The sequence below is a fragment of the Kitasatospora sp. NPDC002965 genome (genome assembly GCF_040611255.1).
In the GTDB taxonomy this organism is placed as follows: domain Bacteria; phylum Actinomycetota; class Actinomycetes; order Streptomycetales; family Streptomycetaceae; genus Kitasatospora.
This window is the reverse complement of sequence record NZ_JBEXNT010000014.1, coordinates 1-57145: the sequence shown is the minus strand read 5'-3', so window position 1 is coordinate 57145 and position 57145 is coordinate 1. Positions and strand designations below refer to the sequence as shown.

Below are 57145 nucleotides of genomic sequence, written 5' to 3'. Positions count from 1 at the left end.
GGCGACGGCGGACGGGCCGCGCTGGCCGGCCACCACCCAGTTGTCCAGCAGCGGCTCCGGCCCTGGCCAGCGTTCGTGGGGCCGGGCCAGACGGACCGCCCAGTCCAGGTCGACCAGGGCGGTGTCGAGCAGCACCCCGGCGACGACGAGCAGGTAGCCGAGGCCGGTGAGGCCCAGCAGGACGGTCTGCCGACGGCCGAGCGGCGGCTGCGGGGACGGGCGGGAGGCGGGCCCGCGGGTGGTGCGCAGGCCCCGGCGGCGGGTGGTGGTCGGGTTCTCCGGGAGTTCACTCGGCGCGTGCACGCCGGTGACCATACCCACCGCGTCCGGGTGATTCCCGGCGGAATTCGGAATTCTCCGACAAAGCCGTGAAGCGATGAAAACCGCCGTGTTCGGGGCCGGTTTTCCGACGATTTCAGTTCGAATGCCCGTCCGGTCGTCGCGCGGGATTTCCCTGGTGCCGGGAAAACGGACGGAGCGGGAGACCGGGTCGAGCCGGTTCCCACTCCGTGGTAACCCTGGGTAGGTCCGCTGCTCAGTCGAGCGGGCCGCCCGCGACGTAGACGACCTGGCCGGAGACGAATCCGGCCGCCTCGCCGGCGAAGAACGAGACGGCGTGCGCCACGTCCTCGGGCACGCCGACCCGCTGGACCGGGATCTCTGAGGCGGCGGCGCGCTTGAAGTCCTCGAAGTCCATGCCGACCCGGGCGGCGGTGGCCGCGGTCATGTCGGTGGCGATGAATCCGGGGGCCACCGCGTTGGCGGTGATGCCGAACTTGCCCAGTTCGATCGCGAGGGTCTTGGTGAAGCCCTGCAGACCGGCCTTGGCGGCCGAGTAGTTGGCCTGGCCGCGGTTGCCCTGGGCCGAGGAGGAGGACAGGTTGACGATCCGGCCGAAGCCGGCATCGACCATGTGCTTCTGGACCGCGCGGGTCATCAGGAAGGCGCCGCGCAGGTGCACGTTCATGACCGTGTCCCAGTCGGACTCGGTCATCTTGAAGAGCAGGTTGTCGCGGAGTACGCCCGCGTTGTTGACCAGGACGACCGGGGGACCGAGTTCGGCGACGATCCGGTCGACCGCGGCCTGGACCTGTCCGGCGTCCGAGACGTCGGCGCCGACGGCGACGGCGCGACCGCCCGCGGCGGTGATCCGGTCCACGGTCTCCCGGCCGGCGGCCTCCTGGAGGTCGAGGACGGCCACGGCGTAGCCGTCGGCGGCCAGCCGGAGGGCGGTGGCGGCCCCCAGGCCGCGCGCGGCGCCGGTGACGACGGCGACCCGGGGTGCGGTGGTCTGCTCGGTCATGCTCACTCTCGTCTCTCTCGGATCTCGCTCGCGAACTCCCAGGGATCTCCCAGGGATCTCCCAGGCGGCACTCGGGGACCTCCGGGGGTCGTGCGGAGCGCCCGGGGAGGACGGGGGCCGTCGAGGTGGCCACACCCTACCGGTGAGTAGGGGGTGCGGCCAGGGCCGAAGGCGCAGGTGACCGAGGGTAAGGACCGACCGGTCGGCTTTCTCCTGCGAACGGGTTACTGCCGGGTCGGCGCGGCGCGTAAATATGCCAATGTTGCCGAACCTGCGTCTACTATCCGCCCCTGCCTGCCAGCGAGGGCCCGCCGTTTGTATAGTGTCCGCCAGCAGCCACCGGCTGCACGGCTGGAGCGCCCTCCCTCATAGCGGGACGCCCACTCGCCGTTACTGCCCCACCCGGGTGTCCCACACACACCGGGTGTGACATCGGGACGGATACATGGTGCTGGGGGAGATCCCGACGACCCGTGTGTCCGCGCGACTGCAGCAGTCGCCCGGACACCTGATCCGCGTTGCACAGCAGGTCCACACCCGTCTGTGGTCCGAACACGTCGGAGCCGATCTCACGGCTCCGCAGTTCGCGGTCCTGCTGGTTCTCGCCCTCGAACCGGGCGCTGACCAGCGAACGGTCGGAGAGCGTGCTTCGCTCGACAAGGCCACGATGGCCGAGATGGTCGCCCGGTTGGTCCGGCGCGGCCTCGTACTGCGGCGCCGAGACCCGGCCGACGGCCGGCGCAAGCTGCTCGCTCTCTCGCAGAGCGGAGCCCAGGCTGTCCGGGAGGCCACCGGCGGGGTGGTCCGCGTGCAGCGCACGCTCTTCGAGCCGCTGACTCCGGAGGAGCAGCTGGAGATCGTCCGTGTGATGGCCAAGATAGCCAGGCTGGAACCGGCTCAGGTCGCCGTCCTCACGGACGCGCGACCGATGCTGGACGCCCAGCGGGCGATCGGCTACCTCATCCGGGTGAGCCAGCAGGTGCACACCAAGCTCTGGACGGAGCACGTCGGTTCGGAGCTCACGGCGCCGCAGTACGCGGTGCTGGACGCTCTGGAGCTGGAGCCGGGCGCCGACCAGCGGACGGTCGGCGAGCTGGCCTCGCTGGACAAGGCCACGATGGCCGAGATGGTCAGCCGGCTGGTCCGGCGCGGCCTGGTCCAGCGTCGCCGCGACCCCTCGGACGGACGGCGCAACCTGCTCTCGCTCTCACCGGCGGGGCAGGACCTGCTGCACCGCTCGGCCGCGGGCGTGGCGCAGGTCCAGCTCCTGCTGCTGTCTCCGCTGGAGGAGCACGAGCACGAGGCGGCGCTGGCGCTGATCGCCAAGGCGGCCAGGCTGTAGCTTTCGCTTCGAGCTTCAGCCAAAACGATTCGCCAACGGATCGGAGGCCGTCGACGGTTCGTGGTTCGTGCAGGTCGACGCGGCGCAGGCCGCCTTCCCGGAAGAGGGGGAGGCGGCCTGCGCCGTCGGCGGCACCCTGCGGGGCGCCGGACCGGGAACGGTCAGTTCCAGTCGAACTCCTGCGGGTCCGGACCGATCCGCTTGCCGGTGGCGATGCCCGCGACGGCCGCGAGGTCGTCGGCGTCCAGCTCGAAACCGCCGACGTCGAGGTTCTCCTTGATCCGCGACGGGGTGACCGACTTCGGGATCGCGATGATGCCGCTCTGCAGGTGCCAGCGGAGCACCACCTGGGCGACGGTGCGCCCGTGCTTGCCGGCGATCCGCGCCAGGGCCGGCTCGGCGAGCAGATCCTTGCCCTGGCCCAGCGGGCTCCAGGCCTCGGTGGCGATGCCGTGCTCCGCGTGGAAGGCGCGCAGCTCCTCCTGCGGGAAGTACGGGTGCAGCTCGACCTGGTTCAGTGCCGGCACCACCGTGGCCTCGTCGAGCAGGCGGGTGAGCTGCTCGGCCCCGAAGTTGGAGACGCCGATCGACTTCGCCCGGCCGTCGGCGCGCAGCTGCTCCAGCGCCTTCCAGACGTTGAGGTAGCTGCCGTGCATCGGGCGGGGCCAGTGGATCAGGTAGAGGTCGACGTAGTCGAGGCCCAGCCGGTCCAGCGACGCGTCGAACTCGCGCAGCACCGCGTCCCGGCCCTGCTCGCCGGACCAGTCGCGGGTGCCGGAGTTCCACAGCTTGGTGGTGATGTAGAGGTCCTCGCGGGCCAGACCGCCGGCGAGCGCCTCGGTGACCGCCTGGCCGGTGCCGGTCTCGTTCTCGTAGACCGCGGCGGTGTCGATCGAGCGGTAGCCGGACTCGAGCGCGGCGCGGACGGCGGGGGTGGCCTCCGCGTCCGGCACCTGCCAGACCCCGAAGCCGAGCTGGGGGATCTGCGAGCCGTCGTTGAGGGTGACAGTGGGGATGTTGCTCACGGGAAGGAGTGCCCTCTCCTGGTCGTCCATGGGGTTCCGATGGGGGCAACCTGCGGGGTGCCGGGAATGTTCCCGGCCCGCCAAAGAATTTTCCGACGCCTGGTACCGGCGTGCGCATCGGCTGCCCGGCGGCTGCGCGACGGCCACGTGACCGGCCGCGCGGCGGGGCCGGCGCCCGTCGGGGTGCGGCAGACCGCCGGAAAACCTGTTGCGTAGGTCACATCCGGGTTGGCAGTCTCGCTGCCATGACCTCCTGACCGACCCCGGGCCGTGACCGCACCGGCCCCTCCGAGCCCTCCGCCCGCACCGCCTCCGCAACGGAGCGTCATGCCGCTCGAAACCCTCCCCCTGGCCGACCCCGGCCGCCCCGACCTCACCTCCCCGCTCGCCTTCCTGCGCTGGCTCCAACGCGGCCAGCGACGCGGGCAGGTGCTCGCCACCTGCTGGTCGCTGCTGGAGATGGGCGGCCAGGCGGCCCTGCCGGTCCCGGTCGGCCTGGGCATCCAGGCCGCCGTCGACGGCGACGCCGCCGGCCTCTGGCGGGCCGGCGGCGTCGCCCTGGCGCTCGCCGCGGTGTCCTCGGTGGGCACCGTCCTGCTGCACCGCCAGGCGGTCTGGAACTGGATCCACGCCGCGACCCAGGTCAGACAGCTCGTCGCCCGCCAGGCCTCCCACCTCGGGGCCGGACTCTCCCGGCGGATCGCCACCGGCGAGATCGTCGCGGTCGGCAGCGGGGACGTCGAGAAGATCGGCTGGTACGTCGAGCTGGTCGCCAGGCTGCGCGGTGCCGTCCTCGTCTGGCTGGCCGTCAGCACGGCGGTGCTGGTCACCCAGCCGGTCCTCGGACTCGCCGTGCTGCTCGGGGTGCCCGTGCTGGCGGCCTCGGTGTGGCCGCTGCTCGGCCCCTTCGAGCGCCGGTACACGGAACAGCGGGCGCTCGGGGGCAAGGCCACCGAGCTGGCCGCCGACACGGTGGCCGGGCTCCGGGTGCTGCGCGGCATCGGCGGTGAGGAGCTCTTCCTCGCCCGGTACCGTGCGGCGTCCCAGCAGGTCCGCGCCGCGGCCGTCCGCTCGGCCCGGATCTGGTCCCTGATGCAGGCCCAGCAGGTCCTGCTGCCGGGCCTGTTCGTGGTCGGCATCACCTGGTACGGCGCCCATCTGGCCGCGTCCGGCCGGATCTCCGTCGGCACCCTGGTCGCCGTCTACGGCTCGACGGCCTACCTCGCCGCCCCGCTGCGGATCCTCGGCGAGGCGGCCCACGCCTGGAGCGTGGCCCGCGTCTCGGCCGGGCGGGCCGCGCGGGTGCTCGCGCTCGACCGGACCGACGGGACCGCCGACGCGGGACTGTCCGGTGCCGCGCAGTCGGACCTGTTCGACCCGGCCACCGGGCTGACCGCCCGGGCCGGCCGGCTGACCGCCGTGGTCTGCGGCGACCCGGACTTCGCCGGTGCGCTGGCCGAGCGGCTGGGCGGGCACGTCCCGACGGCCGAGGGCGCGCGACCGGAGCCGTCGGTCCGGCTCGGCGGCACCGAGCTGGACTCCGTCCCGCTGGCCGAGGCGCGGGCCGCCGTCCTGGTCCACGACAAGGAGCCGGTGCTGCTCTCCGGCACCCTGGCGGGGCTGTTCGACATCCCCGCCTCCGGGCGGGTCGAGCCCGTCGACGCACTGGCCGCCGCCTGTGCCGAGGACGTCCTGGACGCCCTGGTCGACGGCTCGCCCACCTGCGGGGGCGACGCCATGCGGGCGGAGATCACCGAGCGCGGACGCTCGCTCTCCGGAGGGCAGCGGCAGCGACTGGCGCTGGCCCGCTCGCTGCTGGCCGACCCGCCGGTCCTCGTCCTGGACGAGCCGACCAGCGCGGTGGACGCGCACACCGAGTCCCGGATCGCGGCCGGGCTGCGCAGGAGTCGGGAAGGGCGCACCACCGTGGTCTTCGCTACCAGTCCGCTGCTGCTGGACCGGGCGGACCGGGTGGTCCTGGTCCGCGACGGGCGGGTGGCGGCGGCCGGGCGTCACCGCGACCTGATGCGGACCGAGCCGGGCTACCGGGCGGTGGTCACCCGCGCGGAGGAGCCGTCGCCGGCGGGGGAGCCCGCGACCGTGGGGGAGGCGGTGTGAGGCCGACGGACCCCCGCGGCCCGTCCTCCCGGCCGCACCGCCACCCCCGTGGCGCCCGTGGTGCCCGTGGTCCTCGTGGCCTCCGTGGCGCCGGGGGCCCTCGTGGCCTCCGCGCCGACGTCCGAGAACAGCTGAGGAGCACCCCATGAAGCCCCCCGTCCATCAGGAGCAGGGGCCGGCCACCACCCTTCCGGTCGGCTCCCCGGTCGCCGTGCGGTCCTACCTGCGGCTGCTGGCCCGACGCCACCGGGGCGGGTTCGCCGCCGTGGTGGGACTGCACGCGGTGGCCACCACGGCGGGGCTCGTCGGGCCCTGGGTGCTGGGCACCCTGGTCGAGTCGCTGGCCACCGGCACCGTCGGAGCCACCGTCACGGTCGCCGTCGCCTGGTACCTGGTGGCGCTGGCGGTGCAGTCGGCGTTCACCTGGTGGTCGCGGCTGCGCGGCAGCGTCCTCGGCGAGCGGGTCCTGGCCGACCTGCGCGAGGACTTCCTGGTCCGCTCGGTGGCGCTGCCGACCGGGGTCCTGGAGCGGGCCGGCACCGGGGACCTCGTCTCCCGCGGCACCACCGACATCGACCGGCTGGACAAGTCGGTCCGCGAGGCGGTGCCGGAGCTGGCCGTGGCGATCGTGTCGCTGCTGCTGGTGCTGGGCGCCCTGGTCGCCACCTCGCCGCTGCTCGCGCTCACCTCGCTGATCGGCCTGCCGCTGCTGCTGGCCTCCTCCCGCTGGTACTTCCGGCGGGCCCCGCAGTCGTACCGGAACGAGTCGGCCGGGTACGCGGCGGTCAACACCGTGCTGGCCGAGACGGTGGACGCCGGTCGGACGGTCGAGGCACTGCGTCTCGGAGACCAGCGGGTCCGGCTGACCGACCGCAAGCTGGCGGAGTGGATCGCCTGGGAGCGGTACACCCTCTGGCTGCGCACGGCCTGGTTCCCGACCATCGACGCGGTCTACACCCTGGCGGTGCTCGGAACCCTGGTGCTGGGCGGGCTGTTCACCCTCCGGGGCTGGATCGGCGTCGGCGAGCTGACCACCGGGGTGCTCTACGCCCAGGCGCTGACCGCCCCGGTCGACCTGATCCTGCGCTGGTACGACGAGCTGCAGATCGGGCAGGCCTCGCTGGCCCGGCTGGTCGGGGTGCACGAGGTGCCCGAGCAGGAGAGTGACGAGGCGGCCCGGCCGAGCGGACGGCGGGTCGAGGCCCGGGACGTCCGCTTCGGCTACCGCGAGGGCGTCGACGTGCTGCACGGCATCAGCCTGGACGTCGCGCCGGGCAGCCGGGTCGCCCTGGTCGGGCCGTCCGGGGCGGGGAAGTCCACCCTGGGGCGGCTGCTGGCCGGCATCTACGCGCCCGGCCGGGGCAGTGTGACGCTCGGCGGGGCGGCGCTGTCGCGGATGCCGGCCGAGCGGGTCCGGGCCGAGGTCGCGCTGGTCAACCAGGAGCACCACGTCTTCGTCGGCACACTCCGGGACAACCTGCGGCTGGCCGCGCCGGACGCGGACGACGCCGAGTTGCGCGGGGCCCTGGACGCGGTGGACGCCGGTGACTGGGTGGACGCGCTGTCGGCGGGGCTGGACACCGAGGTCGGTTCGGGCGGCGCCGCGCTGACCCCGCCGCAGGCGCAGCAGCTGGCGCTGGCCCGGCTGGTGCTGGCCGATCCGCACACCCTGGTGCTGGACGAGGCCACCTCACTGCTGGACCCGCGGGCCGCCCGGCACCTGGAGCGCTCGCTCGCCAAGGTGCTGGAGGGCCGGACGGTGATCGCCATCGCCCACCGGCTGCACACGGCGCACGACGCGGACGTGATCGCGGTGGTCGAGGGCGGCCGGATCAGCGAGTACGGCAGCCACCCGGACCTGGTGGCGGCCGGTGGTCCATACGCGGCGCTCTGGCGGTCCTGGCGGGACGAGCCGTCGGAGACCCGGCCCGGGGGCGTCTGACGGAGAGTGACGGGCGGTAAACCCGCGCGGGGCGTGGTTGCCCCGTGCGGGTTACTCCCGGGCGCGTAGCCGGGCAAACCGGCCCATTCGACCGCAGACTTCGCGTGTGACCAAGATTTCAGACGGTTCGTCCGGCACCAAGCGCAGCGAGATCGGCGGGATCCCCACCCGGTACATCGGGATCGGTGTCATCGTCGTGCTCGCGGTGTGGTTCCTGTTCGCCAACCTCGACAAGGTGAAGATCCAGTTCTGGGTGTTCACCGTGACCGCGCCGCTCTGGATCGCCCTGCTGGCCACGCTGGTCGCCGGTGGCGCGCTCGGCTGGCTGCTGAAGGGCCGGAGCGGGCGGTGACCGGCGCACCGGAGCCCCCGCCCGGGTCCGGGCCGGGGCCCTCGGCCTTCACGCCCTTGATCGAGATGCGCGGCGTCAACAAGCACTTCGGCGAGTTGCACGTCCTCCAGGACATCGAGCTGACCATCGGCCGGGGCGAGGTCGTGGTGGTGATCGGTCCGTCCGGCTCCGGCAAGTCCACCCTGTGCCGGGCGATCAACCGCCTGGAGCCGATCGAGTCCGGGTCCATCGTGATCGACGGCCGGCCGCTGCCCGAGGAGGGCAAGGGCCTGGCCCGGCTGCGGGCCGAGGTCGGGATGGTGTTCCAGTCCTTCAACCTGTTCGCGCACAAGACCGTGCTGCAGAACGTGTCGCTGGCGCAGGTCAAGGTCCGCGGGCGGTCGAAGGGGGAGGCGGACGAGAGGTCCAGGGCGCTGCTGGAGCGGGTCGGGCTGGCTCCGCAGGCGGCCAAGTACCCGGCCCAGCTCTCCGGCGGCCAGCAGCAGCGCGTCGCGATCGCGCGTGCCCTGGCGATGGACCCCAAGGCACTGCTCTTCGACGAGCCCACCTCGGCGCTCGACCCGGAGATGATCAACGAGGTGCTGGACGTGATGCGCCAGCTGGCGCACGAGGGCATGACCATGATCGTCGTGACCCACGAGATGGGGTTCGCCCGGGCCTCCGCCAACCGGGTGGTCTTCATGGCCGACGGGCGGGTCGTCGAGGACCGCTCTCCGGAGGCGTTCTTCGGCGCTCCGGAGAGCGAGCGCGCCCGGGACTTCCTCTCCAAGATCCTGAAGCACTGAGGCCGCGCGTGAAGAAGATCGTGACCGCCGTCGTCGTGGCCGCGGCCGTGCTGCTGGCGGCCTGCGGCAAGGAGGGCACCCCGCCCCCCAAGGGGCCGCAGCCCAGCGCCCTTCCCAGCTACCAGGTGGAGAGCGGCGCCGGCATCACCGGTTCGTCCACCCTGGACGCGGCCCGCAGCCGGGGTCACCTGGTGGTCGGGGCCAAGGAGGACCAGCCCTACCTGGGGCAGAAGAACCCGGCCACCGGGCAGTACTCCGGCTTCGACATCGAGATCGCCAAGATGGTCGCCGCCGACCTCGGATTCGCCCCGGACCGGATCGAGTTCAGGACCATCGCCTCGGCCAACCGCGAGACCGCGCTGCAGAACGGCCAGGTCGACTACTACGTGGGCACCTACACCATCAACGACAACCGCAAGAAGCTGGTCGGCTTCGCCGGGCCGTACTACCTGGCAGGACAGTCGCTGCTGGTGCGCCGGAACGACACGACCATCAACGGGCCGGAGGACCTGGACGGCAAGAAGGTCTGCTCGGCGGCCGGCTCCACCCCATACCAGCGGATCCAGAAGGACTACCCGAAGGCCCGGCTGATCGGGTACGACAGCTACTCGGCCTGTGTCGACAACCTGATCACCTCCCAGGTGGACGCGGTGACCACGGACAACACCATCCTGATGGGCTACGCGGCCAAGGTGCCCGACGAGCTCAAGGTGGTCGGGCCGCTGTTCTCCCAGGAGCCGTACGGGATCGGCACGCCCAGGAACGACACCGTGCTGCGCGGGGCGCTGAACGACGCGCTGGCGCACCACGAGGAGAACGGTGACTGGCGCAAGGCCTACGACGCGACCCTCGGCCTCTCCGGGGTGCCCGCGCCCACCCCGCCGCCGATCGACCGGTACTGAGGAGGGGCCGGCCTGTGAAGACGCTGACCGACAACTGGTCGACCTACTGGGAGGGCTTCCTCGGCACCCTCTCGCTGTTCCTGGTGAGTGCGGTGCTGTCGCTGGTGCTCGGCGTGCTGGTGGCGAGCTTCCGGGTCTCGCCGGTGAAGCCGCTGCGGGTGTTCGGCACCACCTGGGTGACGCTGCTGCGGAACACCCCCCTGACCCTGCTCTTCTTCATCGTGGTGCTGGGCCTGCCGCGGTTCGACATCACGCTTCCGTTCTTCACCTTCGCGGTGCTCGCGCTGGGCTGCTACACCTCGGCGTTCGTCTGCGAGGCGATGCGGTCGGGCGTCAACACGGTGCCCACCGGTCAGGGCGAGGCGGCCCGCAGCCTGGGCATGACCTTCGGCCAGACGATGAGCCTGGTCGTGCTGCCGCAGGCGTACCGGTCGGTGATCGCCCCGATCGGCAGTGTGATGATCGCGCTGGCGAAGAACACGGCGATCGCCGGCTCGTTCAGCGTCACCGAGCTCCTCGGTACCTACCGGACCATCAACGAGTTGGGCTACAGCATCGTCTGGACCTTCGTCTGGATCGCGGTCGGCTACCTGGTCATCACGCTCGCCGTCAGTGCCGTGTTCAACCTGCTGGAACGACGACTGGCGGTGTCGCGATGACGGTGGAATCCTCGGCGCTCTACGACATCCCGGGGCCCAGGGCGCTCGCCCGGCACCGGCTGTACGGTGCGCTCGCGCTGCTGGCGATCGCCGCACTGCTCGGCTGGATCGTCTACATGCTGTTCCACACGAACCAGTTCACCGCCGAGAAGTGGACGGCCTTCGAGTACAAGGGGGTCCAGGAACTCCTGCTGCGCGGGCTCGGCAACACCCTCAAGGCGTTCGGGTGGACAGTGCTGTTCGCCCTGCCGTTCGGTGCGCTCTTCGCGGCCGGACGCCTCTCGGACCACCGGGTGGTGCGCTGGTTCTCCACCCTGGTGGTCGAGTTCTTCCGGGCCATGCCGGTGCTGGTGATGATCTTCTTCATCTTCGTCGCGCTCAAGGTCGAACCGCTCTGGGCCCTGGTGGCCGGTCTGGTGCTCTACAACGGTTCGGTGCTCGCGGAGGTGTTCCGGGCCGGCGTGCTGGCGGTGCCCAAGGGGCAGAAGGAGGCCGCTTTCGCGCTCGGCCTGCGCAAGACCCAGGTGATGGCCTACGTGCTGGTGCCGCAGGCCAACCGGGCGATGCTGCCGGCGATCATCAGCCAGCTGGTGGTGGCACTGAAGGACACCTCGCTGGGCTTCCTGATCACGTACGAGGAGTTCCTGCACGCGGGCAAGCTGATCGCCACCAACCTGGACTACGACCTGCCGTTCATCCCGGTGGTGATGGTGATCGCGCCGGTCTACATCGGGATGTGTCTGCTGCTCTCCTGGTTCGCGCGATGGATCGAGCAGCGCAGCCGGCGCAGCCCGCGGGTGCGCGGCGGGGCGCCGGTGGCCGACGCGGACGTGTCGATGGGGCTGCCGCCGGCCGCCCAGCCGTAGCCGGCGGGGTGCGCGAGGGGTGCGCGAGGGATGGGCGGTTCGCCGGTAAACCATAGGTGCCGCCGGGGTTAGGCTCCACTCCTCCAAACTCTGCTTATGATTGCCGGGATGTGGCACGGCGGCCGGGCGGAGGGGCGATGGAGCCGGTATTCGACTCACGGCATATCAGGACCTTCCACGAGGTCGTCCGGGCCGGCTCCTACTCGGCGGCGGCCCGCGAACTCGGCTACACCCAGCCCGCCATCACCCAGCAGATGAAGGCCCTCGAACGGACCGTCGGCCTGCCGCTCTTCACCCGGGCCGGACGCGGACTGCGCCTCACCGAGGCCGGCGAGGCGCTCGCCCGGCACGCCGAACAGATCCTCGGCAGCCTCGCCGCCGCGCAGCAGCAGCTCGCCGCGCTGGCCCGGCTGCGTGCCGGACGGGTGCGGGTCTGCGCCTTCCCCAGCGCCAACGCCACCCTGATCCCCGAGACGATGGCCCGGCTGCTCGCCGAACACCCCGGCGTCCGGGTCGAACTGCTGGAGGCCGAGCCGCCGGACTCCGTCCAGCGGCTGCTCCGCGGCGAGTGCGACATCGCCCTGGCCTTCCGTTATCCGGGCGCCCCGGCCGAACTGCCGGAAGGTCTGGACGAGATACCCCTGATGGAGGACCTGCTGACCGTGCTGCTGCCGGTCGGCCACCCGCTGGGGCGCCGGCACGCCGTCCGGCTGGCCGATCTGGACGGCGAACGGTGGATCGCCGGCTGTCCGCGCTGCCGGGCCAACCTGCTGCACGTCTGCGCGGAGGAGGGGTTCGCGCCCGACATCGTCTTCTCCACCGACGACAACCTCGCCGTGCAGAGCCTGGTCGCCGCAGGGGTGGGGATAGCCCTGATGCCGGCCCTGGTCCTCTCCTTCATGTGCCACCGCAAGGTCACCGGCCGGGCCGTCGAGCCGCACCTGCGCCGCCGGGTCAGCGCGTACGTGCTGCGCGAGCACCGGCGGATCCCGGCGACCGCGCTGGTGCTGGACCACCTGCGGTCCGCGGCCGCCGCCCGGGTGGGGTGCTGACCGCTCCCGACAATCCATAAGCGTTCTTATGGGTAGAGCTAAAGATCCCTCGTTGGACGTGATAGGTCGGGCGGGTCGAACCTGCTCGTATGACACCCTCAGCCACGGTCGGGAGCGGCCGGCTCACCGAGCGCATGACCGCCCTCGTCGGCGAGATCCGCGCTGTCGTCGACCGCGGCCTGCCTCCGGAACTCACCGCCTACCTCGTCGGCGAACGACTCGCCCCGCACCTCGGCGACGCCGACCTGCTCACCGCCGACCAGCGCGAGGGCGACCCGGACCGCTACCGCCAGCACGTCCTGCACGCCGAGGCCGACGGGTCCTTCTCCGTCGTCGCCCTGGTCTGGCTGCCCGGCCAGCAGACCTCGATCCACGACCACGTCTCCTGGTGCGTGGCCGGCGTCCACCAGGGCCAGGAGAGCGAGACCCGCTACCGCCTGGTCTCCGACGGACGGACCGCCCACCTGGTCGAGACCGAGCACGTGGTCGGCCCCGCCGGCACCGTCGCGGCCTTCGCCCCGCCGGGCGACATCCACCTCGTCCGCAACGCCTGCACCTCCACCGCCATCTCCATCCACGTCTACGGCGCCGACGTCGCCCGGCTCGGCACCAGCATCCGGCGGGTCTACCGGCTGCCCGCCGGCGACCCCCGGTGAGCCCCGCATGGCACTGATCGTCCGGGAACGGCGGGTCCGCACCCGCGCCCTCCCCCCGCTCGGCGGGGACACCCCCGGCCTGCTGCTCGCCGCGCTCGGCGTGGCCGCGGCCCTCGCCGTCCACCAGGCCGTCCCCGCCGTACCCAAGCTCACCGCCGCCGTCGTGCTCGGCGTCGCCGCCGCCCACCTGCCCGGGCTGCGCCCGGTGGTCCGGGGTGTCGCCCGGCCCGGGCTCTCCACCGCCGGACGCCGGCTGATGCGGATCGGCATCGTGCTGCTCGGCCTCAAGCTCGGCCTGGGCGACGTGCTCGGTCTGGGCTGGGCCACCGTCGCCATGGTGCTCGCCGTCGTCGCCGCCACCTTCGCCGGCACCTGCTGGCTCGGCCGCCGGCTCGGCCTGCCCGGCGACCAGCCGCTGCTCGTCGCCACCGGGTACTCGATCTGCGGCGCCTCGGCGATCGGCGCGGTCAGCCAGGCGGCCGGCAGCGACGAGGAGGACGTCGCCGCCTCCGTCGCCCTGGTCACCCTCTGCGGCACCCTGGCCATCGCCGTCCTGCCGCTGCTCCAGCACCCGCTCGGGCTGGACGAGGCGGAGTTCGGCCGCTGGGTGGGGGCCGGCGTGCACGACGTCGGGCAGGTGGTCGCCACCGCGCAGACCGGCGGGGCGGAAGCCCTGCGCGAGGCGGTGCTCGTCAAACTGATGCGGGTGATGCTGCTGGCCCCGCTGGTCGCCGGGGTCGCGCTCACCGCCCGGCGCGCCCGCGCGCGGACCCGGTCGGCCGCCGACGGCGTCGCGGCGGGCGGTGCGTCCGGCGGTCCGGCGGGCGGTCCGGTCGGGAAGCGGCCGCCGCTGGTGCCGCTCTTCGTCGCAGGATTCCTCGCGATGATCGCGCTGCGCACCACCGGGCTGGTGCCGGAGCCGGTGCTCCGGCTCGCCGGCGACGCCCAGGAGCTGCTGCTGGCAGCCGCGTTGTTCGGGCTCGGCAGCGCCGTCCACCTGCCGACCATGGCCCGCACCGGCGGGCGGATCGCCCTGCTCGGGCTCGGATCCTGGGTGATGGTGGCCGGTGTCTCGTACGCGGGGGTGCTGGTCACGAGGTGACCGGGGCCCGGCCCGCGCTGGGCTATTGTCGGGCGGGTAGGCCGATCGTCCGAAGCTCCCGAAAACCGGAGGGGATTCGCGCATGTCCACCGCACTGCCGGAACGGGACGGCTCGGACGCCGTCGTCACGCTCGACCGGCGCGAGGGGCCCTTCGGAGAGGTGGTGCTGCGGCAGCGCGGGCGGCACTACGAGATCATCGCCAACGGCTGCTTCCTGATGGACACCGCCGACGGGCGCTCCGAGCGACTGCTGATCCAGGCGGCGCTCGACGAGTTGGACCGGACCGGCGACCAGGCCGGGCTCGGCGACCGGGCCCGGCCCGGCGGTCCGGAGGGGCCGGCCGTGCTCATCGGCGGGCTCGGGGTGGGTTTCTCGCTGGCCTACGCGGCCGCCGAACGGCGGTGGGGGCGGATCGCCGTCGTCGAGCGGGAGAGCGCGATCATCGACTGGCACCGGAACGGTCCGCTGGCCGCCTTCTCGGCCGGCGCGCTGGGCGACGAGCGGGTCGAGGTGCTCCACACCGACCTGCTGGAGTACCTCGCGGTGGCGGACGGCGCCCGCTACGACGCGCTCTGCCTGGACATCGACAACGGCCCGGACTGGACCGTCACCGACTCCAACGCCGGGCTGTACGGCGCGGACGGACTGGCCGTGCTCCGGCACCGGCTGGAGCCGGGCGGGGTGCTGGCCGTCTGGAGCGCGCAGCCGTCCCCCGCCTTCGAGGAGGCGCTGCGCGCGGCGGGCTTCCTGGACGTGGTCACGCACGAGATCCCGGTGGCCCGGGGCGTGCCGGACGTCGTGCACCTGGCCCGCCGCGCGCGGTGAGCGCACGACGGGCCAGGCGGGTCTCGATCGGCCCGGTCGACCCGGGCCGTCGTCCGGCTACTTCAGACCGTTGTCCACCGCGGCCATCAGCTCGCCGCTCGCGGTGTCACCGTCGAAGGCCCAGATCATCGCTCCGGCCAACCCCTGGGACTTGATCCAGGCGGTCTTCCGGGCGATCTCGGTCGGGTCGTCGTAGGTGTAGAAGACCGAGCCGTTGTAGATGTACGAGTGGCCGGCCACCGGGTCCCGGTAGATGGTGTAACCACCGCTGGTGGCCATCTCCTTGAGCTTCCGGTAGTCCTCGAACCCGGCCTCGTAGGTACCCGGGCCGGGGCCCGTCGCGGTCTGGAAGAGACCGTTGGTGGTGCCGCGCGGCACGCCCGTCCAGCCTCGACCGTAGAACGGGATGCCCAGCGTGAGCTTGCTCTTCGGGGCGCCGCCGTTGACGTACGCGCCGATCGCGACCTCGGAGCTGAACTGGCGGGCCGGCGGGTTCGGGTCGCCGGCCGCGACCTTGATGCCGGACTGCTGGTTGGTGACCATCTCCCAGCCGCCGTGGTAGTCGTAGCCCTGGATGGTGGCGAAGTCGAAGGCACCGAACAGGCCGGGGATGTCGATGCCGGCCGTGATCTTCGCCGGGTCGGCCGGGAGGAAGGCGCTCAGCGTGTAGTGCTTGTTGGTGGTGGCGCCGAGCGCGTCCAGCTGGCGACGGAACTCCTGGGCCACCAGGGTGTAGTTGGCCTTGTCGGCGGGCCGGAAGATGTTCCCGGTGTGCCCGTCGGAGTTCGGCCACTCCCAGTCGAGGTCGATGCCGTCGAAGATGCCGGCCGCACTGCCCGCGCCGCCGCGGCCGTCGATCACCGGCAGGTTGCCCTTGATGTACATGTCGATGCAGGAGCTGACCAGCGCCTTGCGGGAGGCGTCGGTGGCGGCCGCGTCGGAGAACCACTTGCTGTAGGACCAACCACCCAGCGAGATCTGGATCTTGAGGTTGGGGTACTTGGCCTTGAGCTGCTTCAGCTGGTTGAAGTTGCCGGCCAGCTTCTGGTCCCAGGTGTCGGTGGTCCCGGCCACCGAGCTGCCCGCGTCCCAGCCCTTGCCGTAGTCGGCCCAGGCGTCACCGGCACCGTCGCCCGCGTTCGGGTCGTTGTCCGGCCCGGCCGCCTTGTTGGTGATGAAGCACTGCTTGGTGGTCGGGTGGATGTTGGCGAAGGCGTAGTTGAGCGTGGTGAGCCGGCCCGCCGAGCCGGAGGTGTCGAGCTTCTTCACGCTGTACCCGCGGGCGTAGATGCTCCACTGGGTGAAGTAGCCGATCTTCAGGTTGCCGGGGTTGCTGCCCCCGGGCTTGGTCTTGCCGGTCACCGGGCCGGAGGCGGGCGAGACGTTGCCGGCCGCGTCGCGGGCCTTGACCGTGAAGGTGTACTCGGTGTCCGGCGCCAGGTTGCCGACGGTGGCGGACGCCGAGGGGACGGTCGCGGCCAGGGTGGTGCCGGTGTAGACGTCGTAGGCGGTGACGCCGACGTTGTCGGTGCTGGCGGTCCAGGTCAGCGAGACCGAGTTGGCGTCCGAGCCGGTCACCGTGGGGGTGCCCGGGGTGGTCGGAGCCTGCCTGTCCTCGACCGGCGGCTGGGTGGTGGCGCTGACCGGTCCGGCCGCCGCCGAGCGGTTGCCCGCCGCGTCGAAGGCCTGGACGGTGAACTGGTAGGCGGTGCCCGCGGTCAGGCCCTGCACGGTGACGGACGTGGTGGCGCCGTCGGTGGTGGCCACCTTGGTGCCGTCGCGGTAGACGTCGTAGCCGGTGACGGCGAGGTTGTCGGTGCTCGCGGCCCAGGACAGGTCGACCGTGGTCTGGGTGACGGTGCCCGTCCGGAGGTTGCCCGGGACGGTCGGCGCGGTCTGGTCCCCGCCGGCGCCGTCACACGGCTGCCCGTTCAACTTGCAGTTCAGCAGGGCCTTGTAAGCGCCGGAGTAGGCGATGTTGAAGCCGACGTTGTACGTGCCGCCGACCGGCAGGGTCGAGGCCCAGCCGGGGTTCTTCACCGTGACGTGGGAGGCCGAGGTGGTGTACGTCGCGTTCCAGAGGCCGGCCACGGTGTTGCCGGTGGGCAGGTCGAACTCCAGCGTCCAGCCGTTGATCGGGGCGCTGGAGCCGTTGGTGATGGTGTAACTGGCGTCGTAGCCGCTTCCCCAGTCGCTGCCCTTGGTGAAGGTCGCGGTGGCCGACCCGACAACGGCGGAGTCGGCGTTGGCGATGGCGGCGGGGAGAGCGGCGGCGAGCAGCGGGACGAGTAGCGTCCCGGCTGCCAGCAGCGGCAGGCTGATCCGACGTCTGCGCATGGATATGGCTCCTGTCCTGGGGTCCCGGGGCAGGCCCGGACGCCCCGTAACCCGTGGGGAGGTGTCAGGTGCGTGGAGCAGCGAGCTCCGGCCATGGGGGCGGCGCGGAACCGGAGACCTCGGGCCGTCGGGGTGCCACGGAGGATCCTGTGCCGAGAGTAGGGAGCAGATCGGCAACTGGCAATAGGTCTGTACCAGTTGCCGGTCGTGGGCATGACGGGCCGCCCGGACGGCCTCAGTTGACCTGGGCTTTCGTCAACTGGGCCTCGTCGGAGTGATGTTGTGGCCGAATGCAGTGCGGCGAAAGCGGCGCGGGTGCGGCTCCCGGCAGGGGCTCGGGGGCGGCCGGCGCCCCGGGCCGGCGGGAGCGACGGCCGGGCGGTCGGGCCTCCGTGCGGTCGGAGCGGTCGGGCGGTCGGAGGGGGCGGTGGGCCGTCCGGCGGTCGGGTGCGGGGCTCAGCCGAACGGGCCGGGCTCCGGAGCGGCGGCCGGCGGCGGGGCCGGGCGGTCCTCCGGCTGCGGGGCGAACGGGTTGAAGTCCGGGGGCGGGACCATGACCGGGGTGCCCTTGGGCCGGGGCCCGGGCTCGTCGGCGTTCCCGGCGGCGCCCCCGGGTGCGGGAGGGGCGGCGGGCGGCGGCGGGACCGGGGCGGACCGCAGCAGGACGGTGGTGCCGAACGGGTCCTGCGGACGGTCGGCCGCCGTCACCGTGCCGAACGGGTCGACCGGGACGGCCGGGGGCGGCCCGGCCGGGGCGGGCGGGGCGGGCTGCGCGTCCGGCTGCGGGGCGAAGGGGTCGAAGTCCGGGGGCGGCACCATCACGGGGGTGCCCTTGGGCCGGGGCGGCAGATCGGCGTCACCGGCGTCACCGGCGCCGGTGGTGCCGTCGGGGACGAGGATCGGCCGGGCCGGGGTCGGGTCGGCGACCTGCGCGAAGGGGTTGAAATCGGCGGGCGGGACGCGGACGGGCGTGCCCCGCAGGTCGACCGGGAGCGGGGCGGCGTCGGCCGGAACCGCGTCGGCAGGTGCCGCGTCCGCCGGGGCCGCCGCGTGCAGCGCGGGCGCGGGGTCGGCCGGCGGCGAGGGGACGGGAACCGGGACGGCCTGCGCCGGGGCGGGCGCGGCCGGCGCGCCGGGCACGCCGTCCCAGCCGAACTGCACGCTCTTCAGCAGCTCCGCGAACACGTCCGTGTACAGCTCCCAGTCCTGCGGCTGGGCGGTGCTGAGCTGGACGCAGAGCACCGAGACGCCGTCCGGCAGCGGGACGAACGCCTCCACCACCGACGTGACCGCCCAGCGGCGCACGCCGTCCGCGGCCAGCGGGCCCGGCACCGGGACGCTGCGGCCCTCCACCAGCACGGCGGCCGGTCCGGCCGGCAGCAGCACCGTCCACACCTCGGCGTGCCGGCGGACGGTGGCCAGCTCGGTGGCCAGCCCGGTGATCGGCAGCGGGTGCCGGGCGAGCGAGACCACCAGGGTGGCGTCGGCGGGCCGGCCGTCCGCCCGGAGCGCGGCGACGCCCGCGTAGACGGCGCCCGAGGCGCAGACCGCGTCGGCCAGCGTGGCGGCGATCACCGCGAAGTCGCGGCGGCCGGCCGGCTCGGCGCCGCTGAACAGCTCCTCGGCGGTCTCCGCCAGGTGCGTGGCCAACTCGGCGGCGGCGGCGCCGGCGGCAGGGTCGACGCCCCGGACGGACGGGGAGCCGCCGGCCGGGCCGAGGGGCACCGTACGGGCGGAGACCCCGGGAGGTCCGCCCGGGGAGGTCAGCGCGTGGAAGCCCGGCGGGACGACCAGGCGGACCTCCGAGCCGGCGCCGGTGGCGAGTTCGACCGGCTGCCGGGTCTGCTGCCCGGCAGCGAGTGCCGCCAGGGGGGCGGTGAACGGCGGGCGGAGCTTCGGGTCGGCCGGCTCGCCGGTCACGGGGAGCTCGAACCGGGCGGCGGTCAGGACACCAGGAGCGTCGGGCGAGGCGCCGCGGACCGGGCCGGCGGTGCCGTACCGGCTCAGCAGCGCGCCGGTCGCCAGCGCGGAGACCTCGGCTCCGGTGCCCGGGCGGGCCGTTCCGGCGGTGATCACGGTGCCGAGCCGGTCGACGGCGGTGTGCACCGGTCCGTTGGGCGCGAGGGGCAGGTCGAACAGGGCCTCGGCCGCCGGGCCGCTCACCCGTAGGGCGGTCAACGAGGACGCCGGGTGGCGTGAGGTCCGGGCGTCGAAGAGGGCGTCGGTGAGCGTTCCGAGCGTCGCGGAGATCCGCTCCGCCGCCGCGAAGGGGTTGGCCTCCGCGCTGAACTGGCCGTCCTGGGTCAACTGTTGAGCCCCCCGCTCTGCTCGGTGTGCGTTCGGTGGTCCGGGGACCCGGGCCCGGGGTGACCGGCGGGCCGTCAGATCCGTGCCCATTCCTATCAGAGGCCGCCGACGTGGCAGAACCTGCCGTCGGCGGCCCGGCCCGGCCCGTCAGGCGTCGGCGGGCGCGGGGCGTGCGGGTGGTGCCGGTGCGGCGGCCTGCCCGGGGGCCGGCCCGGCGGCCGGCTCGGCCGGTCCGGGGGGCGGCTCGACGGCCAGGGCGGTGACCGCCTCGGCGAGGCCCGGGACGGCGAACAGCCCTGCCAGGTCGCGGACCAGCCGCCCGGTCGGGCCGTCCGGCCGCTCGTCGGCGAAGAAGCCGGTCAGCTCGGCGGCGAGCGCGGGCTCCCGGGCGGCGGTCAGCGTGAGCGCCGCGACGAACTCCTGCACCAGGTGCAGCTGCAGCTCCTCCAGCGGCACCGAGCGGTCGGCCAGCCACTCCAGCGAGGTGATCTCCGCGTTGGCGATCCACGCGCGGACGGTGAGCCGCAGGCCCGGACCGGGCTCGGGCAGTGCCAGGTGGCCCAGGATCTGGTCGTGCGCGGCCCGTCGGACCTCGTCGATCACCGCCGAGGTGTTGGTGCTGGCCGCCACCGAGCCGCCGCGCAGCAGCGCCGCGAAGCCGGGGCCGTGGCTCTGCACGAAGTCCAGGTAGCGGCCCATGACGCGGTGGAGGCGCTCCGAGAGCGGGCCCTCGGCGGGTTCCTCGAACCGGGCCGCCAGCTCGCGGCCCGCCCGCCGCAGCGACTCCTCGTACAGGGCCTGCTTGCCCGGGAAGTAGTGGTAGACCAGCGGCCGGGAGGCGCCGGCGGCGGCCGCGATGTCGTCGATCGACACCTCCTCCGGCGGGCGGAGGCTGAACAGCTCCAGAGCGACGGAGATCAGCTGCTCGCGCCGCTCGTCCACGCTGAGGCGCCGGCGCGTGCGCTCGCCGCTCCCGCGCCCGGGGCGCTCAGGGCGCTCGCCGCTCCCGGGGCGCTCGGCGGGCGACGGGTGCGCTGCGGGTTCCGGGAGCGGGCCGCCCTCGGGCCGGGCCGTTCCTTCCGGCACTGCCGGGCCCTCGGGCCGGGCCGGGCCGTCCGGTCGTTCCGAGCGCGCGGGCGCGGGGGAGGGGGCCGACGGCGTGCGGGATGCCATGCGCGCCACCTTATCCGGCGCTACCCCGCGTACCGCTCCAGGTAGCGCCGGTACGCCTCCCGGCCGTCCGGCACGAACTCGTCCCGGGCCAGCCGCTCCGTCAGCTCGGCGGGGGTCAGCCACGTGTGCCAGGCGACCTCCGACTCCTGCGGCGCCACCGGGCCGTCCCACTCGGCCTCGTACACGTCGGACCACCAGCCCAGCCCGTCACCCCGGAACAGGAACCGGAACAGCGGGCGCGGGACGATCCCCTCGACGCCCAGTTCCTCCTCGGCCTCCCGGACGGCTGCGTCCTCGTACGTCTCGCCGGAGCCCACCACCCCGCCGACGAACATGTCGTGCGCGCCGGGGGCGAACAGCTTGGTGGCCGTGCGCCGGTGGACGAAGATCCGCCCGGCGGGGTCCCGGACCAGGACGAAGACGCACCGGTGGAGCAGTCCCCGCCGGTACACCTCCCCGCGCGGGGCGATCCCGATCACCCGGTCGTGCTCGTCGACGACGTCCAGCAGCTCTTCGGCAGGGTTGGTCATGACCGACAGGTTAGGGTTTCCGGGCGATCGACGGACACATGTGCGGAAGAGGGCGACACGCGGTGGTGGAGATCTGGGGCGAGACGGCCGAGGGCTTCGAGCCCGTACGGGAGGCCTTCGCGCGCAACTTCCGCGAGTACGGCGAACTCGGCGCGGCCTTCGCGCTCTACGTGCGCGGTCGCAAGGTGGTCGACCTGTGGGGCGGCGACGCCCGGCCCGAGGTCGGCGGGCGCCCCGCGCCGGCCGTGCCGTGGACCGCCGACACCGCGCAGGTGCTGCGCTCGGTGACCAAGGGCCTCACCGCCACCACCGCGCTGCTGCTGGCCGAGCGCGGGCAGCTCGACCTGGACGCGCCGGTGGCCGCGTACTGGCCGGAGTTCGCGGCGGCCGGCAAGGAGCGGGTGCCGGTGCGCTGGCTGCTCTCGCACCAGGCGGGCGTGCCGGCGCTGGACGTGCCGCTGCGCCTGGAGGACGTGCTCACCTGGGAGCGGGCGGTGGCCGCGGTGGCCGCCCAGGCCCCCGCCTGGGAACCCGGCACCGCGCACGGCTACCACCCGTACACCTTCGGCTGGCTGGTCGGCGAGGTGGTGCGGCGGGTGAGCGGGCGGACGGTCGGCCAGTACTTCGCCGAGGAGATCGCCCGGCCGCTCGGCCTCGACCTGTGGATCGGGCTGCCGTCCGGCGCCGCGCCGCGGGTCGGCCGGCTGGTCGACCTGCCGGCGCCGGCGGCCGCCCGGACGGGGCCGAGCGGGCTGCGGCTGCGCCCCAAGCAGGCGGTCCGCGACGCGTACCAGGACCCGACGTCGCTGACCGCCCGCGCGTTCGCCTCGGTCCGGCCCGGGGTGGACCTCAACGATCCGGCGGTGCAGGCCGCCGAGATCCCCGGCGCGGGCGGGATCGGCACGGCCCGTTCGCTGGCCCGGTTCTACGCGGCGCTGGCCGGCGTGGCCGACCGGCACGGCGGCAGCGGCGGGACGCTGCCGCCGCTGCTCGGCCCGGAGGTGCTGGCCCGCGCGGTCGGGCCGGTGGTCAGCGGACCGGACCGGGTGCTGATCGTCAACTCCACCTTCGGGCTCGGCTTCTTCCGCCACGGCCCGACCGCGCTGATGTCCTCGCCGGCGGCGTTCGGCCACCCGGGCCGGGGCGGCTCGCTGGGCTTCGCCGACCCGGACCTCGGGATCGGGTTCGGCTACGTGACCAACGGGATGCAGCCCGGCGTCACGGGGGACATCCGCTCCCGCACGCTGATCCGGGCGGTGCGGGGCTGTCTCGGCCTGTCCTGAGCGGGCATCAGGCCTGACCGGTCTCGAAGCGGCTGATCCGGCCGCCGTCGACGGTGAACCGCCAGGCGGTGCGCATCTCGCCCCAGGTCTCGTTGCTGTAGTTGGCGACCAGCGCGCGGCCGCCGTCGGACTCGGACTGGACGTCGATGTGGCCGCGGCTGGTGAAGATCTCGCGGTCGATCCAGTCCTGCAGGTCGCGGTCGGAGCCGTCGTCGGCCATGGTCGCGTCGGGGGCGAGCAGCGCGACGAAGGCCGCGCGGTCGCCGGCGTTGATCGCCGTGACGGCGGCGCGCACGGTCGGGTCGGACAGTTTGGCGGTGGCGATGGTCATCCGGTCTCCCAGGGGTGAAGGGTCGGGTACCTCCTGTTTAGGGCGTCGGCCGGGACTCGCCGGGCATGTCGGCGGCGCGTCGAGGATGTGGAGGGATTCATGTGCTTAGATCCCGATACGGGTGATTTGCCCTCGGGTCCCCGGCTGAGCCACGGGGAGTGGCGTACGGAGTGGGAAGTCGGCCGGCCCGACTTCCCACTCCGCGTATCTGCCGGGCCCGGCGCCCTAGAAGAGGCCCTGGGCGTCCGGTGCGTAGCTGACCAGCAGGTTCTTGGTCTGCTGGTAGTGCTCCAGGACGGCCTTGTGGTTCTCCCGGCCGATGCCCGAGTTCTTGTACCCGCCGAAAGCCGCGTGCGCGGGGTACGCGTGGTAGCAGTTCGTCCACACCCGGCCGGCCTGGATGGCGCGTCCGGCCCGGTAGGCGGTCGCGCCGTCGCGGGTCCAGACTCCGGCGCCGAGCCCGTACGGCGTGTCGTTGGCGAGCGAGATCGCGTCGTCGAAGTCCTCGAACCGGGTGACGGCGAGCACCGGTCCGAAGATCTCCTCCTGGAAGATCCGCATCCCGTTGACGCCCTCGAAGACCGTGGGCGTCACGTAGTAGCCGCCGGCGAGGGGGCCGCCGAGGTCGGCCGGCTCCCCGCCCGCCAGCACCTTGGCCCCCTCGGCCTGGCCGATCTCGATGTAGGAGAGGATCTTGCGGAGCTGCTCGTCGCTCGCCTGGGCGCCGACCTGCGTCTCCGTGTCCAGCGGGTTGCCCTGACGCAGCGCGCGCACCCGCTCCAGGCCGTCGGCGAGCAGCCGGTCGTACACCGCGGACTCGATCAGCGCCCGGCTCGGGCAGGTGCAGACCTCGCCCTGGTTGAGGGCGAACATCGCGAAGCCCTCGACGGTCTTGTCGTAGAAGGCGTCCCGCTCGGCGGCGACGTCGGCGAAGAACAGGTTCGGGCTCTTGCCGCCGAGTTCCAGCGACACCGGGATCAGGTTGCCGCTGGCGTACTGGGAGATCAGCCGGCCGGTCGTGGTCTCGCCGGTGAAGGCGATCTTGCGGATCCGGTCGCTGGAGGCCAGGGGCCGGCCGGCCTCCAGGCCGTAGCCGTTGACCACGTTGAGTACGCCGGGCGGCAGCAGGTCGGCGGTCAGCTCGGCCAGCAGCAGGACGGACGCGGGGGTCTGCTCGGCGGGCTTGAGCACCACCGCGTTGCCCGCGGCCAGGGCCGGGGCGAGCTTCCACACCGCCATCAGGATCGGGAAGTTCCACGGGATGATCTGGCCCACCACGCCCAGCGGTTCGTGGAAGTGGTACGCCACGGTGTCCTCGTCCAGCTGGGAGAGGCCGCCCTCCTGGGCGCGCAGTGCGCCGGCGAAGTAGCGCAGGTGGTCGACGGCGAGCGGCAGGTCGGCGGCCAGGGTCTCGCGGACCGGTTTGCCGTTCTCCCAGCTCTCCGCGACGGCGAGCCGCTCCAGGTTCTGCTCGATGCGGTCGGCGACCCGCAGCAGGACCTGGGCCCGTTCGGCGGGCGGGGTGCGGCCCCAGGCCGGGGCGGCGGCGTGGGCCGCGTCGAGCGCGGCCTCGATGTCCTCGGCGGTGCCGCGGGCCACTTCGGTGAAGACCTCGCCGGTGACCGGACTCGGGTTCTCGAAGTACTGGCCCAGGACGGGCGGTGCCCACCGGCCGCCGATCCAGTGCTCGTAGCGGGGGCGGTAGCCGACGACGGATCCGGGCTGGCCCGGGGGCAGGTAGACCGGCATGTTCTGGGTGCCTCCTCGCGCTGTCAGGCGCCGTCACGGCACGCGGGCCGGGCGGCGCGCCGGGCTGCGGCAGGGGGCGGCCCGGCGGAGGGTACGGACACACACGCGGGTCGGGCGCCCCTCACCGGGACACCCGCCGGGCAGCACCCTAGCCGGGGACGGCCGGTTCGGCTACGGTCCGTACGGCCGGGGTCGACGGAGGGTGGCGGTTTCCGGTCGCCCCCGGAGCCGGGTGCCCGCGCGCCGGGCTGACGGGTGCCGGGGCGTGCCCCGCCCCCTGAGGCCCCCGTACGCCCGCGTCCGGTCGAACGGCACGCGCCCCCGGAGCCCGCCTCGCGCCCGGCGCAGCCCCCGCGCGCCGGGCGCGAGGACTGCGCCGGTAGCGAGAGGTGGGGGAGCGAGGGGCTGCGGAGAGCGGGCGCCGTCGGGCGCCGGGGGCGCGCACCGTGGGTGCGCCGACCGTCGACACCGGATCGGGACGGCCCGGTGGCGGGCGGCGAGGGGCGGCTAGGCGGCCTGGTAGCGCCCCGTGCGGCGCTCCCAGCTCAGGTATCCGGCCAGCCAGGTGAGGAGGCCGTCGGCGTACCGCTGGGCGAGGCTCCGTTCGACCCGGGCGAGGCCGAGTTCCCGGTGGACGTCGGGCAGCCGGTCGTGGAGTCCCCGGCAGCGTTCCACCATCAGCTGTGCCTCCCCCATCACCACGGAGCAGGCCTCCTCGGCCGAGCAGTTCCGTTCCCGCTGCACGATCATCACCAGGTTGTTGACGTCGCCGCGCGGGGCCTCCAGCGGGTACGACCGCACGTCGTTGGTGAGCGACGGGATGTCGGCGGCGAGCTGGCGGAGCTGGCGCAGCACCGGGTGGTGCAGGACGGCCGGGGGGACCTCGAAGTGGCCGAGCCGTTCGACCATGTCGAAGATGGTCTCCATGGCGGCGGTCCCGCGCCGCAGGACCAGGTACCCGTCGCGGTCCGGTGGCCGCGGGGAGATCCGGCCGGCCGCCTCGGCGGGGTGACTGGCGAGGTACCACTCCCAGTTGTACGCGGCGCGCGCCTGCCAGCGCGCGGGCATGCCCTGGGCGCTGCGCTCCCAGAGGTCGGCGAAGGCGGTCTCGACGGCGGAGTCCGGGTGGGGGCGGGCGCCGTGCAGGACGGAGATCAGCCGGTCACAGATCGGCGCGACCTCGGTGGGGCGGCGGCCGAGCGGTCCGTCGAACTGATCGTCGAACAGGAAGTAGAAGCCCATCAGGTCTGCGGCCAGGGCGAGTTCGTCGGGACCGGCGTCGGGGTAGCCGAGGGCGGCGAGGTCGACCACCTCCCAGTGCGCGTACGACGGGTGGGTCGGGTCCGGCAGCAGCGGGTGACGGGTCAGCCAGGCGCGGTGCAGTTCGGTGGCGTACGGCCCGTGGGGGCTGCGACGGTGCGGGAACGGAATCTGAAGTGAGGTGTCGTCAGACATCGGACTCCCGGGGCGGCGAGGGGTGGGGGTGCTGGCGGTACTGGGCGTGACGGTGGGGGAGTTGGGGAATTTCGGCTGTGCGGGAAATGCGGCTGTGCCATGATCAACCCACTACGCGGGGCGTAGAGTATCTGATGCAATGATCGGACGTTAGGGATATAGGGCAATTGCCCTTGGCAAGGCCTTCGAACCCTCGATCTCGGCCCCGGCCTGCGTGAATGGATTCCACCCCGCCTCCGGCGGCGCTAACCTCGGCTCCACGGGCAGGGATCGGCGAGGCGGAGGGCGCGACGGTGACCGAGCGGGACAACGAATTCCGGGCGGAGGCGGTGCCCGGCGGACCGGAGGCGACGGCTGCCCCGAACCGGGTCAGGTTGCGTGACCGCGACGCCGAACTCCGCTCGGCCGAGGCCGCCGTGGACAAGCTCTGCCGCGAGTTCGCCGCCGGCGGCACCGAGATCGGCGAACTGCTCACCTTCTCCGGCCGGCCCGGCATCGGCAAGACCACCCTGCTGCACGAGGTCCGACGCCTCGCCAAGCTGCGCCCGGGCGCCACCGTGCTCTTCGCACGCGGCGGCGAGCGCCAGTTCAACGAGCCCTACCACGTCCTGCGGCAGCTGCTCCAGCCCGTGCTCGGCAGTCTGAAACCCGGAGAGTTCCGCCAGGTGATGGGCACCTGGGAGGAGGTCGTCGGCCCGGCGATGGGCCTCAAGCAGCCCAAGCAGGGCGCCCGCCGCCTCGACCCGCAGGGCGTCCGTGACGGCCTCGACTACGTCCTCACCCAGCTCGCCCCGCGCCGCGCCCCGCTCGTGATGATCGTCGACGACCTGCACTGGGCCGACCTCGAATCGCTCGCCTGGCTCTCCCAGTTCGCCGTCCGGGCCCGCGAGCTCCCGGTCCTGCTCGTCTTCGCCTACCGGGACGACATCGCCGACTGGCCGGCGGAGTCCCAGGACCACCACAGCGCCGTCACCGGACTCGCGACCCGCAAGCACGAGTTGAGCCGTCTCTCGCTCGTCGCCGTGACCGACATGATCCGTGCCGAACTCGGCGACCGGGCCGAGGACGCCTTCTGCTACGAGTTCTGGAACGTCGTCAACGGCAACCCGTTCGAGGTCGTCGCCCTGCTCGACCAGGTCCGCGACCAGGAGCTGGATCCGGTCGAGGAGAACTCCCACCAGCTGCGCGAACTCGCCGTCGACGCCACCGGGATGACCCTCAAGAGCTGGCTGGACCGGCTCGGCGCCACCACCCTGCGGTTCGCCTGGGCCGCCGCCATGCTCGGCACCGACATCCGGCAGGACCTCGCCGCCCGGATCTCCACCCAGAGCGGTGAGGGCGCCCGCGAGTCCATCAAGGCGCTGCGCAAGCAACGGGTGCTCACCCAGACCCCGAACGGCAACCTCGAGTTCGTCCACCCGCTGATCGCCAGCTCGATCTACAACACCATGCCGGAGGCCACCCGGACCGGCATGCACGGCGTGGCCGCCGCCGAGATCGAGAACGCCGGGCTCGGTCTGCTCGCCGCCTCCCGCCACCTGGTGGAGACCTTCGCGGGCGAGGGCGACGACCGCACCGTCCGCAAGCTCCGCAGGGCCGCCGCCGAACACCTGCTGATCGGCGCACCCGAGGCCGCCCAGCGCTGCCTCCACCGCGCACTGGCCGAGCCGCCGGACGACCTGGACCGCGCCGAGGTGCTGTACGAGCTCGGCTGCTCCGCGCTGCTCACCGACCCGATCGCCACCGTCAACCAGCTGAAGCTCGCCCTCGACCCGGAGGAGGGTCCGCTGCGCGCCTCGCTGCGGGTGGACGCCACCTTCCGGCTCTCGGAGGTGCTCGCCCACAGCGGCGAACTGCGCCAGGCCGCCGTGGTCTGCCAGGAGGAGGCCGAGCGCACCGTCTCCGATCCGGCGGGACGGCTCAGGCTGGAGGCCGCCTCGTTCATGTGGCACGCCTACCGCAAGTCCGAGGAGGACGGCCCGGCCCGCTCCGCCCGGCTGGGTGCGCTCTGCGACAGCCTCTCCGGGCGGGACGCGGCCGACCGGGCCGTCCTCGCGATGCGCGCCTGGGACCTCACCCTGCGCGGCGAGCCGTCCGCCGAGGCGCTGCGGTACGCCGACGACGTCCTCGACAACGGCCGGCTGCCCAAGGGCCTGGGCTGGACCGACAACACCTGGGGCTTCGAGCTGCCCGCCACCCTCGGCCTCTCCTACACCTACAACGACCGGATCGCGCAGGCCGAGCGGCTCTTCTCGGACGCCATCATCCAGTTCGAGGTGGCCGGCTGGAGCGGTGCCCACCGGGGTTTCGCCTACTTCCTGATGGGCCTGGCCCGGTTCCGGCGCGGCCTGCTCGCCGAGGCCGAGGACTTCCTGCGCCGGGCGCTGCGGCTCTCCGAGCGGATCGGCCCCAAGCTGCCGCTGGCCTGGGACGCGGTGGGTGTACTGGTCGACACCCTGATCGCCCGCGGCCGGTCCCGGGAGGCCTGGGACCTCGCCATCGGCTTCGGTTTCCACCCGCCGTACCACGCCACCGCGATGGTGCTGCCGGACGCGGCCTCGCTGTACGGCAAGCTGCTGCTCGCCGTGGACCGGCCCGCCGGTGCGGCCGCCGCGCTCACCGAGGCCGGTGCCCAGCTGGACCTGCGGGGCTGGCACAACACGGTCTGGGCGCCGTGGGCCGGGCACCTGGCGATCGCCCTGGCCGGGGACGAGCCGGAGCGCGCCCGGGCGTACGCCCGGAGGTCCGTCGCGGACGCCGAGCGGTTCGGCACCGCCTCGGCGATCGGCACAGCGCTGCGGCTGTACGCCCAGATCGAGGACGGCCAGCAGGCGGTCGAGCTGCTGGAACGGGCCGTGGCGCACCTCGGGCAGTCGCCGGCCGGCTACGAGCACGCGGTGGCGCTGGTCGACCTCGGGGCCGCGCTGCGCCGGGTCGGACGGCTGGAGGACGCCCAGGAGTACCTGTACCAGGGGATCGAGCTGGCACAGCACTGTGCGGCCGACGGGCTGGTCGACCGGGCCCGGCGCGAGCTGGCCAACTACGGGCTGCGGCCCAACCGCCTGGGCGACGTCCGGGAGATGCTCAGCCAGCCCGAGTGGGACGTCGCCCGGCAGGCCGTCCGCGGCGTGCCGCCGCAGCGGATCGCGGAGACGCTGGACCTCCCGCTCAGCCTGGTCAACCGCCGGCTGGCCGCGGTCTACCGGAAGGCCGGCAGCGGCCCGGACGGCCTGGCCGCCGCGCTCGGCCTGCCGCCCGGCCAGCGGGACGCCGCCGGGGCGGACGGTCTCGGGCTCGACGGAGACCTCTCCGGCGGGACGTGACCGGACCGGGCACCGGTGGCACGGGCATCGGCGGTGCGGGCATCGCCGGCACGGGCATCGGCGGTGCGGCGGTGCGGCGGTCGGCGGGGAGAGCGCGTAGCGGACGGCGGGCGCGCGGCGTCGGCGCGTCCGTCGGCGGGTGAGGTGTCGGGCGGCGCGCGGAGGCTTCATGAGCGCCCCCGCCACGGTGCTCCTCGTTAGGCTTCCGCCCACGGGGGCCCGCCGAGGCGCAGTCCCCCGGACGGGACCCGGAACCAGCGCGGGGGCGGTGCACCGCCCCCGCAAGTGAGGAGCAGGCCATGGCGACGCCCCCGGCGAACGGGCCGCAGGCGACCACCGTGCGGCACGAGCCTTTCGAGCCCGCGGGTGCGGGCGCCGCCATCGAGCGCTGGACCCTGCAGGCCGGCCCGTACGAGGCGAGCGTGCTCTCCCTCGGTGCCACCCTGCACACCCTGGTCGCGCCCGACCGGCAGGGCCGTCCGGCGCAGCTGCTGCTCTCCACGGACCGGCTCACCGAGATCCTCGGCCCGGCGCGGCACTACGGCACCGTGGTCGGCCGGTACGCCAACCGGATCGACCGCAGCGCGGTCACCGTCGGGGGCGAGGAGTTCCCGCTGGCCCCGACCGGCAACGGAGTGACCCTGCACGGCGGCCCGGACGGGTTCGCGCACCGGATGTGGGCGGCCGAGGAGCTGCCCGCCGGCGTGCGGCTGCGGCTGCACAGCCCGGACGGCGACCAGGGCTTCCCGGGCGCGCTCGACGTCAGCGTCGACTACACGCTCGCCCCGTCCGGGGAGCTGACCGTCGCGTACCGCGCCGTCACGACCGCGCCGACCGTGCTCAACCTCACCAACCACGCCTACTTCAACCTGGCGGGGGAGGGCACCGGGGATGTCCTCGGCCATCTGCTCACCCTGGACGCGGACGGCTACACGCCCGCCGACGAGCGGCAGATCCCGTACGGCAGGGTCGAGCCGGTGGCCGGTACGCCGTTCGACTTCACCACCGCCCGGCCGATCGGCAAGTCCGTGCACGACGAGCACCCGCAGCTGACCGGTCCCGGCGGGTACGACCACAACTGGGTGCTCCGCCCGCGTCCGGCCGACGGCGACCCGGTCCGGGCCGCCCTGCTGGAGGACCCGGTCAGCGGCCGCACCCTGGAGGTGCTGACCACCGAGCCGGGTCTCCAGGTCTACACGGCCAACACGTTCCAGGGGGCGGTGACCGGCGCGAGCGGGGTGCCGTACGGGCCGTTCGCCGGGGTCGCGCTGGAGACCCAGCACTTCCCGGACTCCCCGCACCACCCGGAGTTCCCGAGCACCGTGCTCCGCCCGGGGGAGGAGTTCCGCTCGGTCACGGTGCTGCGACTGGGCGTCTCCTGACCCTGCCGCTGCAAGCGGATTTCACCGGTTTTCAGTACGGAGGGTGGCCCCGGCGGCTTCGGTCGGCCGGGGCGAACCGGACATAGCGCCATAACTTCCACACCTGTCAACTACCGTGCGGCAACGTGAAGGACACGTGGGCGTAACGATCGCCGTTTCTTGCAGAAACTTGCTGCAAGGGCTTTCCGCGGTGATTGCCCCGCTGTTAACTTCCTTCCGAGCCCGACGGCAGCAACGGTGCGGTCGGCGCGAGGCAGCCATTATGCGCCTGCCTCCCTACATCTCGGGCACCCCCACCCTCCAAGGAGTTCTCATGCGGCGTGGCATCGCGGCCTCTGCCCTCGTTGTGGCCCTCGCGGTCTCGATGGCTGCCTGTGGCAGCAGCGGCTCCAGCTCGGACGGCAAGGCCGACGGGCCGGTCACCCTCACCTACTGGGACACGTCGAACGCCACCAACGAGGCGCCGAACTACCAGGCGCTCGTCAAGAAGTTCGAGGCCGCCAACCCGGGCGTCAAGGTCGACTTCGTCAACGTGCCCTTCGACCAGGCGCAGAACAAGCTCCAGACCGCGATGGGGGCCAAGGGCGCTCCGGACGTCTTCCGCTCCGAGGTCGGCTGGACCGCCGCCTTCGCCAAGGCCGGCTTCCTGGAGCCGCTGGACGGCACCCCGGCCGCCGCGGACGTCGCCGGCTTCCAGCCCAGCCTGATCCAGCAGGCCAAGTACGAGGGCAAGCTCTACGGTGTCCCGCTGGTCACCGACACCCTCGGCCTGCTGTACAACAAGGAGCTCTTCGCCAAGGCCGGCATCACCGCCGCCCCCGCCACCTGGGACGAGCTGAAGACCGCCGCCGCCGCGGTCAAGGAGAAGGCCGGCGTCGACGGCTTCTGGCTGAAGGCCGCCGACGGCTACTACGCGATGCCGTTCCTGTTCGGCGAGGGCACCGACACCGTCGACGCCAAGGGCAAGAAGATCACCGTCACCTCGCCCGAGGCGGCCAAGGGCATCGAGACCTACAAGACGCTGTTCACCTCGCCCGGCACCGCCAAGGCCGACGTCACCACCGACGCCTACGCGCACATGATGGACGCCTTCAACAGCGGCAAGGTCGCGGCGATCATCCAGGGCCCCTGGGAGATCACCAACATCTACAAGGGCACCGCCTTCGCCGACAGGACCAACCTCGGCATCGCCCCCGTCCCCGGCGGCTCCGCGGGCACGGCCGGCGCCCCCACCGGCGGCCACAACATCTCCGTCTACGCCGGCGCCGACAAGGCCCACAAGGACGCCGCCGAGAAGTTCGCGGCCTTCATGACCTCGGCCGAGAGCCAGGCGTTCGTCGCGCAGAAGAACTCCACCCTGCCGACCCGCACCGACGCCTTCACCCCCGAGGTCAAGGCCGACCCCGGCATCGCCGGCTTCCAGGCGGTCCTCTCCAGCGCCAAGCCGCGTCCCGAACTGCCCGAGTACAGCTCGCTGTTCGCCTCGCTGGGCACCAACCTCGGCAAGATCGTCCAGGGCACCTCGACCCAGGACGGCCTGAACACCGTCGCCACCGACTACGCCAAGCTCCTCCCGGGCTTCGCCAAGTAGTCCTCCCCGTAGCCGTCCGGCCCGCCGCCACCCCTCCCGCGCGGGCCGGACGGCCGGACCCGTAGCAGCAGTCGCCGAAGCGAGGCGGCGGACCTCCCCGAGAAGGTGTCGAACAATGTCAGTCGCCGTGCAGGGCGCCACCGGCAAGGGCAGCCGGGAGCGCGATCCGCGTCCGGGCCTGATGGAGCGCCTGAAGCGCTCGTACGCCAAGCACTGGTACGCCTACGCGATGATCGCGCCGGTCGTGCTGGTGCTCGGCGTGCTGGTGCTCTACCCGCTCGCCGAGGGACTCTGGCTCACCCTCACCGACGCCAACAGTCTCAACGTCGCCCGCAAGATCGGCGCCAACGAGATCCCGGCCTCCTACACGTTCGTCGGCTTCGACAACTACGCCGACATCCTCTGGGGCCCCGGCTCGTACGACCGCTTCTGGTCGCACTTCGTCTGGACCATCGCCTGGACGGCGCTCTGCGTCGGCCTGCACTACACCATCGGCCTCGGCCTCGCCCTGCTGCTCAACCAGAAGCTGCGCGGCCGGGCCGTCTACCGGATGCTGCTCATCCTTCCCTGGGCCGTGCCGACCTTCGTCACCGTGTTCTCCTGGCGCCTGATGCTCGCCGACGGCGGAGCCGTCAACGGCGTGCTGTCCGCCCTGCACCTGCCCGAACCCGGCTGGCTGGACGACCCGACCGCCCAGAAGGCCGCGGCCGTCCTGGTCAACACCTGGGTCGGCGTGCCGTTCATGATGATCTCGCTGCTCGGCGGCCTCCAGTCGATCCCGGCCGAGCTGTACGAGGCGGCCGAGATGGACGGCGCCACCGCCTGGCAGCGGTTCCGGCACGTCACCCTGCCGGGACTGCGCACCGTCTCCTCCACCGTGGTGCTGCTCGGCGTGATCTGGACGTTCAACCAGTTCGCCGTCATCTTCCTGCTGTTCGGCAACGGCGCGCCCGACGCCCAGCTGCTGGTCACCTGGGCGTACCGGCTCGGCTTCGGCCAGCAGCCCCGGGACTACGCGCAGTCCGCCGCCTACGGCGTCATCCTGCTCTCGATCCTGATCGTCTTCACCGCCTTCTACCGCCGCTGGCTCGCCCGCAACGAGCAGGCGAACGGCTGACCCGGCCCACCCAGCGACCACGAAGGCAGGCATCCCGATGAGCAGCACCACCACCGACCGCCCCACCCCCCTCACCGCGCGCCCCGCGGCCCCGGCCGCCCGGCCGGCCAGGGTCCGCCGGCGCGGCGAACCCTCCCCGCTCGGCAAGGCCCTCGCGCACGGCACGCTGATCCTGGCCAGCCTGGTCGCACTCTTCCCGGTGGCGTGGATCCTCTACGTCTCGCTCGGCCCGGACAAGACCGACTACCTCCACCCCGGCGAGATCATGGACAAGCTGACGCTGTCCAACTACCGCACGGTGCTGTTCGACACCGACTTCGTCCACTGGTTCGGCAACGCCTTCCTGGTCTCCGGCGCCACCACCGTGGTGGGCGTGCTGATCGCCGCCTCCACCGGCTACGCCGTCTCCCGGATGCGCTTCCCCGGCCACCGGCCGCTGATGTGGTCGCTGCTGGTCACGCAGATGTTCCCGATCGCGGTGCTGATCGTGCCGATGTACACGATCCTCTCCCAGCTCGGTCTGCTGGACAGCTACCTGGGCCTGATCCTGGTCTACTCCACCACCACCGTGCCGTACTGCGCCTGGCTGCTGAAGGGCTACTTCGACACGATCCCGGTGGAGATCGACGAGGCCGGCCGGGTCGACGGGCTCAGCCCGTTCGGCACCTTCTGGCGGCTGGTGCTGCCGCTCGCCCGCCCGGGCCTGGCGGTGGCCGCGTTCTACTCCTTCCTGACCGCCTGGGCCGAGGTCGCCTTCGCCTCCACCTTCATGCTCAGCTCCGACAAGTACACGCTGGCCGTCGGCCTGCAGACCTTCGTCAGCGAGCACGACGCCCAGTGGAACCTGATGGCCGCCACCGCGGTGCTGATCGCGATCCCGTCGTCGGTCCTCTTCTACCTGGTGCAGCGCCACCTGGTGACCGGTCTGACCGCCGGCGCCTCCAAGTCCTGAGCGCGCCCGGACCGCCGCTCCCCGCGCCCGACCGATCCTCCGATCCCCGCTCCTCTGATCCCCGAGGGATACCGTCCATGACCCAGAACCTGGCCGACACCTCCCGGCCCGCCGCCGACGCCACCGCTCACGAGGCCGGTGCCGGCGCGGACAGAGGCTGGTGGCGGGACGCGGTCATCTACCAGGTGTACCCGCGCAGCTTCGCCGACTCCAACGGAGACGGCATGGGCGACCTGCCCGGCATCCGCAGCCGCCTGCCCTACCTGCGCGACCTCGGCGTGGACGCCGTCTGGCTCTCGCCGTTCTACGCCTCCCCGCAGGCCGACGCCGGCTACGACGTCGCCGACTACCGCGCGGTGGACCCGATGTTCGGCACCCTGATGGACGCCGACGCGCTGATCCGCGACGCGCACCGGCTGGGCCTGCGGATCATCGTCGACCTCGTCCCCAACCACTCCTCCGACCAGCACGAGTGGTTCAAGCGCGCGCTGCGCGAGGGCCCCGCCTCCCCGCTGCGCGACCGCTACCACTTCCGCCCCGGCAAGGGCGCGAACGGCGAACTGCCGCCCAACGACTGGGAGTCCATCTTCGGCGGCCCGGCCTGGACCCGGACCGAGAACCCGGACGGCACCCCCGGCGACTGGTACCTGCACCTGTTCGCCCCGGAGCAGCCCGACTTCAACTGGGAGAACCGGGCCGTCGCCGACGAGTTCCGCTCCATCCTCCGGTTCTGGCTGGACATGGGTGTCGACGGCTTCCGCATCGACGTCGCCCACGGCCTGGTGAAGGCCCCCGGCCTGCCCGACCTCGGCGGCTCCGACCAGCTCAGGCTGCTCGGCAACGACGTCATGCCGTTCTTCGACCAGGACGGCGTGCACGAGATCTACCGCAGCTGGCGGAAGATCCTCGACGAGTACCCGGGGCAGCGGATCGGCGTCGCCGAGGCGTGGACCCCGACCGTCGAGCGCACCGCCAACTACGTCCGCCCCGACGAACTGCACCAGGCCTTCAACTTCCAGTACCTGGGCACCTCCTGGGACGCCGCCGAGCTGCGCGCGGTGATCGACCTCTCGCTCGACTCGATGTGCCCGGTCGACGCCCCCACCACCTGGGTGCTCTCCAACCACGACGTCACCCGGCACGCCACCCGGTTCGCCAACCCGCCCGGCCTCGGCACCCAGATCCGCACCGCCGGCGACCGCGCGCTCGGCCTGCGCCGGGCCCGCGCCGCCACCCTGCTGATGCTCGCGCTCCCCGGCTCCGCCTACGTCTACCAGGGCGAGGAGCTCGGCCTGCCGGACGTCACCGACCTGCCCGACGAGGTCCGTCAGGACCCGTCGTTCTTCCGCAAGGCCGGCCAGGACGGCTACCGCGACGGCTGCCGCGTCCCGATCCCGTGGTCCGGCACCGAGGCCCCGTACGGCTTCGGCCCGACCGCCGGCGGCCCCAGCTGGCTGCCGCAGCCCGCCGAGTGGGCCGGGCTCAGCGTCGAGGCGCAGACCGGCGACCCGACCTCCACCCTGGAGCTGTACCGCTCCGCACTGGCCGTCCGCCGGGCCCGGGCCGAGCTCGGCGCCGGCACGGGGGTCGAGTGGCTGGAGAGCCCGGAGGGCACCCTGGCGTTCCGCCGCGGCGCGTTCGTCTGCACGGTGAACACGACCGCCGGCCCGGTCCGGATACCGGTGCCCGGCCGGCTCCTGCTGAGCTCCGCCGGCGCCGACCCGCTGATCGACGGCGGCGAGACGGTGCTCGCACCGGACAGCACCGACTGGTGGGCGGTCTGACGTGGTTGCAATAGGCTCTGGGACCGTGACTACGGCGCGACTCTCAGACATCGCGGCGCAGGCGGGGGTCAGCGAGGCCACCGTCTCCCGCGTGCTCAACGGCAAGGCGAACGTCTCGGCCGCCACCAGGCAGACCGTGCTGGCGGCACTCGACGTGCTCGGGTACGAGCGGCCCACCCGGCTGCGCCAGCGCAGCGCGGGCCTGATCGGGCTGATCACCCCGGAGCTGAGCAACCCGATCTTCCCCGCGCTGGCCCAGGTGATCGAGCAGGTGCTGAGCCGGCACGGCTACACGCCGGTGCTCTGCACCCAGACGCCGGGCGGCTCCACCGAGGACGAACTGGTGGAGATGCTGGTCGACCGGGGCGTGGCGGGCATCGTCTTCGTCTCCGGCCTGCACGCGGACACCACCGCCGACCATGACCGGTACGCCCGGCTGGCCGGCCGCGGGGTGCCGTTCGTGCTGATCAACGGGTACAGCGAGAAGATCGACGCGCCGTTCATCTCGCCGGACGACCGGGCCGCGATGTGGATGGCCGTCCAGCACTTGGCCGAACTCGGCCACGAGCGGATCGGGCTGGCCGTCGGGCAGCGCCGGTACGTGCCCGTGCTGCGGAAGATCGAGGGGTTCACCGCCGCCCTGTGCGAGGTGCTCGGGCGCACCCGGGAGGAGGCCGAGGGCCTCGTCCACCACACCCTGTTCAGCGTGGAGGGCGGCCACGCGGCGGCCGGCGCGCTGCTCGACAAGGGCTGCACGGCGATCGTCTGCGGCAGCGACATGATGGCGCTCGGCGCGATACGGGCCGTCCGGCAGCGGGGCCTGACGGTGCCGCAGGACGTCTCGGTGGTCGGGTTCGACGATTCGCCGCTGATAGCGTTCACCGAGCCGCCGCTGACCACCATCCGCCAGCCGGTGGAGGCGATGGCCACCGCCGCGGTGGACGCCCTGCTGGAGGAGGTCGGCGGAAACGCCGCCCAGCGCGGGGAGTTCATGTTCCAGCCCGAGCTGGTGATGCGCGGCTCGACCGGCGCCGGCGCGCGCTGACGGATCGGACGAACGGCCGGGGTCCGGGAGCAGGCCGCTCCCGGACCCCGGCCGTTCGTCGTGCGGGTCAGCCCTCCTGGACGGCCGGGCGGTCCGGGGTGACCCGGTGGCCGTCGGCGGCGTCGCCGGTCCGGGTCTCGGTGCGCCGCCCCCGGTCCAGGTAGTCGCGGAGGATCAGTTCGACGGCGTCCTGCGGGCTCTTCGTGCCGGACAGCATCATCGCGTCGATCGCGAGGTTGGCGTCGAGCGTGACGGTGACCTGGGCCATGGTGACTCCTCCTCGGGGACAGAGCAGCAGCATGCCTGGTGCGGCCGGATTTGACCATGACCTTCCGGGGCGGGGCGTGCGGGGTCCCGGGGGCGGTCCGGCGCGGGACGCACCGGGGCCCCCGGGGAGGGAGCGACCTGGCTCCTCCCCGGGGGCCCCGGGCTTTCGCGGGTCAGACCCGGCCGTGGGTCAGACCCGGCCGGCGAAGTCCGGGGCCCAGTTGGCCACGGTCTGGGTCCGCACGCCCGAGCTCGGGTTGGCGGCCTCGACGTACTTGCCGTCACCGATGTAGAGCGCGACGTGGTAGACGCCGGAGTCCTTGCCGTTGTTGGACCAGAACAGCAGGTCGCCCGGCTTGAGGGCGTCGAGCGAGACGTGCGTGGACGCGGCGGCCTGGTCGGCGGCGACGCGCGGGACGGTGATGCCCGCGGCGCGCAGCGCGGCCTGGGTGAGGCCGGAGCAGTCCCAGCCGCCGTTGCCGGTGCCGCCGTAGACGTAGGCCTGGCCGACCTTCGACTGGGCGAAGGAGACGGCGGCGGCCATGCTGCCGGTGGCGGCCTGGGCCGGGGCCGGGGTCTCGGCCTGGGCGGCGGGCTTGGCGGCCGGCTTGGTGGCCGGGGCGGGGGTCTGGGCGGCCGGCTCGGTGGTGGCGGTGCCGGTCCCCGCGTCCTTGGCCCGGTTGAACCAGTCGAAGCCCTTGCCGGACTCCTCCGAGGCCTGGTTGCCCTTGGCCCGGTCGCCGAAGGTCAGGTGCTGGCCCGGGTAGATGCTGTGCGGGCCCTCGGTCAGGGTGGCGCGGTTGAGCTCGTAGAGCCGCTCCCAGCCGCCCTGGACGTCGTTCTTGTCGGCGATGGAGGAGAGCCAGTCGCCGACGGCCACGGTGTAGTCGTCGGACTGCTTCCGGTCGCCCTGCTGACCGCCCTGCTGGCCGGTCTGCTGGCGCCACTGGCGCCCGTCCTGGCCGCCGTCGCCCTGGCGGGCGGCGTCGGTGGCGGCGGGAGCCTGTGCCTGCGGCTGGGCGGCCTTGGGCGCGGCGGGCTGCGTGGCCTTCGGCTGGGCGGCGGGCTTGGCGGCCGGGGCCGGGGTCTGGACGGCCGGCTTGGCGGCGGCCGTGGAGGTGTCGACGGCGGCCGGGGTGCCGCCCTTGGTCAGGCCGGCCTTGACCGAGCAGACCGGCCAGGCACCGGGGCCCTGCACGGCGAGCACCTTCTCGGCGATCGCTATCTGCTGGTCCTTGGTGGCGAGGTCGGCGCGCGCGGCGAACGAGGTGCCGCCGAACTCGGTCCAGGTGGAGCTGGTGAACTGGAGTCCGCCGTAGAAGCCGTTGCCGGTGTTGATGCTCCAGTTGCCGGTGCTCTCGCACTGGGCGACCTTGTCCCAGGTGGCGACGGAGGCGGCCGAGGCGGTGCCGGTGGTGAGGCAGGGGATGGTGAGGCCGATGCCCGCGACGCCGAGGGTGGCGATGGCGCGACGGGTGCGGCTGGACAGGCGGGTGCCGTTGGTGGGCAGCATGAAGACGCGGTCCTCTCCCACGCCTGCGAGGTGAGCTGTCGGATTCGGGCTGGAGTTGCCCGGCCGCGCTGTGGACGCGGCTTCACCCCTAGCCCTGGTCGGTCCGGGGACCGGCCTGGGCGAACTACCTGTGGTTCCCCCGCTCCTGCCGTGGTGCTTCGTACTTCCAGCGCACCCGACGGCAGGACTCGGCGTTGCAGGGGAGCTGGGTCCGTGTGGCCACGAACGGGGAGCACGTTAAGCAGAGCCGCGTTCAAACCGCAAACATGTGTGAGGCACGTCACTGTTTGCGAAATCCATGGTGGGCGGCTGTCCTTCATGATCAGAAATGACCGATTTCATGCAACGCCCGTCGCGGTCAACGCAACTGCCTATGCTTCAGAGCGTCAGCAGGACGCCGGCGCCGCCGCAGCCGCCCGTGGGGAGGGCTACGCACCGATGGCCATGGACGAGGACCCGGACCCCGCCCGGCCGACCGGCCGGGCGCGCGGAGCGCATCGCAGGCCAAAGCATCGCAGAGCGGACATCCCACCCGAACCGCCCCTAACTCCCTTAAGTCGCCGCACTTTACTGCGCTGGCTCGCCGTCGGCACCGCCTTCGCGGCGGTCAGTGGCGAGGAGGTGCTGCGGCGCTCGCTGAGCGGCCCGACCGAACCGGTCGCCGCCGTCGCCGGATCGTCCACGGCCGTCGGCGCGGACCGGACGGGAGCCGGAGGCCACGGTGGGGCGTCCCCCGAGGCCGCTCCGGTCGGCGCCGCGCCCGAACAGCCGGCCCCCGCGCCCACCGTCGACCAGAGCGGTCGCCGCTGGTCCGACCCGGCCGGCTGGGGCGGTGCCGTGCCCGGCCCGAGAAGCACCGTGCGGATCACCGACCGGGTGCTGCTCGACACCGACGCCGCCGTCGGCACGCTGCTGGTGGAGCCGACCGGCGCCCTCACCTTCGCCGCCGACCGCACCCTCACCCTCGCCGCCACCGGGAACGTCGAGATCCGCGGCGCCCTCGCCCTCGCCCCCGACGGCACCCACACCCACACCCTGCGCTTCCCCGCCGTCGACGAGAGGCGCTTCCAGGGGGACGGCATGAAGGTCGTCGACACCGACGTGGGCCTCTGGGTCACCGGCGCCGGCTACCTGCGGCTCGACGGCGCCGCCAAGACCGCGTGGGTCCGCGCCGACCGCGAGTTGAAGGCCGGCGGCACCGAGCTGGCCCTGTCCGCCCCGCCCGCCGGCTGGCTCCCCGGCGACGAACTGGCCGTCACCCCGACCGGCCCGCCCGACCAGGAGGGCTTCGCCGCCCACTACGACCTCGTCACCGTGCGGTCCGTCAGCGGAGCCACCGTCACCCTGGAGTCGCCGCTGAAGCACGCCCACCCCCTGGTCGCCGCCGGAGGGGGCGTCACCGTCGGCGCCGAGGTGCTCAACCTGACCCGCACCGTCCGGGTCGAGGGCACCGCCGAGGGCCGCGCCCACGTCCACCTCACCAGCTCCCGGCGCGCCGACGTCCGGCACGCCGCGCTGCGCTGGGTCGGCCCGCGCGCCGACACCAAGGAGACCTGGAGGGGGCAGGACGGCACCGCCCCGGTCACCGCGGCCGTCCTCGGCCGGTACGGGCTCCACTTCCACCAGCTCGGCGACGCCACCCGCGGGACCGTCGTCGAGGGCGTGGTCGTCCGCGACGCCGGCAGCCACGCGTACGTGCCGCACGCCAGTCACGGCATCACCTTCCGCAGCTGCATCAGCCACGAGACCTGGGAGGACGCGTACTGGTGGGACGGGCCGCTGGACACCCGCACCCCGCAGCGCCCCTCCGACGACATCGTCTACGAGTCCTGCGTCGCCTCCCGCACCCTGCTCGAACCCAACCCCCGCGCCTACCGGCTGACCGGCTTCAACCTCGGCGCGGGCACCGGCGGCAAGGCGGTGGACTGCGTGGCCGTCGGCGTCCAGGGCGCCGACGGGGCCTCCGGTTTCGAGTGGCCGGAGAACAGCGAGGGCGTCTGGACCTTCGAGCGCTGCCTGGCCCACAACAACCTGCGGGACGGCATCTTCGTCTGGCTCAACGCCCGTCAGCACCACGTGGTCACCGAGTTCGCCGCCTACCACAACGGCGGCTGGGGCATCGAGCACGGCGCCTACCTCAACGACTTCGACTACACCGCGAGCGTGCTGTACGGCAACGCGGGCGGGGGAGTGGCGCTGCACTCGCTCGGCCGGGACCAGGGCACCGTGTTCGACGGACTGCTCGTCGACGCGGCCGGGCAGAGCGACTTCGCCGTCTCCACCGCCCGGCACGAACTCGCCGGACAGGCCGTCACCTTCAGCCGGAGCCGGTTCACCGGCTACCGGCGGGCCGGCGTGGCCTTCCGGGCCACCTCGGACGGGCAGCCGGACGACGTGCTGCTGCTGGACTGCGAGTTCGGCGGCAACGAGCTCTGGCTGGACCCGGAGGCCGTGCGGCCGAAGAACATCCTGTTGCGCCGGGCCGGGCAGACCGAGGTGCTCAAGGTCCGCAAGCCGGACGAGGAGGGCGCCGCGCAGCCGCAGTGGAACGCCGCCGCCGCGCCGGTGGCCACCTTCGCGGCGCAGTCCCGGCCGGTGCGGCTGCCCGCCCTGAAACTGAAGGACGCGGCCTCGCCCACCAGTCGGGTCGGCCGCTGAGGCCGCCCCGGCGACCGCGGCGGCGGTGCGGGGTCCCGGTCCGGCCGGAGGGCGGGGGGCCGGACCGTTCCGGCCGGTGCGAGCAGCCGAAGGGGCCCGGAACGGATGCGTTCCGGGCCCCTTCGGACGGGCTCGCGCTACTGGGCGGCGTGCCGTCCGCCGGAGGGCTCCGCGGCGACGTCCCCGGCCTCCGCGGCCTGCGCCTCGAAGTCGACGGCCGGCAGCGTGGCCAGGTAGGTGGAGGCGATCAGCTGGCCCACCGTCGGGTACGCGCCCAGCGGGGCGGCCGACGGGCAGCCGGACTCCTCGGCTGCCGTGGCGAGCAGCTCGGAGTCCGCCTCCGGGCCGATCACCAGGGGGGCCAGCGCCGGGTTCTGCGAGCCCATCTCCCGGAGGTGGGCGACGGCCGCGGCCACCGAGCCGGGCAGGTCGAGCGCGGCGGGGACGACGGGCACGGCCAGCCGGGCGGCCAGCAGCATGCCGGTGATCCCGGCGGCGTCGGCGGCGGCCTGCCCACCGACGGTGGTGAGCACCACGCCGTCGGCGGCGGTCGCGATGGCGAAGAGCCGGGCCCGGTCGGCGCGGGCCAGACCGGCCTCGGAGAGGCGCACGTGCACGGCCTCGGCCAGCAGCGGATGCGGGCCCAGCACGTCGGTGACGGGGGCGCCGTACTCGGCGGCGAGGGCGTACAGGTCGGTCAGGAAGTCGTGCGGGCCGGGCACGAGGGGCACGACGACCGGCGTGGGCAGGCCGGCCTCGGCCGCCTCGTCCAGCAGTTCGGCGACGGTGCGCTCGGCGCCGACCTCGGCGCCGTGGGCCGGAAGGTAACCGGCTGCCGTCTGCACGCCGTTCTGCTCGCTGCGGACGATGGACAGCAGCTCCTCGACCACGGACCGGGATTCCGGTCCGGCGGCCGCGGGCACGGCGAGCAGCAGGACCGGCGAACCGGTCGGGATTTCGGGGCGCTCGGGACGGCGGTGGCGCCCCCGCGCACGGGAGCCTGGGGTTCGGACGGGCAGTGGCGCGCCCGGGATGGCTGCGGTGCTCATGGCGGAGATCGTAGGACATTCCCCCGCCGTGCTCGCAGTCGGCTGCCGTACGAGGAGGGGCGGCCCGTCCGAAAACCGGACATAACCGGCCCGAACCCGGTTTCTCTCCCGGTATCCGCTCAGATGCGAGAGGAGGAGCTCCGCGTTGCAGGAGGGGTGCGTGAGATGTCTCACAGGGCGGGCATCGTCTGACGGAGGGTCACAGTGGGGTCACAGCGGTGCGACCCCGGGCTCCCGAAGATCAACATTCAGCGGGTGGTCGCCTACGGGCCGTCATCGACATCCGGCCGATTCGGTCGACTATGTCCATTTACGTACCGTCAGGTGCGCGGCTCGTGAAGAGTTCCGGTTCGGTGTCGAAAAGCCCGTGCACCTGCAACGTCCCGTGCTGATGCACGTGCACTGGAGCTATCATCACGTCAAGTGAGGCGTTGTGCCGGGCCGGTACGGGGCCGGTCGAGCCGTTCGGCTGAGAGCCGGGGCGCCGAGCTGGACGACCCACTCCGGAGCTCTTCGGGAGATTTCTATGCACGACACGTTCGACACGTACAACGGGATGGCCGCTGCGGACCTCAAGGGCGTGGTCTGGCAGAAGAGCCTGCACAGCAACTCTCAGGGCAACTGCGTCGAGTTCGCCGCCCTCCCGGGGGGCGATGTGGCGATGCGCAACTCCCGCTTCCCGGACGGTCCGGCGCTCATCTACACCCGGGCCGAGATCGAGGCCCTGCTCCTGGGGGCCAAGGACGGGGAGTTCGACCACCTGGCGGTCTGACCGGCCGCCGGCTCCACCATCGGGGGGCCGTCGTGGGTGCTGACACCACGACGGCCTTTGTCTTACCGGCTCCGCCGCCCTGCGAGCCGTCGTGCCACGAGCTGCCGTTCCGCCGGCCCGGCCGCCGTTCGCGGGCCCTCGCCCGCCGGCCGCCGTTCCGCCCGCCAGGGTCACCCGCCGTCGCCGCCGTGCCGAGCCGCCGCACGCGGATCGGAGGGGCGCACCGCCGCAAGGGTGGCCGGTACCCGCTGCCCGAGGGTCACCGATCGCCGTTGCCGTGGTGTGTCGCGCTGGTGTGTGGTCTCCCGCCGGGCGGTGTGGTGCTCCCGGGGGGTCCTGTCACGGGTCGTGCGCCGGGCTAGGCCGAGCGCCGGTGCCGTCCGCTCATCTCGGGGGCCGGGATCGACCGTTGTTCCGGTTCCGCCTCGAACAGCGCCCAGACGACCTTGCCGCCGCCGAGCGGATGCCAGCCCCAGGAGTGGCTGAACGAGTCGACCAGGTGGAGGCCGCGGCCCGACTCCGCCACGAAGTCGGCCTCCCGCGCCACCGGGCCGATGTTGCTGGGGTCGCTCACCGCGCAGACCACCTGCGGGGAACGGTGCACCAGGCTTATTCGGATCGGCAGCCTCCCCTCGGCTGCGCACTGCATGGGAAAGTCGTAGTCGTCCGCCGCACCGGGGCGCGCGCCGATCGCGTGCCGCAGGGCGTTGGTCACCAGCTCCGAGGCCACCAGCGCGACGTCGTCGAAGAGCTCGCCCAGGCCCCAGCGGTGCAGGGCGGTTCTGGCGAAGTCGCGCGCGGTTCTGACGGCTTCATATCGAGGAGCGAGCGTACAGGTGACCACATGGGGGTCGACTGCCAAAGCCGTTCCGGTGCTCATGAAGAGCTCCTCCCATAAGGGGGCGGACACGGCTGGACCCGCCGGGGTCATGCCGGTCACCTCCGACTCGCTCGGCCGCACGGCCGCCCACTCGACCAGGCGCGCGCGCACAAGGGCCCGGAGGCGCGGGGGCGCTGCCGGGCCTGTGCACGGAGTCGCGCGTGGGGTCGACGCGGAGCCCGCGGGATTGCCAGGGATGTGCAGGTGCACGTGCACCATCGTCCTCTGCGCTCACTGCAGATGCAAGAGTCGATTCACGTGCAGTCGTTCAAATGGCATATGCAAGCGCCGGATGCACGTGCATCCTGGTGTGCGGAGTACAGAACTGATAGGAACATCCGTCAGTATCGGCACCGTGAGCGCTCAACTGATGGCAGACTGTGCGCTGTTTGCCCTAGGTGGAGGTTAGGACCACATGACCACAGTTCAGCCGGGCGGCGGCTCGATGGTCCGCCGGATCCTCCTCGGCTCCCAGCTGCGCCGCCTCCGGGAGGGGCGCGGCATCACCCGCGAGGACGCGGGCTACGCGATCCGTGCGTCCGAGTCCAAGATCAGCCGCATGGAACTCGGCCGGGTCAGCTTCAAGGAACGCGATGTCGCGGACCTGCTCAGCCTCTACGGAGTGGACGACGGCCTGGAGCGCGAGGCGCTGCTCGGGCTGGTCCGCGAGGCCAACAAGTCGGGCTGGTGGCACAGCTTCAACGACGTCCTGCCGGGTTGGTTCCAGACCTACGTCGGTCTGGAGGAGGCCGCCGCACTGATCCGCACCTACGAGGTCCAGTTCGTCCCCGGCCTGCTCCAGTCCGAGGAGTACGCACGGGCGGTTTTCGGCCAGAGTCGGCCGGTGATCAGCGAGGAGGAGGTCGAGCGCAGGGTCAGCCTGCGGATGCGCCGCCAGAAGCTGCTCACCGAGGGCGAGAGCCCCCGCCTCTGGGCGGTCATCGACGAGGCGGCGCTGCGCCGTCCGGTCGGTGGGCCGAAGGTGATGCGCGGCCAGGTCCAGTACCTGATCGACGCGGCCGAGCAGGCCAACGTCGTGATCCAGGTCATGCCGTTCCGCTTCGGTGCGCACGCCGGTGAGTCCGGTGCGTTCACCATCCTGCGCTTCCCCGAGCAGGACCTGGCGGACGTCGTGTACCTGGAGCAGCTGACCAGTGCGCTGTACCTCGACAAGCGCGACGACGTCGACGCCTACATCCAGGTGATGGAGAGGCTCTGCGTGGACAGCCTCACGCCCGAGCGCACCATCGACCTGCTGGCCTCGATCCTGAAGGAGCGCTGAGCGCCGGACGTCCCCGTCCGCCGCGCGCCGCTCCACCGGACGGCCGCCGGCCCCGCGGTCTCAGCCGCGGGCCGGCGGCCTTTCGCGTTCCGGCGGGAGCGGCTGCGGCGGGCGGCCGAGGTGCCAGGGCAGGTCGTAGCGGCTGAAGAGGTCGGCGCGGATCGGCGCCAGCGGCACCTCCGCGCCCGGGAGCAGGACGCCTATGCAGCCGCCCATCAGGGCGCTGCGCAGCACCGCGTGCTCCGCGACGGGGTCGGGCGCACCCCAGTCGCGCAGCAGTTCCTGGAGGATCGAGCCGAGCCGTTGCTGCTCGGGGTCCTGGACGAAGGCGCCGGTGTCCGGGTCGAGGATCAGCGCCAGGTGCGAGCGCATCACCCGCGGGTGGTCCATGGCCAGGCCGAGCACCGCGTCGATCGCCCGGGCCAGCCGGGCCTCCGGTGTCGCGTCGGGCGCGAGCTCGCCGAGCGCGGTGGAGAGCTCCTGGTGCATCATCCGGTGGGTCGCCGACTGCATGAGCAGCCGTTTGCCGTCGAAGTAGTACGAGAGCAGTCCGCGGGCCAGTCCGGCCCGTTCGGCGATGTCGGTCAGCGTGGTCCCGGCGTATCCGTGCCGGTCGACCAGTTCGACGGTGGCCCGCATGATGCGTCGCCGGGAACGCTGACGCATCTCCTCATTGACCGAATCCCCGCGAGGTGCCATCGTTTCTGCTCCGTACGTTCGTTGGCTGTCGGCCAATATACTGGCGCGGCCGGCGACCGGACCGTGGCCCCCGGGCCTTGGGCCGGGCGGCGGCGTTCGGTTCGTACGGAGGCGCCGGCTCTACCAACACGGGGGTTTGGTGGAGCCGGCGCCCGCCCGGGGACTCCGTCCCGGGCCTGGTGGAACTCGTACCGCTGTTCAGCTCTTGGTCAGAACCTCGCCGCTCCGGTCGACCAGGTCGACTGACGGATAATCATAGTCCGGCACGGAGAAACGAGTTGCCTTCGTCCGCCGGTCGAGAACGGCGCCCGCGACGGCGATCACGAAGCCGACCACCGCGATCCCGGTGATGAAGAGCAGGGCGGGCCGGTAGCCGTCCAGCTGGGCCTGCGCGCCGGTGCCGCCGCCGCTGCCGGCGGTGATGATGGCCGTGGCGCCGGCCAGGACGACCGCGGTGCCGACCTGGATCGCGGTGTTCACCAGGCCGGAGGCCAGTCCCTGCTCATCGTCGGCGACGCCGTCGGTGGCGGCGATGTTCACCGAGGGGAAGGCCAGCGCGAAGCCGACGCCGAGCAGGATGATCGACGGCAGCACCAGCACCGGGTACGAGCTGTGCTCGTCGAGCCGGAGGAAGAGCGCGAACGCGCCGACCAGGGCGAGCAGGCCGATCGGCAGCAGCCGGCCGGTCCCGAAGCGGTCCACCACGGGACCCATGAACGGTGCCGACAGGGCGATCATCGCGCCGGCGGGCAGCAGTCCGAGCGCCATCTCCAGGGCCGACCAGTCGAGCAACTCCTGGAGGTAGAGCGTGACCACGAACTGGAAGCCGCCGTACGCGCCGGTCATCGCGAACGCGATCACGTTGGCGCGGGCGACCGAGCCGTTGCGGAAGATCCCGAGCCGGACCAGCGGGTGCGCGGTGCGGCTCTCGACGAACAGGAAGGCGGAGCCGAGCAGCGCCACGACGGCGAACGAGCCCAGGGTGCGCAGGCTGAGCCAGCCGGCGCCCTGCGCCTCGGTCACGGTGAAGACCAGCAGCAGCACGGTGGCGGTGCCGGTGATCGCGCCGAGCACGTCGTACCGGCCGGTGGCCTTCTCCCCGGCGGCCGGGCGGGGGAGCAGCCGGACGGCGAAGACCAGGGCGAGCAGGGCGATCGGGACGGGCATCAGGAAGGTCCAGCGCCAGCCGACCGAGGTGAGCACTCCGCTGAGGACCAGGCCGAGCGAGAAGCCGCTGGCCCCGCAGGTGGTGTAGATCGACAGTGCCCGGTTGCGGGCCGGGCCCTCCGGGAACGTGGTGGTGATGATCGACAGGCCGGCCGGCGCGGTGAAGGCGGCGGCGACGCCCTTGATGAAGCGGGCGGCGATCAGCAGGCCGCCGTCGTCGACCAGGCCGCCGAGCAGGGAGGCGGCGGCGAAGACGGCGAGTGCGACGAGGAAGACCCGGCGGCGGCCGAGCAGGTCGGCGGTCCGGCCGCCGAGCAGCAGGAGCCCGCCGTAGCCGAGTACGTAGCCGGAGACCACCCACTGGAGGGTGGAGGTGGAGAGGTGGAGTTCGGAGCCGATGGAGGGGAGCGCGATGCCCACCATCGAGATGTCCAGGGCGTCCAGGAACAGCGCGGCGCAGAGCACGATCAGCGTGCCCCAGAGGCGGGGGCTCCAGCGCGGAGCCCCCTGTGATGAATCGTCAGACGTCGTGACGGTCGCGGTGGTCATGGGCAAGAGAGTACATGCACGTGCATTCAATGCAAGTGAATAAGATGTTAACGCATAAGTTGCTTCCGCATGTGATACCGTGGCGGCGTGGCTGAACTCGACCCCCACGATTCCCACGACTCCCCGGCGGAGGCCGGTCTGGTCGTCCAGTGGCGCGACCTGCTGGCCCGGCAGGCCCAGACCGCCTGCCTCCTCGACCGTGAACTCGGCGAGAAGCACGGCCTGGGCATGAGCGAGTTCGAGGTGCTGGAACGCCTCGTCGAGGGGTGTGACGGCAGTGGCGGGCACGGGCTGCGGATCCAGGAGCTGGCCGACACCGTGCACCTCAGCCAGAGCGCGCTCTCGCGGCTGATCGGCAGGCTGGAGAAGGCCGGGCTGGTCACCCGCGCGATGTGCACCAGTGACCGGCGCGGCATCCAGGTCGCGCTCACCGAGGCCGGCCGTCGGCGCCACACGGAGGCCCGTCCCCTGCACCGCGAGGTGCTCTCCCTCACGCTCGCCGACGAACCGGTGCGCGCCTGCGGGACGACCCTGGACTGACGGGGCCGGAGGCCGGCGCTACAGCAGGGACGCGAGGCCCGGTGCGGCGGCCGTCAGCACGACCGCCACCGGTGCGGCCAGGGCGGCCAGGGTCAGCTGCAGGCGGTGCGACACGGAGAGCCGGGGGCGCCCGGCCAGCAGCCGGTCCACCCGCTTCGGCGACTGGGCCATCCCGGGCGGGCAGGAACCGAACACCCCGCTCCCCAGGTTGAGTTCGGCCAGTGCCAGGGCGGTGGTGTGCCGGCCGTGCCGCCGCGCGGCCCGGTCGTCCGCCGCCAGCTCCACCAGCTCGCCCACCTGATTCCGGAAGGCGCTGAAGACGCCGACCCCGGGGAAGCCCGAGGCGAGCGCCTGCGCGCCCTGCGCCAGCCAGTGGTGCCGGGCCCGGACGTGCCCGCGCTCATGGCTCAGCACCGCCTCCAACTCCCGGTGGGTCAGCTGCCGGAGCGCCCCCGTGGTGACCACCAGCCGGGAGTTGTGCCCGGGCAGCGACCAGGCCCCGGGCCGGACGTCCTCCAGCACCACCAGCCGCTCCCGGCGCTGCCGTGCGTCGTCGATGGATCCCGGCAACTCAGGTGACAGCGTGGCCAGTTCGGCATGCCGGTGAGCGCGCAGCGCCTTCGCCGAACGGACCTCACGGGTCAGCGCGAACAGCGTCTGCAACCCGCCCGCGGCCAGCACCGCCGCGCAGAGCCGGCCCCAGCCCTCGGCGTTGTGCAGTCCGTACGCCGCCTCCACGCCGTGCGGTGCGCCCGTGAACAGCAGCGACCGCAGGTCGGGGAGCGCGGCCGAGGCGGCCAGCAGCAGGCTCAGCGCACAGCACAGCAGTACGGCCACCACCAGGCACTGCCAGACCAGCAGCGCCAGCACGGGTTCGCGGTCCACCCAGCGGGCCCGGGTCAGCCGCCGGGGAGCGGCGGTGGCGAGCAGCAGTCCGAGCAGCAGCAGGCCGAGCAGGGCCGTCATGGCATGGGCTCCCCGGGGACGCACGGAGCGCGACAACGCGCTTCCCGTCCAACCTAAGCGCTGCCGGCGCGGCGTGGTACGACTTTCGGCCACCCAGTGACCAACGCCACGGCTGTTCGGTGGCCGTGCCGCGAGGACGGTGCCGCGCCGCGCCGGTCGTCCGGTGCCGCGCCGCGACGGCGGGCGCGGGCGCCGGTGTCACATGGTCAGGAGCATGGCGAACATGCCGATGCCCATCGACAGCCGCCAGGCCCGGGGCAGCGTCGCCGAGGCCGCCGGCAGCCCGCCGGGCCCGCCTCCGGCACCGCTGAGCAGCCGGCTGCCCGACCAGAGCGCGTACCCGCCGAAGTAGAGCAGCAGGGCGCCGGTCAGTGCCGGCGATCCGGCCGCGGACGGGTGGTGGCCCGCGTGCCCGGCGGCGGGCGCGGTGGCCATCACGAGTGCCATGTAGGTCATCGCCAGCGCGCCGACCGCGTGGTGCAGCCGGTGCGCCCGCCGCTCCGGGCGGTACGCGGCGGCCAGCAGCAGGGCGACCGCGGGCGGGCCGAACAGCCAGGCCCAGGCGACGCCCGGTACGGCCGTCCCGGTCACGGCCATGGCGGCCATGCCGAAGCCCATCAGGGCCTCGGAGGCATCCGACTCGTACGCGTGCAGCCGGTGTGCGCGGGTCGCCCCGGTCGCCCCGGTCGCCCCGGTGCTTCTCGGGCCGGGCGTCCTCGGTGCGGTTCCGGCTCCGGCCGCTCCCGGGGGCGGCGCGGGGGGAGTACGGCGCAGGCGGGTGAGGCAGTAGCCGCCGGAGGCCGCGGCGAGGGCGGCCAACAACCAGCTGACGAGGGCTGATCCGTGCAACGGCGGCCTCCCGGGCGGTGACGGGCGGGGGTACCGTCCACGATCACGGCCCGGGGCCGCGTGCAGCAGGGCGCGTGCGGGGGCGCATGGTGGTGCCCGGCGGAGTGGGCCCACCAGCGGGCGCCGGACTGCCGCACAGGTCCGGCTACCCGGAGAGCCGCCCGGAGGCGATGACCCGGCTCAGGAACCGCCGGGTCCGCTCCTGCTGCGGCGCCCCGAACACCCGCTCCGGCGGGCCCTGTTCGAGTACCACTCCGGCGTCCAGGAAGCAGACCTGGTCGGCGACCTCGCGGGCGAACCCCATCTCGTGCGTCGCGACCAGCATCGTCATGCCCCGCTCCTTGAGGTCGCGCACCACCGAGAGCACCTCGCCGACCAGCTCCGGGTCGAGCGCCGCGGTGATCTCGTCGAGCAGCAGCAGCCGCGGGCCGGTGGCGAGCGCCCGCACGATGGCCACCCGCTGCTGCTGGCCGCCGGAGAGCCGGTCGGGGTACTCCCGCGCCTTCGCCGCCAGGCCCAGCCGGTCGAGCAGCTCGTGCGCCCGCGCCTCGGCCTCGGCCCGGGCCAGACCGTGCACCCGGCGCGGGGCGAGCGTCACGTTCTCCAGCACGGTCATGTGCGGGAAGAGGTTGTAGGCCTGGAACACGACGCCGATCCGTCGTCGCACGGCGTCCTCGTCGGCACGCGGGTCGGTGATCTCCGCGCCGTCCAGGAAGACGGCGCCGTCGTCGATCCGCTCCAGCAGGTTGACGCACCGCAGGAGCGTCGACTTGCCGGAGCCGGAGGCACCGATCAGCGCCGTCACCGAGTGCTCGGGGACGGCGAGGTCCACGTCGCGCAGGACCGCCTGGCCGTTGAAGCTCTTGCGCACCGACTCCAGGCGCAGCACGGGCTTCGCCGGCCCGCCCGACGGCGCGGCCCCGCCCGACGGCCTCGGCACTCCCGGTCGTACGGCGGACGTGCCCGGCGGGCGGCCTGTCGCGTCGTCGGACGGTCGGCCGGTCACACCGCACCTCCCTGCTGGCGTCGGCGGTTCATCCGGGTGGTGAGCCAGCCGGTGAACCGGGTGAGCGGGATGGTCAGCACCACGAAGACGAGTGCCGCCACCAGGTACGGGGTGGAGTTGAACGACCGGCCGTTGATGATCTTCGCCGCGTACACCGCGTCGATCACCCCGCCGATCGAGACCAGTCCGGTGTCCTTCTGCAGGCTGACCAGGTTGTTGAGGAGCGGCGGCACCACCCGGCGGACCGCCTGCGGCAGCACCACGTACCGCATCGCCTGCGCGTTGGAGAGGCCCAGCGACCGGGCGGCGGCCCGCTGGCTCGGGTGCACCGACTCGATGCCGGCCCGGAACACCTCGGACACGTACGCCGCGTACGTGAGCACCAGCGCGGCGCCGCCCAGCCACAGCGGGTCGGTGGTCACACCGGTCAGTCGCAGCGCCGGCACCCCGGTGATCATCACCAGCAGGCAGATGATCATCGGCAGGCCGAGGAAGAAGTCGACGTAGGCGGTGGCGAGCAGCCGCACCGGCAGGAAGACCGGCCCGCTCAGGGTCCGCAGCACCGCGAGCAGCAGGCCGAAGAAGAGGATCAGCACCCCGCAGACGGCCATCAGTTCCAGGTTGATCCGCAGTCCCTTGAGCACCTCGGGCAGTGCCTGCCGGGCGTACTCGGCACTGAGGAAGGACCGCCGCACGGCCGGCCAGCCGGGCGAGCCGACCACCAGCAGGACCAGCGCCACCGCCGTCACCAGCGTCGAGCCGGCCGCGATCAGCGCCGAGCGGCGGGCCCGCCGGCGCCGGTACGCCTCGTGGGCGAGCCGTCGCGCCGACGGCCGGTAGCCGTCGTCGGCCGCGCCCGGGCCCGCCGGCTCACCCGGGCCGGCCGGCGTCCCCGGGTCGGCGGACCCCCCGGAGAGCCCCTTCACGGTGTCGCTCACTGGAGGACGGGGGCCGAGACGGCGTCCGAGAGCCACTGCTTCTCCAGCTTCGCCAGCGTCCCGTCGGCCCGCAGCGCGTCCACCGCGCCGGAGACGCAGCCGGTCAGCTTCGAGCCCTTGTCCAGCACCAGGCCGAACTGCTCGCCCTTCGCGGAGCCCGCCAGCTGGCCGACCACCTGGGCGTCCGTCACCTCGGCCCCGGTGATGTAGAACGCCGTCGGGAGGTCGACCACCAGGGCCTCGACCTGACCGTTCCTCAACGCGGCCTTCGCCAAGTCGTTGGAGTCGAAGACGGCCGGCCGGGTGGTCGGCCTGATGGAGTCGGTGACCGCGTCCAGGCTGGTGGTGCCGACCTGTGCGCCCAGCTTGGCGCCCCTGAGATCGGCGAGGCTCCGCGCCGAGGCGGCCTTGGAACTCTTCAGCGCGATCACGGCCTGGCGCACGTCGTAGTAGCCGGAGGAGAAGTCCACCGCCTGCCGGCGCTCGGCACTGATCGACACCTGGTTGATGTCGAAGTCGAAGTTCTTCGGACCGGGCGCGGTCGCCGTGCCGAACGGAGCGACCACCCACGTCACCTTCTCCTTGGGGTAGCCGAGCTTCTCCGCCACCGCGTGGGCGACCGCGGACTCGAAGCCCTTGCCGTTCGCCGGCGCGTCCTCGGCGAACCACGGCTCGTACGCGGGCTTGTCGGTGCCGATGGTCAGCGTCCCCGCCGCCCGGGTGGGCAACGCGCCCGGCGCGCAGCCGCCGGCCGTGCTCGCGGCCGTGGGGTTCCCGTCGGACGCGGTGTCCTGCGGGGCACAGGCGGCCAGCACGGCACCGGCGAGCAGGAGGGCGGCGAGCGGCTTTCGGGGGAGGGGCATGGCGGGGCTCCCGGGAGGAAGGGGACGGACCGGTCGGGTGGGGAACCTCCCCCGGTGGCGACGCCGGAACACGCGCGGCATGGTCGGCTTACCGGGCTTCGTCCGCTCTGTCCCGGAAGATCCCGGCAGCTGTTCACACGGACGACATACGGTCTCCGGCCCCGGTTACCGCAGATCCGCCGCCAGGTGCCCCCTTGAACAGAAGAACCTTTCGTACTTATGGTGGTCTCGTTGAAAACCCTCCTGTCGAAGTGAGTCCCCGATGCAGAATCTTTCGCCAAGGCTCGCCGTGGCGGCCGACGCCCCGGTCGAGTCCCTCGCCGGCCACCCGGCCTGGCTGCGGCTCAAGGAAGCTGTCGAGGCCCTGCGCCCCCTGCAGTCCAAGGACGGCTCCATCGACCTGTCCGTCGTCGAGCGCCGGACGGTCGACCCGCTGGTCGCCACCGTCCGCACGGCTGTCGCGGAGCTTGCGCCGCTCTTCCCGCACGACGCCGCCTACCTGGCCGCCGTCGACGTGGACCTGGCCAAGTGGGCCGACACCGGCTACCGGGAGCCGGACTTCCTGGACTCGCTGCTCGCCTTCCAGCCCGCCGAACAGCGCGAGGACGGCCTGGAGCACCTGGTCGTCTTCCCGATGTACACCCAGAACGGCAACCCGAACCGCAACCTCGAAGCGGTCCTGCTGAACGTCGTCTGGCCCGACTGGCTGGCGGAGCTGGAGCGCACCCGCTTCGACAACCCGATGTTCGTGCCGATCACCTTCACCGACTTCACGGCCGGCTACGACACCAACTCCGCCGTCCTCTTCCCCGAGACCGTGGCCGTGCGCAAGGCGCCGGAACGTTTCACCTGGGGCGGCATCTTCTGCGACCGTGAGGCCGCCCGCTTCCGGGTCGTCTCCACCAACGCCGTCGAGCTGCTCGGCCTGGAGATCCCGGCCGACGCCGAGAGCCTGCTCCAGGACCAGGAGCGCTCGCAGCAGACCTTCGTGCTGTGGGACCTCATCCACGACCGCACCCACAGCCACGGCGACCTGCCGTTCGACCCCTTCATGATCAAGCAGCGCAGCCCGTTCTGGATGTACGGCCTGGAGGAGCTCCGCTGCGACCTCACCACCTTCAAGGAGGCGGTGAAGCTGGAGGCGGAGGGCAACGAGCACGCCCGCGACGTCCAGTACGCGATCCTCTTCGACCGCCTCTTCCGCTTCCCGGTCAGCGGCGACCGCGTCCGCAACTACGACGGCCTCGGCGGTCAGCTGCTCTTCGCGTACCTGCACAAGCACGACGCGCTGCGCTGGCGCGACAACCGCCTCAGCATCGACTGGGAGCGGGCCCCGCAGGTCACCAACGCGCTCTGCGCCGAGATCGAGACCCTCTACCGCGACGGCATCGACCGTCCCAAGCCGGCCCACTGGATCGCCGCCTACGAGCTGGTCTCCCGCTACCTCACCCCGCACCCCGCCTCCACCTGGGCGAAGGGCTCCGCGGCACTGCCGTTCGACATCACCGAGGGCAAGACCCTCAACAAGGCCCTGTGCGACGCTGTGCTCCCCGACGAGTTCCCGCTGAGCATGTTCTACGAGGCCCTCTCCAAGAAGCTCAGCGGCGTCATCGCCTCGACCACCGGCATCACCGGTGCCGGCCTGCAGGGAGTTGCCGCGTGACCACCGCACCCAAGGGACCGCTCAGCGGCAAGGTGATCGCCGTCGCCGGCGCGAGCGGCCCGGCCGGCCAGGCCGTGCTGCGCCGCCTCACGGCGGACGGCGCCACCGTCATCGGCGCCGACATCGACGCCCAGCGGCTGGAGGCCGCCCTCGACACCGTGCGCGTCGCCGTGCGCGGAGCCAGGGTCAGCGGCCAGGTCATCGACCTCCTCGACCCGCAGGAGGTCCACGACTGGGCCGACCACCTGGAGGCCGAGCACGGCCACGTCGACGGCCTCCTCCACCTGGTCGGCGGCTGGCGCGGCAGCAAGACCTTCTTCGACACCCGGATCGACGACTGGGACTTCCTGCACGACACCGTCGTGCGGACCCTCCAGCACACCTCGCTGGCGTTCCAGCCCGCCCTGGTCCGCAGCGGTGGCCGCTACGCCATGATCTCGGCCGCCGCCGCCCACAAGCCCACCGCGGGCGGCGCCGCCTACGCCGCGGCGAAGGCCGCCACCGAGGCCTGGACGCTCGCCATGGCGGACTCCTTCGCGAAGGAGACCACCGCCGAGGACGGCAAGCCCACCGCCGCGGCTGCCATCCTGGTGATCAAGGCGCTGGTCAGTCCCGAGATGCGGGCCGAGAAGCCGGAGGCGAAGTTCGCCGGCTTCACCGACACCGCCGACCTCGCCACCACCCTGGCGGGCCTCTGGGACCGCCCCGCAGAAGAACTGAACGGACAGCACCTGTGGCTGACAGCCCGATGACCGACCCCACCCCGCAGACGGACGCCGTCCGGCGGCACGACCCCGCCGTCCGCGGCTTCGCCAGCGACAACTACGCCGGTGTGCACCCGGAGGTCCTCGCCGCGATAGCCCTCGCGAACGGCGGCCACCAGGTGGCCTACGGCGAGGACGACTACACCGCCCACCTCCAGGACGTCTTCCGCCGGCACTTCGGCGACAAGGCCGAGGCGCACCCCGTCTTCAACGGCACCGGCGCCAACGTCGTCGCCCTGCAGGCACTGCTCCCGCGCTGGGGTGCGGTCATCGCCGCCGAGTCGGCCCACATCAACGTGGACGAGGGCGGCGCCCCGGAGAAGATGGGCGGCATCAAGCTGCTCACCGTCCCCACGCCGGACGGCAAGCTCACCCCTGAGCTCATCGACCAGCAGGCCTGGGGCTTCGGCGACGAGCACCGCGCGCAGCCGCTCGCGGTCTCGATCACCCAGAGCACCGAGCTCGGCACCCTCTACACCGTGGAGGAGATCCGGGCGATCGTCGACCACGCGCACCAGCTCGGCATGCTGGTCCACGTGGACGGCTCCCGCCTGGCCAACGCCGCGGCCTCGCTCGGCGTCCCGCTGCGCGCCTTCACCACGGACGTGGGCGTCGACGTGCTCTCCTTCGGCGGGACGAAGAACGGCCTGCTGTTCGGTGAGTGCGTGGTCGTGCTCAACCCGGAGAAGGTCCGGAACATCAAGTTCCTCCGCAAGACCTCGATGCAGCTCGCCTCGAAGATGCGCTTCGTCTCGGTCCAGTTCGAGGCGCTGCTCGCGGGTGACCTCTATCTCCGCAACGCCGGCCACGCCAACGCCATGGCCGGCCGCCTTGAGGCCGCCGTCCGCGGGATCGAGGGCGTGACGGTCGTCCGCCCGGTCAGGGCGAACGCCGTTTTCGCGATCCTCCCCCGCGAGGTGAGCGAGCGGCTGCAGAAGCGTTACCGCTTCTACTTCTGGAACGAGCACACCGGCGAGGTCCGCTGGATGTGCTCGTTCGACACGACGGAGGCCGACATCGACGCCTTCGCGGCAGCCATCGCCGAGGAGATGGGCCGCATGTGACAGGCCTCTGACATTCGTCCGACCCGTGTCCTGCACGCGTCCGGCGCCTGCCGAAGGCCTGCTCGAACCGCGGATCGTCCCGTCCTGCCGCCGCAGGACGGGACGATTTGCATGTGGCGTGCCGATCGCCGTACAGTTCCGGAGTCGCCGCGAGAGAGCGGGGGCAAGCGGAAAGCAAAATCCGATGAATGAAACTCCGGAAAACGGAGCGGAAAACGTCTGATAGGCTGGAAACACGAAAGAACGAAGCGCCCGGAGGGCCGGTGTGAAAGCCGCCTGAAGGAAGTGTCCGTTCCTTGAGAACTCAACAGCGTGCCAAAAGTCAACGCCAGATATGTTGACATCCCCGGCCTCGGACTTGTTTCGG

Annotated in this window: 48 protein-coding genes and 1 riboswitch (1 of these 49 cut by a window edge); of the genes, 27 read left to right on the top strand and 21 right to left on the bottom strand. The window is 72.9% G+C overall.

Annotated features, from left to right (window positions below; all coding sequences use genetic code 11):
- Positions 1-303, bottom strand: the 5' end (the start) of a protein-coding gene (locus ABZY91_RS08875; RefSeq protein WP_355400903.1) for a phosphatase PAP2 family protein. It extends 531 nt beyond the left edge of the window; the window shows 303 of its 834 coding nt (coding positions 1-303); its start codon is at positions 301-303; its stop codon lies beyond the left edge, outside the window.
- A 232-nt stretch (positions 304-535) separates the two neighbouring features.
- Complete coding sequence (fabG, locus tag ABZY91_RS08870) at positions 536-1303, bottom strand: 3-oxoacyl-ACP reductase FabG (protein ID WP_355400901.1); 768 nt, start codon at positions 1301-1303, stop codon at positions 536-538.
- Between the two features lie 475 nt (positions 1304-1778).
- Here fabG and ABZY91_RS08865 point away from each other — a divergent pair, with 475 nt between their 5' ends.
- Positions 1779-2645, top strand: a complete 867-nt coding sequence (locus ABZY91_RS08865) for a MarR family winged helix-turn-helix transcriptional regulator (protein WP_329880307.1) — start codon at positions 1779-1781, stop codon at positions 2643-2645.
- A gap of 161 nt (positions 2646-2806) precedes the next feature.
- On the opposite strand, the gene ABZY91_RS08860 is transcribed toward ABZY91_RS08865, so the two are convergent.
- Positions 2807-3670, bottom strand: a complete 864-nt coding sequence (locus tag ABZY91_RS08860) for an aldo/keto reductase (RefSeq protein WP_355400899.1) — start codon at positions 3668-3670, stop codon at positions 2807-2809.
- 327 nt (positions 3671-3997) lie between these two features.
- Between ABZY91_RS08860 and ABZY91_RS08855 the strand changes: the two genes are divergently transcribed.
- From ABZY91_RS08855 to ABZY91_RS08805, 11 genes are all read left to right on the top strand, one after another.
- Positions 3998-5788 (top strand): ABC transporter ATP-binding protein, encoded by a 1791-nt coding sequence (locus ABZY91_RS08855; protein ID WP_329948815.1) that lies wholly within the window; start codon positions 3998-4000, stop codon positions 5786-5788.
- A 145-nt stretch (positions 5789-5933) separates the two neighbouring features.
- Positions 5934-7730 (top strand): ABC transporter ATP-binding protein, encoded by a 1797-nt coding sequence (locus ABZY91_RS08850; protein WP_329880304.1) that lies wholly within the window; start codon positions 5934-5936, stop codon positions 7728-7730.
- A 106-nt stretch (positions 7731-7836) separates the two neighbouring features.
- The gene (locus tag ABZY91_RS08845; protein WP_329880303.1) at positions 7837-8082 is read left to right on the top strand and encodes a LapA family protein; all 246 of its coding nucleotides are present in this window, start codon (positions 7837-7839) and stop codon (positions 8080-8082) included.
- A gap of 65 nt (positions 8083-8147) precedes the next feature.
- Entirely contained in the window at positions 8148-8867 is a 720-nt protein-coding gene (locus ABZY91_RS08840; RefSeq protein WP_329948907.1) for an amino acid ABC transporter ATP-binding protein, read from the top strand.
- Between the two features lie 8 nt (positions 8868-8875).
- A complete protein-coding gene (locus ABZY91_RS08835) occupies positions 8876-9769 on the top strand; it encodes a glutamate ABC transporter substrate-binding protein (protein WP_355400896.1) in 894 nt (297 codons plus the stop codon).
- 14 nt (positions 9770-9783) lie between these two features.
- Positions 9784-10428 carry an amino acid ABC transporter permease gene (locus ABZY91_RS08830; RefSeq protein ID WP_329880299.1) on the top strand — a complete coding sequence of 215 codons (645 nt, stop codon included), beginning with the start codon at positions 9784-9786 and terminating at the stop codon, positions 10426-10428.
- On the top strand, positions 10425-11294 hold the full coding sequence (locus ABZY91_RS08825; RefSeq protein ID WP_355400894.1) for an amino acid ABC transporter permease: 870 nt from the start codon (positions 10425-10427) through the stop codon (positions 11292-11294). The genes ABZY91_RS08830 and ABZY91_RS08825 overlap by 4 nt, the downstream gene beginning before the upstream one ends.
- A 137-nt stretch (positions 11295-11431) precedes the next feature.
- Entirely contained in the window at positions 11432-12346 is a 915-nt protein-coding gene (locus ABZY91_RS08820) for a LysR family transcriptional regulator (RefSeq protein ID WP_329880296.1), read from the top strand.
- An 89-nt stretch (positions 12347-12435) separates the two neighbouring features.
- Positions 12436-13002: a cysteine dioxygenase family protein gene (locus ABZY91_RS08815; RefSeq protein ID WP_355400892.1), complete on the top strand. Its 567-nt coding sequence runs from the start codon at positions 12436-12438 to the stop codon at positions 13000-13002.
- A gap of 7 nt (positions 13003-13009) precedes the next feature.
- Positions 13010-14104, top strand: coding sequence for a putative sulfate exporter family transporter (locus ABZY91_RS08810; RefSeq protein ID WP_355400890.1), 1095 nt, complete (start codon positions 13010-13012; stop codon positions 14102-14104).
- Between the two features lie 82 nt (positions 14105-14186).
- Complete coding sequence (locus ABZY91_RS08805; RefSeq protein ID WP_355400888.1) at positions 14187-14930, top strand: spermidine synthase; 744 nt, start codon at positions 14187-14189, stop codon at positions 14928-14930.
- 57 nt (positions 14931-14987) lie between these two features.
- Here ABZY91_RS08805 and ABZY91_RS08800 read toward each other — a convergent pair whose 3' ends face one another.
- The 4 genes from ABZY91_RS08800 to ABZY91_RS08785 form a co-directional block, all read right to left on the bottom strand.
- Positions 14988-17267: a glycoside hydrolase family 18 chitinase gene (locus tag ABZY91_RS08800; RefSeq protein WP_355400886.1), complete on the bottom strand. Its 2280-nt coding sequence runs from the start codon at positions 17265-17267 to the stop codon at positions 14988-14990.
- A gap of 456 nt (positions 17268-17723) precedes the next feature.
- Positions 17724-19574 carry a hypothetical protein gene (locus tag ABZY91_RS08795; RefSeq protein WP_355400884.1) on the bottom strand — a complete coding sequence of 617 codons (1851 nt, stop codon included), beginning with the start codon at positions 19572-19574 and terminating at the stop codon, positions 17724-17726.
- A gap of 147 nt (positions 19575-19721) precedes the next feature.
- Entirely contained in the window at positions 19722-20516 is a 795-nt protein-coding gene (locus tag ABZY91_RS08790) for a TetR/AcrR family transcriptional regulator (RefSeq protein WP_355400953.1), read from the bottom strand.
- A gap of 251 nt (positions 20517-20767) precedes the next feature.
- Positions 20768-21277: an NUDIX domain-containing protein gene (locus ABZY91_RS08785; RefSeq protein ID WP_355400882.1), complete on the bottom strand. Its 510-nt coding sequence runs from the start codon at positions 21275-21277 to the stop codon at positions 20768-20770.
- A gap of 62 nt (positions 21278-21339) precedes the next feature.
- On the opposite strand from ABZY91_RS08785, the gene ABZY91_RS08780 reads away from it, so the two are divergent.
- Positions 21340-22560 carry a serine hydrolase domain-containing protein gene (locus ABZY91_RS08780; protein WP_355400881.1) on the top strand — a complete coding sequence of 407 codons (1221 nt, stop codon included), beginning with the start codon at positions 21340-21342 and terminating at the stop codon, positions 22558-22560.
- Between the two features lie 7 nt (positions 22561-22567).
- Here the strand turns inward: ABZY91_RS08780 and ABZY91_RS08775 are convergent, their stop codons facing one another.
- From ABZY91_RS08775 to ABZY91_RS08765, 3 genes are all read right to left on the bottom strand, one after another.
- Complete coding sequence (locus ABZY91_RS08775; protein WP_329880284.1) at positions 22568-22891, bottom strand: nuclear transport factor 2 family protein; 324 nt, start codon at positions 22889-22891, stop codon at positions 22568-22570.
- 225 nt (positions 22892-23116) lie between these two features.
- On the bottom strand, positions 23117-24640 hold the full coding sequence (locus ABZY91_RS08770; protein ID WP_355400879.1) for an aldehyde dehydrogenase family protein: 1524 nt from the start codon (positions 24638-24640) through the stop codon (positions 23117-23119).
- A 507-nt stretch (positions 24641-25147) separates the two neighbouring features.
- The gene (locus ABZY91_RS08765; RefSeq protein WP_329880282.1) at positions 25148-26095 is read right to left on the bottom strand and encodes a terpene cyclase; all 948 of its coding nucleotides are present in this window, start codon (positions 26093-26095) and stop codon (positions 25148-25150) included.
- Positions 26096-26388: 293 nt separating this feature from the next.
- Between ABZY91_RS08765 and ABZY91_RS08760 the strand changes: the two genes are divergently transcribed.
- The 7 genes from ABZY91_RS08760 to ABZY91_RS08730 all read left to right on the top strand — a co-directional run bounded on the left by ABZY91_RS08760 (position 26389) and on the right by ABZY91_RS08730 (position 37289).
- The gene (locus ABZY91_RS08760; protein WP_355400876.1) at positions 26389-29418 is read left to right on the top strand and encodes an AAA family ATPase; all 3030 of its coding nucleotides are present in this window, start codon (positions 26389-26391) and stop codon (positions 29416-29418) included.
- Positions 29419-29717: 299 nt separating this feature from the next.
- Complete coding sequence (locus tag ABZY91_RS08755) at positions 29718-30800, top strand: aldose epimerase family protein (RefSeq protein ID WP_355400874.1); 1083 nt, start codon at positions 29718-29720, stop codon at positions 30798-30800.
- Between the two features lie 313 nt (positions 30801-31113).
- A complete protein-coding gene (locus ABZY91_RS08750; RefSeq protein WP_355400872.1) occupies positions 31114-32391 on the top strand; it encodes an extracellular solute-binding protein in 1278 nt (425 codons plus the stop codon).
- 115 nt (positions 32392-32506) lie between these two features.
- Complete coding sequence (locus ABZY91_RS08745) at positions 32507-33508, top strand: sugar ABC transporter permease (protein WP_329880276.1); 1002 nt, start codon at positions 32507-32509, stop codon at positions 33506-33508.
- Positions 33509-33545: 37 nt separating this feature from the next.
- Positions 33546-34460, top strand: coding sequence for a carbohydrate ABC transporter permease (locus ABZY91_RS08740; RefSeq protein WP_355400870.1), 915 nt, complete (start codon positions 33546-33548; stop codon positions 34458-34460).
- A 77-nt stretch (positions 34461-34537) separates the two neighbouring features.
- On the top strand, positions 34538-36244 hold the full coding sequence (locus ABZY91_RS08735; protein ID WP_355400868.1) for a glycoside hydrolase family 13 protein: 1707 nt from the start codon (positions 34538-34540) through the stop codon (positions 36242-36244).
- A gap of 25 nt (positions 36245-36269) precedes the next feature.
- A complete protein-coding gene (locus tag ABZY91_RS08730; protein ID WP_329880273.1) occupies positions 36270-37289 on the top strand; it encodes a LacI family DNA-binding transcriptional regulator in 1020 nt (339 codons plus the stop codon).
- A gap of 67 nt (positions 37290-37356) precedes the next feature.
- On the opposite strand, the gene ABZY91_RS08725 is transcribed toward ABZY91_RS08730, so the two are convergent.
- Positions 37357-37557 carry a hypothetical protein gene (locus ABZY91_RS08725; protein WP_329880272.1) on the bottom strand — a complete coding sequence of 67 codons (201 nt, stop codon included), beginning with the start codon at positions 37555-37557 and terminating at the stop codon, positions 37357-37359.
- Between the two features lie 189 nt (positions 37558-37746).
- Complete coding sequence (locus ABZY91_RS08720) at positions 37747-39090, bottom strand: transglycosylase family protein (RefSeq protein ID WP_355400865.1); 1344 nt, start codon at positions 39088-39090, stop codon at positions 37747-37749.
- A riboswitch (cyclic di-AMP (ydaO/yuaA leader) is annotated at positions 39077-39273 on the bottom strand. It overlaps the preceding gene by 14 nt.
- A 234-nt stretch (positions 39274-39507) precedes the next feature.
- On the opposite strand from ABZY91_RS08720, the gene ABZY91_RS08715 reads away from it, so the two are divergent.
- Complete coding sequence (locus tag ABZY91_RS08715) at positions 39508-41727, top strand: hypothetical protein (RefSeq protein WP_355400863.1); 2220 nt, start codon at positions 39508-39510, stop codon at positions 41725-41727.
- 137 nt (positions 41728-41864) lie between these two features.
- Here ABZY91_RS08715 and ABZY91_RS08710 read toward each other — a convergent pair whose 3' ends face one another.
- The gene (locus ABZY91_RS08710) at positions 41865-42776 is read right to left on the bottom strand and encodes a hypothetical protein (protein ID WP_355400861.1); all 912 of its coding nucleotides are present in this window, start codon (positions 42774-42776) and stop codon (positions 41865-41867) included.
- 526 nt (positions 42777-43302) lie between these two features.
- Here ABZY91_RS08710 and ABZY91_RS08705 point away from each other — a divergent pair.
- Complete coding sequence (locus ABZY91_RS08705) at positions 43303-43548, top strand: DUF397 domain-containing protein (RefSeq protein ID WP_329880265.1); 246 nt, start codon at positions 43303-43305, stop codon at positions 43546-43548.
- Positions 43549-43906: 358 nt separating this feature from the next.
- On the opposite strand, the gene ABZY91_RS08700 is transcribed toward ABZY91_RS08705, so the two are convergent.
- Positions 43907-44428, bottom strand: a complete 522-nt coding sequence (locus ABZY91_RS08700; RefSeq protein ID WP_329880263.1) for an ATP-binding protein — start codon at positions 44426-44428, stop codon at positions 43907-43909.
- 415 nt (positions 44429-44843) lie between these two features.
- On the opposite strand from ABZY91_RS08700, the gene ABZY91_RS08695 reads away from it, so the two are divergent.
- Positions 44844-45710: a helix-turn-helix transcriptional regulator gene (locus ABZY91_RS08695; protein ID WP_329880262.1), complete on the top strand. Its 867-nt coding sequence runs from the start codon at positions 44844-44846 to the stop codon at positions 45708-45710.
- A gap of 60 nt (positions 45711-45770) precedes the next feature.
- Here the strand turns inward: ABZY91_RS08695 and ABZY91_RS08690 are convergent, their stop codons facing one another.
- The gene (locus ABZY91_RS08690) at positions 45771-46376 is read right to left on the bottom strand and encodes a TetR family transcriptional regulator (protein ID WP_329948797.1); all 606 of its coding nucleotides are present in this window, start codon (positions 46374-46376) and stop codon (positions 45771-45773) included.
- A 231-nt stretch (positions 46377-46607) separates the two neighbouring features.
- On the bottom strand, positions 46608-48125 hold the full coding sequence (locus ABZY91_RS08685; RefSeq protein ID WP_355400858.1) for an MFS transporter: 1518 nt from the start codon (positions 48123-48125) through the stop codon (positions 46608-46610).
- Positions 48126-48212: 87 nt separating this feature from the next.
- On the opposite strand from ABZY91_RS08685, the gene ABZY91_RS08680 reads away from it, so the two are divergent.
- The gene (locus ABZY91_RS08680; RefSeq protein WP_355400856.1) at positions 48213-48665 is read left to right on the top strand and encodes a MarR family transcriptional regulator; all 453 of its coding nucleotides are present in this window, start codon (positions 48213-48215) and stop codon (positions 48663-48665) included.
- An 18-nt stretch (positions 48666-48683) separates the two neighbouring features.
- Here the strand turns inward: ABZY91_RS08680 and ABZY91_RS08675 are convergent, their stop codons facing one another.
- From ABZY91_RS08675 to ABZY91_RS08655, 5 genes are all read right to left on the bottom strand, one after another.
- On the bottom strand, positions 48684-49631 hold the full coding sequence (locus ABZY91_RS08675; RefSeq protein ID WP_355400854.1) for a M56 family metallopeptidase: 948 nt from the start codon (positions 49629-49631) through the stop codon (positions 48684-48686).
- Positions 49632-49829: 198 nt separating this feature from the next.
- Complete coding sequence (locus tag ABZY91_RS08670) at positions 49830-50480, bottom strand: DUF5134 domain-containing protein (RefSeq protein ID WP_355400852.1); 651 nt, start codon at positions 50478-50480, stop codon at positions 49830-49832.
- A gap of 145 nt (positions 50481-50625) precedes the next feature.
- Entirely contained in the window at positions 50626-51420 is a 795-nt protein-coding gene (locus tag ABZY91_RS08665) for an amino acid ABC transporter ATP-binding protein (RefSeq protein WP_355400951.1), read from the bottom strand.
- 62 nt (positions 51421-51482) lie between these two features.
- Positions 51483-52424, bottom strand: coding sequence for an amino acid ABC transporter permease (locus tag ABZY91_RS08660; protein ID WP_355400850.1), 942 nt, complete (start codon positions 52422-52424; stop codon positions 51483-51485).
- Positions 52421-53287, bottom strand: a complete 867-nt coding sequence (locus ABZY91_RS08655) for an ABC transporter substrate-binding protein (RefSeq protein ID WP_355400849.1) — start codon at positions 53285-53287, stop codon at positions 52421-52423. Before ABZY91_RS08655 ends, ABZY91_RS08660 begins: the two co-directional genes overlap by 4 nt.
- Positions 53288-53549: 262 nt before the next feature.
- On the opposite strand from ABZY91_RS08655, the gene ABZY91_RS08650 reads away from it, so the two are divergent.
- The 3 genes from ABZY91_RS08650 to ABZY91_RS08640 are packed head-to-tail and all read left to right on the top strand — an operon-like array spanning position 53550 to position 56778.
- Complete coding sequence (locus tag ABZY91_RS08650; protein ID WP_355400847.1) at positions 53550-54950, top strand: DUF6421 family protein; 1401 nt, start codon at positions 53550-53552, stop codon at positions 54948-54950.
- Complete coding sequence (locus ABZY91_RS08645) at positions 54947-55702, top strand: SDR family NAD(P)-dependent oxidoreductase (RefSeq protein WP_355400845.1); 756 nt, start codon at positions 54947-54949, stop codon at positions 55700-55702. Before ABZY91_RS08650 ends, ABZY91_RS08645 begins: the two co-directional genes overlap by 4 nt.
- Complete coding sequence (locus tag ABZY91_RS08640) at positions 55699-56778, top strand: low specificity L-threonine aldolase (protein ID WP_355400950.1); 1080 nt, start codon at positions 55699-55701, stop codon at positions 56776-56778. The genes ABZY91_RS08645 and ABZY91_RS08640 overlap by 4 nt, the downstream gene beginning before the upstream one ends.
- The last annotated feature ends 367 nt before the right edge of the window (positions 56779-57145 follow it).

What these genes read in the sequence shown, in the direction of transcription:
- fabG (WP_355400901.1), bottom strand. Translation starts at nt 1,303, where the DNA reads ATGACCGAGCAGACCACCGCACCCCGGGTCGCCGTCGTCACCGGCGCC.
- ABZY91_RS08855 (WP_329948815.1), top strand. Translation starts at nt 3,998, where the DNA reads ATGCCGCTCGAAACCCTCCCCCTGGCCGACCCCGGCCGCCCCGACCTC.
- ABZY91_RS08850 (WP_329880304.1), top strand. Translation starts at nt 5,934, where the DNA reads ATGAAGCCCCCCGTCCATCAGGAGCAGGGGCCGGCCACCACCCTTCCG.
- ABZY91_RS08840 (WP_329948907.1), top strand. Translation starts at nt 8,148, where the DNA reads ATGCGCGGCGTCAACAAGCACTTCGGCGAGTTGCACGTCCTCCAGGAC.
- ABZY91_RS08825 (WP_355400894.1), top strand. Translation starts at nt 10,425, where the DNA reads ATGACGGTGGAATCCTCGGCGCTCTACGACATCCCGGGGCCCAGGGCG.
- ABZY91_RS08820 (WP_329880296.1), top strand. Translation starts at nt 11,432, where the DNA reads ATGGAGCCGGTATTCGACTCACGGCATATCAGGACCTTCCACGAGGTC.
- ABZY91_RS08815 (WP_355400892.1), top strand. Translation starts at nt 12,436, where the DNA reads ATGACACCCTCAGCCACGGTCGGGAGCGGCCGGCTCACCGAGCGCATG.
- ABZY91_RS08810 (WP_355400890.1), top strand. Translation starts at nt 13,010, where the DNA reads ATGGCACTGATCGTCCGGGAACGGCGGGTCCGCACCCGCGCCCTCCCC.
- ABZY91_RS08805 (WP_355400888.1), top strand. Translation starts at nt 14,187, where the DNA reads ATGTCCACCGCACTGCCGGAACGGGACGGCTCGGACGCCGTCGTCACG.
- ABZY91_RS08800 (WP_355400886.1), bottom strand. Translation starts at nt 17,267, where the DNA reads ATGCGCAGACGTCGGATCAGCCTGCCGCTGCTGGCAGCCGGGACGCTA.
- ABZY91_RS08785 (WP_355400882.1), bottom strand. Translation starts at nt 21,277, where the DNA reads ATGACCAACCCTGCCGAAGAGCTGCTGGACGTCGTCGACGAGCACGAC.
- ABZY91_RS08775 (WP_329880284.1), bottom strand. Translation starts at nt 22,891, where the DNA reads ATGACCATCGCCACCGCCAAACTGTCCGACCCGACCGTGCGCGCCGCC.
- ABZY91_RS08770 (WP_355400879.1), bottom strand. Translation starts at nt 24,640, where the DNA reads ATGCCGGTCTACCTGCCCCCGGGCCAGCCCGGATCCGTCGTCGGCTAC.
- ABZY91_RS08765 (WP_329880282.1), bottom strand. Translation starts at nt 26,095, where the DNA reads ATGTCTGACGACACCTCACTTCAGATTCCGTTCCCGCACCGTCGCAGC.
- ABZY91_RS08755 (WP_355400874.1), top strand. Translation starts at nt 29,718, where the DNA reads ATGGCGACGCCCCCGGCGAACGGGCCGCAGGCGACCACCGTGCGGCAC.
- ABZY91_RS08750 (WP_355400872.1), top strand. Translation starts at nt 31,114, where the DNA reads ATGCGGCGTGGCATCGCGGCCTCTGCCCTCGTTGTGGCCCTCGCGGTC.
- ABZY91_RS08745 (WP_329880276.1), top strand. Translation starts at nt 32,507, where the DNA reads ATGTCAGTCGCCGTGCAGGGCGCCACCGGCAAGGGCAGCCGGGAGCGC.
- ABZY91_RS08740 (WP_355400870.1), top strand. Translation starts at nt 33,546, where the DNA reads ATGAGCAGCACCACCACCGACCGCCCCACCCCCCTCACCGCGCGCCCC.
- ABZY91_RS08735 (WP_355400868.1), top strand. Translation starts at nt 34,538, where the DNA reads ATGACCCAGAACCTGGCCGACACCTCCCGGCCCGCCGCCGACGCCACC.
- ABZY91_RS08725 (WP_329880272.1), bottom strand. Translation starts at nt 37,557, where the DNA reads ATGGCCCAGGTCACCGTCACGCTCGACGCCAACCTCGCGATCGACGCG.
- ABZY91_RS08715 (WP_355400863.1), top strand. Translation starts at nt 39,508, where the DNA reads ATGGCCATGGACGAGGACCCGGACCCCGCCCGGCCGACCGGCCGGGCG.
- ABZY91_RS08710 (WP_355400861.1), bottom strand. Translation starts at nt 42,776, where the DNA reads ATGAGCACCGCAGCCATCCCGGGCGCGCCACTGCCCGTCCGAACCCCA.
- ABZY91_RS08705 (WP_329880265.1), top strand. Translation starts at nt 43,303, where the DNA reads ATGCACGACACGTTCGACACGTACAACGGGATGGCCGCTGCGGACCTC.
- ABZY91_RS08700 (WP_329880263.1), bottom strand. Translation starts at nt 44,428, where the DNA reads ATGAGCACCGGAACGGCTTTGGCAGTCGACCCCCATGTGGTCACCTGT.
- ABZY91_RS08695 (WP_329880262.1), top strand. Translation starts at nt 44,844, where the DNA reads ATGACCACAGTTCAGCCGGGCGGCGGCTCGATGGTCCGCCGGATCCTC.
- ABZY91_RS08690 (WP_329948797.1), bottom strand. Translation starts at nt 46,376, where the DNA reads ATGCGTCAGCGTTCCCGGCGACGCATCATGCGGGCCACCGTCGAACTG.
- ABZY91_RS08685 (WP_355400858.1), bottom strand. Translation starts at nt 48,125, where the DNA reads ATGACCACCGCGACCGTCACGACGTCTGACGATTCATCACAGGGGGCT.
- ABZY91_RS08675 (WP_355400854.1), bottom strand. Translation starts at nt 49,631, where the DNA reads ATGACGGCCCTGCTCGGCCTGCTGCTGCTCGGACTGCTGCTCGCCACC.
- ABZY91_RS08655 (WP_355400849.1), bottom strand. Translation starts at nt 53,287, where the DNA reads ATGCCCCTCCCCCGAAAGCCGCTCGCCGCCCTCCTGCTCGCCGGTGCC.
- ABZY91_RS08650 (WP_355400847.1), top strand. Translation starts at nt 53,550, where the DNA reads ATGCAGAATCTTTCGCCAAGGCTCGCCGTGGCGGCCGACGCCCCGGTC.
- ABZY91_RS08640 (WP_355400950.1), top strand. Translation starts at nt 55,699, where the DNA reads ATGACCGACCCCACCCCGCAGACGGACGCCGTCCGGCGGCACGACCCC.